The sequence below is a fragment of the Snodgrassella sp. genome (assembly GCF_024103505.1).
Lineage (GTDB): Bacteria > Pseudomonadota > Gammaproteobacteria > Burkholderiales > Neisseriaceae > Snodgrassella > Snodgrassella communis.
Window position 1 is genome coordinate 1 of the sequence record NZ_JAGGIJ010000004.1, and the last position, 57,671, is coordinate 57,671.

At 44.2% G+C, this 57,671-nt stretch carries 40 protein-coding genes and 1 pseudogene (1 of these 41 running past the window's edge); 26 read left to right on the forward strand and 15 right to left on the reverse strand.

Annotated features, from left to right (window positions below; translation table 11 throughout):
- Positions 1 to 283 precede the first annotated feature (283 nt).
- The 5 genes and pseudogenes from J6578_RS05220 to J6578_RS05235 all read right to left on the reverse strand — a co-directional run bounded on the left by J6578_RS05220 (position 284) and on the right by J6578_RS05235 (position 3,415).
- Positions 284 to 691 (reverse strand): annotated as a pseudogene (locus tag J6578_RS05220) (integrase core domain-containing protein).
- Between the two features lie 3 nt (positions 692 to 694).
- Positions 695 to 1,021, reverse strand: coding sequence for an IS3 family transposase (locus J6578_RS05225; protein WP_287954049.1), 327 nt, complete (start codon positions 1,019 to 1,021; stop codon positions 695 to 697).
- Between the two features lie 10 nt (positions 1,022 to 1,031).
- Positions 1,032 to 1,259, reverse strand: a complete 228-nt coding sequence (locus tag J6578_RS10315) for a transposase (RefSeq protein WP_353846662.1) — start codon at positions 1,257 to 1,259, stop codon at positions 1,032 to 1,034.
- A 153-nt stretch (positions 1,260 to 1,412) separates the two neighbouring features.
- Positions 1,413 to 2,555, reverse strand: coding sequence for an AAA family ATPase (locus J6578_RS05230; RefSeq protein ID WP_287954050.1), 1,143 nt, complete (start codon positions 2,553 to 2,555; stop codon positions 1,413 to 1,415).
- Positions 2,555 to 3,415 carry an RNA ligase family protein gene (locus J6578_RS05235; RefSeq protein ID WP_239423445.1) on the reverse strand — a complete coding sequence of 287 codons (861 nt, stop codon included), beginning with the start codon at positions 3,413 to 3,415 and terminating at the stop codon, positions 2,555 to 2,557. The genes J6578_RS05230 and J6578_RS05235 overlap by 1 nt, the downstream gene beginning before the upstream one ends.
- A gap of 1,857 nt (positions 3,416 to 5,272) precedes the next feature.
- On the opposite strand from J6578_RS05235, the gene J6578_RS05240 reads away from it, so the two are divergent.
- Together J6578_RS05240 and J6578_RS05245 are read left to right on the forward strand one after the other, a co-directional pair.
- On the forward strand, positions 5,273 to 6,460 hold the full coding sequence (locus tag J6578_RS05240) for a M20 aminoacylase family protein (protein ID WP_287954051.1): 1,188 nt from the start codon (positions 5,273 to 5,275) through the stop codon (positions 6,458 to 6,460).
- A 41-nt stretch (positions 6,461 to 6,501) separates the two neighbouring features.
- The gene (locus J6578_RS05245; RefSeq protein WP_287954052.1) at positions 6,502 to 7,782 is read left to right on the forward strand and encodes an MFS transporter; all 1,281 of its coding nucleotides are present in this window, start codon (positions 6,502 to 6,504) and stop codon (positions 7,780 to 7,782) included.
- Between the two features lie 60 nt (positions 7,783 to 7,842).
- Here the strand turns inward: J6578_RS05245 and tkt are convergent, their stop codons facing one another.
- Positions 7,843 to 9,828: a transketolase gene (gene tkt / locus J6578_RS05250; protein ID WP_287954053.1), complete on the reverse strand. Its 1,986-nt coding sequence runs from the start codon at positions 9,826 to 9,828 to the stop codon at positions 7,843 to 7,845.
- Between the two features lie 290 nt (positions 9,829 to 10,118).
- Between tkt and J6578_RS05255 the strand changes: the two genes are divergently transcribed.
- A complete protein-coding gene (locus J6578_RS05255; RefSeq protein WP_093093319.1) occupies positions 10,119 to 10,436 on the forward strand; it encodes a ComEA family DNA-binding protein in 318 nt (105 codons plus the stop codon).
- A gap of 988 nt (positions 10,437 to 11,424) precedes the next feature.
- On the opposite strand, the gene J6578_RS05260 is transcribed toward J6578_RS05255, so the two are convergent.
- Positions 11,425 to 11,808 (reverse strand): MAPEG family protein, encoded by a 384-nt coding sequence (locus J6578_RS05260; RefSeq protein ID WP_093093301.1) that lies wholly within the window; start codon positions 11,806 to 11,808, stop codon positions 11,425 to 11,427.
- A 253-nt stretch (positions 11,809 to 12,061) separates the two neighbouring features.
- Here J6578_RS05260 and J6578_RS05265 point away from each other — a divergent pair, with 253 nt between their 5' ends.
- Together J6578_RS05265 and J6578_RS05270 are read left to right on the forward strand one after the other, a co-directional pair.
- The gene (locus J6578_RS05265; protein ID WP_287954054.1) at positions 12,062 to 13,237 is read left to right on the forward strand and encodes a phosphoglycerate kinase; all 1,176 of its coding nucleotides are present in this window, start codon (positions 12,062 to 12,064) and stop codon (positions 13,235 to 13,237) included.
- Positions 13,238 to 13,744: 507 nt separating this feature from the next.
- A complete protein-coding gene (locus J6578_RS05270; protein ID WP_287954055.1) occupies positions 13,745 to 14,248 on the forward strand; it encodes a Spy/CpxP family protein refolding chaperone in 504 nt (167 codons plus the stop codon).
- A gap of 447 nt (positions 14,249 to 14,695) precedes the next feature.
- On the opposite strand, the gene J6578_RS05275 is transcribed toward J6578_RS05270, so the two are convergent.
- The 5 genes from J6578_RS05275 to recC form a co-directional block, all read right to left on the reverse strand.
- Entirely contained in the window at positions 14,696 to 16,021 is a 1,326-nt protein-coding gene (locus tag J6578_RS05275) for a DUF445 domain-containing protein (RefSeq protein WP_287954056.1), read from the reverse strand.
- Between the two features lie 288 nt (positions 16,022 to 16,309).
- Positions 16,310 to 17,314 (reverse strand): hypothetical protein, encoded by a 1,005-nt coding sequence (locus J6578_RS05280; protein ID WP_239365888.1) that lies wholly within the window; start codon positions 17,312 to 17,314, stop codon positions 16,310 to 16,312.
- 113 nt (positions 17,315 to 17,427) lie between these two features.
- Positions 17,428 to 17,829, reverse strand: coding sequence for a hypothetical protein (locus J6578_RS05285; RefSeq protein WP_037404685.1), 402 nt, complete (start codon positions 17,827 to 17,829; stop codon positions 17,428 to 17,430).
- Between the two features lie 53 nt (positions 17,830 to 17,882).
- Positions 17,883 to 21,509, reverse strand: a complete 3,627-nt coding sequence (gene recB / locus J6578_RS05290) for an exodeoxyribonuclease V subunit beta (RefSeq protein WP_239365885.1) — start codon at positions 21,507 to 21,509, stop codon at positions 17,883 to 17,885.
- Positions 21,506 to 24,733 carry an exodeoxyribonuclease V subunit gamma gene (gene recC, locus J6578_RS05295; protein WP_287954057.1) on the reverse strand — a complete coding sequence of 1,076 codons (3,228 nt, stop codon included), beginning with the start codon at positions 24,731 to 24,733 and terminating at the stop codon, positions 21,506 to 21,508. Before recC ends, recB begins: the two co-directional genes overlap by 4 nt.
- A gap of 239 nt (positions 24,734 to 24,972) precedes the next feature.
- Here recC and J6578_RS05300 point away from each other — a divergent pair, with 239 nt between their 5' ends.
- Complete coding sequence (locus tag J6578_RS05300; protein WP_239365870.1) at positions 24,973 to 25,344, forward strand: hypothetical protein; 372 nt, start codon at positions 24,973 to 24,975, stop codon at positions 25,342 to 25,344.
- A 74-nt stretch (positions 25,345 to 25,418) separates the two neighbouring features.
- Here J6578_RS05300 and dsbD read toward each other — a convergent pair whose 3' ends face one another.
- Positions 25,419 to 27,278 (reverse strand): protein-disulfide reductase DsbD, encoded by a 1,860-nt coding sequence (dsbD, locus tag J6578_RS05305; protein ID WP_287954058.1) that lies wholly within the window; start codon positions 27,276 to 27,278, stop codon positions 25,419 to 25,421.
- A 155-nt stretch (positions 27,279 to 27,433) separates the two neighbouring features.
- The gene (gene folE2 / locus J6578_RS05310) at positions 27,434 to 28,207 is read right to left on the reverse strand and encodes a GTP cyclohydrolase FolE2 (protein WP_287951131.1); all 774 of its coding nucleotides are present in this window, start codon (positions 28,205 to 28,207) and stop codon (positions 27,434 to 27,436) included.
- A 255-nt stretch (positions 28,208 to 28,462) separates the two neighbouring features.
- Here folE2 and J6578_RS05315 point away from each other — a divergent pair, with 255 nt between their 5' ends.
- The 12 genes from J6578_RS05315 to J6578_RS05370 all read left to right on the forward strand — a co-directional run bounded on the left by J6578_RS05315 (position 28,463) and on the right by J6578_RS05370 (position 42,397).
- On the forward strand, positions 28,463 to 29,620 hold the full coding sequence (locus J6578_RS05315; protein WP_093093285.1) for a trans-sulfuration enzyme family protein: 1,158 nt from the start codon (positions 28,463 to 28,465) through the stop codon (positions 29,618 to 29,620).
- A 20-nt stretch (positions 29,621 to 29,640) separates the two neighbouring features.
- A complete protein-coding gene (locus J6578_RS05320) occupies positions 29,641 to 30,423 on the forward strand; it encodes a J domain-containing protein (RefSeq protein WP_287954059.1) in 783 nt (260 codons plus the stop codon).
- Positions 30,424 to 30,470: 47 nt separating this feature from the next.
- Positions 30,471 to 31,247, forward strand: a complete 777-nt coding sequence (locus tag J6578_RS05325) for a ferredoxin--NADP reductase (RefSeq protein ID WP_239349053.1) — start codon at positions 30,471 to 30,473, stop codon at positions 31,245 to 31,247.
- 216 nt (positions 31,248 to 31,463) lie between these two features.
- Complete coding sequence (locus J6578_RS05330) at positions 31,464 to 31,880, forward strand: DciA family protein (RefSeq protein ID WP_100121464.1); 417 nt, start codon at positions 31,464 to 31,466, stop codon at positions 31,878 to 31,880.
- A 1,007-nt stretch (positions 31,881 to 32,887) separates the two neighbouring features.
- The gene (locus tag J6578_RS05335; protein WP_239428044.1) at positions 32,888 to 33,382 is read left to right on the forward strand and encodes a hypothetical protein; all 495 of its coding nucleotides are present in this window, start codon (positions 32,888 to 32,890) and stop codon (positions 33,380 to 33,382) included.
- 379 nt (positions 33,383 to 33,761) lie between these two features.
- Positions 33,762 to 36,428 (forward strand): preprotein translocase subunit SecA, encoded by a 2,667-nt coding sequence (gene secA / locus J6578_RS05340; protein ID WP_239365848.1) that lies wholly within the window; start codon positions 33,762 to 33,764, stop codon positions 36,426 to 36,428.
- A 264-nt stretch (positions 36,429 to 36,692) separates the two neighbouring features.
- Positions 36,693 to 37,469, forward strand: a complete 777-nt coding sequence (locus J6578_RS05345; protein ID WP_100150378.1) for a ferredoxin--NADP reductase — start codon at positions 36,693 to 36,695, stop codon at positions 37,467 to 37,469.
- 106 nt (positions 37,470 to 37,575) lie between these two features.
- Complete coding sequence (locus J6578_RS05350; RefSeq protein ID WP_287951129.1) at positions 37,576 to 38,493, forward strand: LysO family transporter; 918 nt, start codon at positions 37,576 to 37,578, stop codon at positions 38,491 to 38,493.
- A 1,134-nt stretch (positions 38,494 to 39,627) separates the two neighbouring features.
- Positions 39,628 to 40,896 (forward strand): MFS transporter, encoded by a 1,269-nt coding sequence (locus J6578_RS05355; protein ID WP_287954060.1) that lies wholly within the window; start codon positions 39,628 to 39,630, stop codon positions 40,894 to 40,896.
- A gap of 351 nt (positions 40,897 to 41,247) precedes the next feature.
- Positions 41,248 to 41,415, forward strand: a complete 168-nt coding sequence (locus tag J6578_RS05360) for a hypothetical protein (protein WP_287954061.1) — start codon at positions 41,248 to 41,250, stop codon at positions 41,413 to 41,415.
- 28 nt (positions 41,416 to 41,443) lie between these two features.
- The gene (locus tag J6578_RS05365; RefSeq protein WP_176715097.1) at positions 41,444 to 41,683 is read left to right on the forward strand and encodes an amidohydrolase family protein; all 240 of its coding nucleotides are present in this window, start codon (positions 41,444 to 41,446) and stop codon (positions 41,681 to 41,683) included.
- 507 nt (positions 41,684 to 42,190) lie between these two features.
- Entirely contained in the window at positions 42,191 to 42,397 is a 207-nt protein-coding gene (locus J6578_RS05370; protein ID WP_239428039.1) for a hypothetical protein, read from the forward strand.
- Between the two features lie 90 nt (positions 42,398 to 42,487).
- On the opposite strand, the gene J6578_RS05375 is transcribed toward J6578_RS05370, so the two are convergent.
- The gene (locus J6578_RS05375) at positions 42,488 to 43,894 is read right to left on the reverse strand and encodes a KAP family P-loop NTPase fold protein (protein ID WP_287954062.1); all 1,407 of its coding nucleotides are present in this window, start codon (positions 43,892 to 43,894) and stop codon (positions 42,488 to 42,490) included.
- Positions 43,895 to 44,405: 511 nt separating this feature from the next.
- Between J6578_RS05375 and uvrB the strand changes: the two genes are divergently transcribed.
- From uvrB to J6578_RS05415, 8 genes are all read left to right on the forward strand, one after another.
- On the forward strand, positions 44,406 to 46,433 hold the full coding sequence (gene uvrB, locus J6578_RS05380) for an excinuclease ABC subunit UvrB (RefSeq protein WP_093093261.1): 2,028 nt from the start codon (positions 44,406 to 44,408) through the stop codon (positions 46,431 to 46,433).
- Between the two features lie 204 nt (positions 46,434 to 46,637).
- Complete coding sequence (locus J6578_RS05385) at positions 46,638 to 47,084, forward strand: hypothetical protein (protein WP_287954063.1); 447 nt, start codon at positions 46,638 to 46,640, stop codon at positions 47,082 to 47,084.
- Positions 47,085 to 47,444: 360 nt separating this feature from the next.
- Positions 47,445 to 48,956, forward strand: coding sequence for a malate dehydrogenase (quinone) (mqo, locus tag J6578_RS05390; protein WP_287952099.1), 1,512 nt, complete (start codon positions 47,445 to 47,447; stop codon positions 48,954 to 48,956).
- A 1,441-nt stretch (positions 48,957 to 50,397) separates the two neighbouring features.
- A complete protein-coding gene (locus J6578_RS05395; protein ID WP_239365829.1) occupies positions 50,398 to 52,089 on the forward strand; it encodes a glutamine--tRNA ligase/YqeY domain fusion protein in 1,692 nt (563 codons plus the stop codon).
- A gap of 134 nt (positions 52,090 to 52,223) precedes the next feature.
- The gene (gene yccS / locus J6578_RS05400; protein ID WP_287954117.1) at positions 52,224 to 54,356 is read left to right on the forward strand and encodes a YccS family putative transporter; all 2,133 of its coding nucleotides are present in this window, start codon (positions 52,224 to 52,226) and stop codon (positions 54,354 to 54,356) included.
- A 198-nt stretch (positions 54,357 to 54,554) separates the two neighbouring features.
- A complete protein-coding gene (proP, locus tag J6578_RS05405; protein WP_287954064.1) occupies positions 54,555 to 56,120 on the forward strand; it encodes a glycine betaine/L-proline transporter ProP in 1,566 nt (521 codons plus the stop codon).
- A gap of 108 nt (positions 56,121 to 56,228) precedes the next feature.
- Positions 56,229 to 57,143: a hypothetical protein gene (locus tag J6578_RS05410; protein WP_287954065.1), complete on the forward strand. Its 915-nt coding sequence runs from the start codon at positions 56,229 to 56,231 to the stop codon at positions 57,141 to 57,143.
- A gap of 469 nt (positions 57,144 to 57,612) precedes the next feature.
- On the forward strand, positions 57,613 to 57,671 hold the 5' end (the start) of the coding sequence (locus tag J6578_RS05415) for a GIY-YIG nuclease family protein (protein WP_093092978.1). 268 nt of this gene lie beyond the right edge of the window; the window shows 59 of its 327 coding nt (coding positions 1–59); the start codon lies at positions 57,613 to 57,615; the stop codon falls past the right edge of the window.

The following is a 57,671-nucleotide window of genomic DNA, read 5'->3' on the forward strand; positions in this document are numbered from 1 at the left end:
AGAAGGACCCGGTTGAGAGATCAGCCGGGTTTCTTGCATTGTAAAAAGCTAGAAGACAATGATTATAGACGTTTGTTTGCACTGGAATGGCAACACCTCTTCAAACAACAAAATCAAGGAGTAGCTGTTTGTTAAATTCTACCTCGGGCAAATAGCCTAACGATGAATGTAACCGTTTATGATTGTACTGTAAATACCCCATAGTTAGTACAAAGCAGGCGTAGAAAATCATGCTACTTGTTTTAGTGTTTTATACTCAATCGGCGTCATATTATTTGGTGCTTCAAGGTCTTTTAGTGTTATAAATGGTTAGCCATTCTTCGGTTACCTTCCTTACCTGTTCCAAATTATTAAATAGATATCAATCCAATACCTCTGTGCGATAGGTACGATTAAATCGTTCAATATACCCGTTTTGATATGGGTTCCCAGGTTTGATGTAAACTATAGTTATACCATGTGATTTTATCCAGTTAGTAAAGGTGTTTCCGGTAAATTTCGGTCCATTATCTACTCGTATTTTTAGTGGATAACCATGATATTCAGCCAGTTTATCCAGATAACGGGTAATCCTGCCAGCAGGCAAACTGACTGCAATATCAATGCCTAGCGCCTTACGATTCAAGTCATCTATCATATTGAAGGTTCTAAAACGCCGTTGATTGCGACTGCTGTCACTTATAAAATCCATTGACTAGCATTCACCTTGTTTATTAAGTACTGATAATTTTTCTGGGATTCGCGGGGCAATACGCTGTTTACGCTTTACCCTCAGATTAAGCTTTAATTCACAATATACCCGATAAACCCGTTTATGATTCCATTTATAGCTGAGCTTTTTGATACGATTAAAACACTTGGGAAAGCCCCAGCGTAAATGCCTGTCAGTGATAACACTAAGTACCGACATAATCACTGAATCATCCTGTAACTTGGGTTGATAATAGTAAGCACAGCGACTTAGGTCAACAATAGCGCAGCTCATGGTAATAGTAACAGGATGACTTTCTTGTAACTCCAAAGCGTAGGCACTATAGCTTTTTTATGATTTCCTCCTGAAGCTGAGATTTTAAACTGAGCTCAGCAAACATCTGCTTAAGCTTGCGGTTTTCAGCCTCCAGCTCCTTTAAACGTTTGATATCGGAGGTTTCCATACCACCGTATTTTTCCCGCCATTTATAGAAAGTCGAATTGCCGATGCCATATTTACGGCAAAGTTCTTTGACAGGAATACCGGCTTCAGCTTTTTTAAAATATATACGATCTGATGTTCAATCATCTTTTTCATGTTTAAACCCTCTGTGGGTTAATGAAGAGAATTTTCTACTTCGATGCTGTACTATTTTAGGGGATAGGGCTAATATATAAGTTACATATTAGTCTCAATGAATATGGTTAAATATGTATAATGGTTATGAACTAATCAAATAACTCACCTTATTTGCTTCCGTTGGCATTGGAACTTCCCATTTATTTAATAATCGCTGAATGGTTTTGTTTGGCAATGTTGTATCTCGCGCCGAGTTACGGCGATACAACTCTTTTTCTGTTTGTTCCAAATAGACGATTTCCACATTTGCATGATAAGCATAAAGCAAGTCAAGCGCTTTTTGACGCATCTCCTGCGATAAGTGGGTCGCATTCCAAATAAAAGGTTGTTTTTCTCTTAACCATTGTTTGACCTTTGCTAGCACAAATTGCATAACAAGTCTCTCGTTTTTGCCATGCTTTAATTTTAGTTCAGATCTGGCGTCATCATAAGAAGCAACAGCCCACGTTGGGTAATGGCTTTTGATCCAACTATTTTTACCCGAGGCTGGTAAACCAGATAGCATAATTACGTTAGAACCTTCTTGCGGAAATAATGAATAATCAGGTAATACATTACTGCCTCGAAAATATTGTACTCGAGTATAATCATCAACAAATTGGCGAGGATGATGTAAACATCCCTCTTCAAGTGCTAGTTGCTTAAATAATTCGACTTCATCAAGTGCTCTTTTTTTATCAGCACAAATGCGCCCCTTCATATCTGCTTTTGCTTGCAGGCATAACATCCAAATAGGCAATTGCCATGATAAGCGATGAATTAAATATTCAGGCGATCTATTTCTATACGTATCATTTAATGCGAAAAAAGGGACTTGATGTACACTAATGATTCGGCAGATTTGCTCGCGTAAATCAAATGGTACACCCATTCGCCATAATAAAATACGACTACGAATCTCTCCTTTTTTGGAGTGCCCTGGTTGGGTAATTTTACCTGTATTTTCATCAATAACCGTGGTTTCAGGCTTAGCGATATCATGTAACAACGCCGTCATAAATAATACAAACTGCTCATCTTGTGTTGCATTAGTAAATTCTTCTTCCGCTAATAATGCACGCACTACCATTTGCGTATGAACCCAAACGTTACCCTCGCCATGGTGTGAAGGATCTTGTGGAGTGATGATTAAGTCATTCAACTCAGGAATACACGTTAACCATGGGCTAAAATCATCGGTTGCCAAAGTACTAGCTATTTGTTTTTTTAATGATTGGTAATTCATTATTTACCTCCATTTAGGCATCGATTATTCCAATTCACCGTTAATTGTGGACTATATAGCTCAGCATTTTGAGCCAATTGGTTTGGAATAAAGGGCTGTTTACTATGGTGTTGACCTGCATCTAAAATCGCCTGAACAAAATCTTGCCTAACCCATTTTAAGCGATCAATCGTTTGCTCTTCTGATTCGATTTTAAGATATAACCCTTCCATCAAATCAGAATCATCACATTGTTGCCAAGCTTTAACTAGATCAAGTTTTTCACGCGCTACCATCTTTTCAAAACAAGCACGCCAATTGGCGGTTTTAGCTAAAGAGGGGGTAATTAGTGCTAATAAATCGCTTAATTTAGTAGGAGCAACCCCAGCAAACAACACAGGTACCGATAAAATAGGACCGCTAGCTAATAACTGATGTCGCTTTAACGTCGATAAAAAACAGTTTTGTTGTCTATCCCAAATATCAAATTCACAAAAATAATGAGGCAATGCATCATAAAAAATAGCATGTTTTTTATGTAACCATTCGCCATAAAGGATATAACGATCTTCTAGCCGCTCAAGCAACCAATTTTCGTGTACGCAAGCCCAATGTTTTAATAGGTTAAATTGTTGCTCCCTAGCGCCACCCATCAAATAATGCCCTCGGGATTGAAGCAATAACTCACCGCTTGCTGAAAAACTGATTGCACAGTTTGCACCATCAAGTTTTTCTTCAACAACAATATATTGACCAGTTAATTGTTTATAAGGACGTTGTCCATGTTCACTATCACCAAATTGTAGTCGTGATCCTTCTAAATGAGGTGTTCGTGGATATTTAATTAATTCTAAATTTTGAATGTAATGTTCCATTGTCATAATATTTTCTCTAAAAATAAGGGAAAACCGACAAGGAAAATCTATAGATTGATTTGCAATGAAGAAGCTTAGAAAAAGCTTAGAAAAAGCTAAGAAAAAGACAATATGATAGAAATACCATGTCGGCATTAAGATAAAATGTGAACTACAGGCATTTTGCCACCTCGTTATAATGAAGTTATTTGATTAAAAAAACGGCACTATTATCAAGAGTTGATGATTTATTGTCAAGTTTTATGATAATAAATGGTGAGTTATGTTAAAAATTAATGATAAATTATTTTTTAACAAGGTTGACAAATTCAATAAAATTAATGTGTTGGATGACGGATTTTTGGGTGGTGGTTAACACATCAAACAAGTTTTTTGGACTAGGCTACGTTTTATCAGGTGGAAATTATAGCTAATGTGTAAAGACTGAACCGCTGTAGATAAAACTTTCAAAGAATTATACCATTGCCGTATGAATTCTTCGCGTTATTTACTGTAATTTGAGAAGTTAATGCCTTATCGCTGACAAGAGATTTGGCGCTTATATCATAAAGAAAAAATAACTGTCACTGCTTTGGCTAAACGCTTTATAGGCTATTATCAAATTATTTATAATGGGCTGAAGAAAATCCGATTGAAATTTTTTGTCTCTTTAATCAGTAAAAATGAACTTTATAAAACTCTCTGTTATGGTATTAAACGTCTGGTTAATGTTGAAGTCCATTGAAGATAAATTAAGACAGCAAGCTAAACACTATAACAAAACCTATCTAGGTGAAATGTTGTATGTCGACTCCAAGCGTTTGCCTTTACTTAAAAATGAAAAAAATACTAGAGAATATTTATGTGTCGGCATTGATGATTTATTACGTGAGCTCTATGCGGACATTTACTCGACAAATCCCAATTTAGCTTAGCGCAGTTTTTATAAAATGATGTGTTAGTCCAATGCTATTATACTATTGAATGTATTTATTCCAATAATGGATGTGAATATTGGATAGGCTACACTAATTCATACAACTCTTTTTAGGAGGTAAGGTAAACTTAACTCTAAATAGGTATCAGTGTTTTTCGTCGGTACATTGACCGAGTAATGGAGTCGCTATCATTGATATTAAAGTATACGATTAAACGTTATCGAGGACGCCAGACGGCAAGCAATAGTGCAGCCACAGCTAAGCGTTTATAACGCCAGTTTGATGCAGGTGCCAAACAGCAGATTATAGTGGCAGACTTAATCTATATTCGTGTTAACTTTTGCTGAAATTATTTGTGTGTACTGCTTAATTTATTTAACTGACAGATTGCCGGCTATGGTGTCGAATAATATAAAACAGCAGATTGATTGATGTCTGTATTAAGCCAGATTAAACAACCACTGTTATTATTCCATTTATTTCATTCATATGGGGGCGCGAAGTTTGATAAACAGTTACGAGGTAAGTATTTTAATTCATTTAATATTCAGTATTCGCTGATTAAAAATGGATGCTGTTATGATAATGAAGTATATGAAGCAACGTTCAAAAGCACTAAAACCCAAATTGTTACAGGGGAAATTTTAATGACATTGAAATATTGACAACAAGCCTTTGTGGCTTTTGCTTATTGGTACAATTAAAAATGGTTATATTTATCCATCGTTAGGCTATTTGCCTGAGGTAGAATTTTACAAACAGTTACTCTTTAATTTTGTTGTTTGAATAGGTGTTGCTATTCCAGTATTGCTATTCTTATTAGGTGGATACTGAAAATTAATATTAATAATTTCAGGGTTTGTATTAATTTATTTTGTTTATCAATGACGCTGTTGTTTGGTAAGCTATAGTTTTTTCTTTTAATAGAATTTATCAGGATATGTTTATGAAAGAAGTCAGAGAATTGGTTGAGGCTGAGCTAGGTACTTTTGTTCAGTTGCGGCATGATATTCATCAACACCCTGAGTTGGCTTTTGCTGAAAATCGCACCAGTGATTTGGTTGCTGGTTTGCTGGAGCAATGGGGTTATACGGTTGAGCGGGGCATTGGTGGTACTGGCTTGGTGGCTCAGCTTCGGGCGGGAAATGGTTCGAGGTGTGTTGGTATCCGTGCGGATATGGATGCGCTGCCGATTACAGAAGAAAGTGGTGTTGCTCATACGAGTAAACATACAGGTAAGATGCATGCTTGTGGACATGATGGGCATACTACGATGTTATTGGCTGCAGCTAAGGTATTGGCGGCTAGAAAGTCGTTTAATGGTACGCTGAATCTAATTTTTCAGCCAGCAGAGGAATATGGCAAATCAGGTAGTGGTGCAATGCGGATGATTGCAGATGGCCTATTTGAGAAATATCCGTGTGATGCGGTATATGGTATGCATAATATGCCGGGTTATCCACAGGGGCAGTTACATTTTTATGATGGATGGATGATGGCTTCTTCTGATGTGGTTACGATTACAGTGAAAGGGGTAGGTGGTCATGGCGCGAAACCGCATAATACACATGATCCGATTGTGGCTGCTTCTTCTATTGTGATGGCATTGCAGACGGTTGTGTCACGTAATGTGAATCCATTGGATTCTGCTGTGGTGACTGTTGGTATGTTCCATGCTGGTGTGGCCAATAATGTGATTCCTGAACAGGCAGAGTTGAAGTTGACTGTTCGTTGCTTTAAACCGGAAGTACGCAAGCTACTTGAGGAGCGTATTGTGGCGATAGTTCAGGCTCAGGCACAAAGTTTTGATGTGGAGGCTGAGGTGGATTATCAGCATGGCTATGCACCTGTATTTAATACTACTAAGGAAACGCAGTTTGCGCGCCAGATTGCGCGCGAAGTGGTGGCTGAGGAGAATATTGTCGACCAGACTGAACCGATGGCCGGTAGTGAAGATTTTGCATTTATGCTGGAAAAATGCCCGGGAAGCTATTTGTTTATTGGTAATGGTTTAAAGGAGGTGGACGCTGCTTCTGGGTTTGATTTGCATAATCCTTATTATGATTTCAATGATAAGAATATCGCTATTGGTGCGACTTACTGGGTAGCGCTGGCAGAACGTTTTCTGCAATAAATCCGATTTTGAATTTTTATAGAATAAAGGGGGGTACTGATATGAGTACGGGACAAGTGGCGGTTGAACACAACAAACCGCCGGCGAAGGCGATTGCGGCGGCGGTGGCTGGGAATGCACTGGAATTTTATGATTTTATTATTTATTCATTTTTTGCAGTGTATATTGCGCAATCATTTTTTCCCATCGGTGATAGATATACCAGTTTGCTGGCCTCGGTTGCTGTATTTGGGGTAGGTTTCTTTACGCGGCCGTTGGGTGGTTTGCTTATTGGTGCTTATGCTGACAGGAAAGGGCGTCGGGCAGCGATGGTGCTGACGGTGACATTGATAACCTTAGGTACGCTGGGGCTGGCTGCTACGCCTAGTTATGAAAAAATTGGGATTGCTGCACCGATTATTGTGGTTATTGCACGCATGATTCAGGGACTGGCTTTGGGCGGAGAGGTTGGACCGGCTTCTGCGATGCTGATTGAATCTGCACCACCTAATAAACGTGCTTTTTATGCTAGTTGGCAAATGGCCAGTCAAGGTATTGCCGTTGTGGTTGGTGGTCTGGTTGGTTATGTTGTTTCCAGTATTTTAACGCCGGAGCAGTTGGGTGCATGGGGCTGGAGGATCCCTTTTCTGGTGAGTCTGGCTCTGATACCGATTGCTCTGTATATTCGCCGCGCTTTGCCGGAAACTTTGGAGGAACCAACACACCATAGTGGTTCTCAGATGATAGAGATAATATTTTCTCGCTACAACAAAGAGGTAGTGTTGGGAGTTATGGTGCTGATGGCAACTGCTATTACCGCTCAGGTAGGCAATTATATGACTACTTTTGCTATCAATACGTTGAATTTTGATCCAAAGATTGCACAAATTTGTACTATTCTGGGCGGTTTGATGATGTTTTTGTTTTCACTGTTGGCCGGTTGTCTGGCCGATAAATATGGCCGTAAAAGCATCATGCTATGGCCGCGAGTGGCTTTGATGCTGTTGATTGTGCCGATGTTTTATTTGCTGGTGAAAACGGAAAGTGTGGCCATGCTGTTACTGGTGACGATGATGATAACATTGTTAACCGGTATGAGTGGTGCCAGTAGTCTGGTGGCGATTCCGGAAATGATGCCGATTGCGCTGCGTGCTACGGGGGTGTCACTGATTTATGCTATCGGTGTAACTTTATTTGGTGGTACTGCGCAATTTGTAATGACTTGGCTGATTAAACATTTCGGAGCGGTATCACCGGCTTATTATGTGGTTGGCACTAGCATCTTGTCTATCATGGCGATTTTGATGATGCCGGAAACGCGTCATGTTAATGTTAAAGATTAAATTAGCTGTAAGCTGATATAAAAAAGCCAGCAAATTTTGCTGGCTTTTTTGTGGCTGGGGTTAAATAACGCTTTTAACCACTTCGACAACTTGATCAACTGTGAAGCCAAACTCCTGAAATAGCTGCTCTGCTGGTGCGGATTCGCCAAAACGGTTGATGCCGATAATAGCACCATTGCTACCAACATATTTGTACCATGAATCACTTACGCCGGCTTCTATGGCAATACGCGGTAAACCGACAGGCAGTACGCTGTCTCGGTAGGTTTTGTCCTGCTGATCGAAGATATGGGTATTGGGCATGGATACGACGTGAGTGGCGATACCTTGTTCGGCCAGTTTGGTTTGGGCATTGATGGCCAGCTCAACTTCGGAGCCTGTGGCAATGAGTACTGCCTGTGCAGATTTTTCGGAAGCTGCTTTCAGGACATAGCCGCCACGGCGGATATTGGCCAGTTGTTGGCTATCACGCGGTATAAATGGCAATCCCTGACGGCTGAATATAAGACAGCTAGGGTGGTTTTCTGCGGCTACGGCATCAGCCCATGCCACTAGTGATTCGGCGCTGTCGCAAGGACGCCATACGCTCATATTGGGAATTAGGCGCAGGGTGGCAATTTGCTCAACTGGCTGGTGTGTTGGACCGTCTTCACCTAGGCCGATTGAGTCGTGCGTGAACACAAATATTGGGTTTATTTGCATTAGTGCAGCCATGCGCAGGGCATTGCGTGCATATTCGCTGAACATCAGGAAGGTGGCACCGAATGGTTTGATACCACCGTGCAGACTCAGACCGTTCATAATGGCGGCCATACCAAATTCGCGTACGCCATAATGGATGTAGTTGCCACCGCCAGTGGCTGTGACTGCGGTACTGCCTGACCAGTCGGTCAGGTTGGAGGGGGTAAGGTCGGCTGAACCACCGACAAACTCTGGCAGGATTTGTGCCAGTATTTCGATGCTGTTCTGACTGGCCTTGCGGGTAGCCAATTTTTCTGCTTTTCTGCAAACGTCGTTTAGTGCGTTTTGGACGTGTGCGGTAAAATTTTCTGGTAGTTTACCATCCATACGGCGGATAAATTCCGCAGCCTCGGCAGGGTATTGTTGCTGGTAACGGTTGAATAAATCCTGCCACCGTTGCTCCAGTTCTGCTCCGTTTGCTGTTGCATTCCATTCGTCATAGATTTCTTGTGGAATGGTGAATGGTTCATGTGCCCAGTTTAAGGCTTTGCGGGTAGCTGTGATTTCTTCGGTACCTAATGGGGCACCATGGGTTTTGTGGCTGCCTTCTTTGTTGGCGGCGCCTTTACCAATTTTGGTTTTGCAGCAGATAATTGACGGTTTATCGGTTTCAGCTTTGGCCGCGGTAATGGCTGCACGGATAGCAGTTTCGTTGTGGCCGTCTACGTTGGCAATGGTATGCCAGCCGTAAGCAGCAAAACGTTCGGGAATATTTTCGCTGAACCAGTTATCTACTTTGCCATCGATGGAGATGTTGTTGTCGTCATACAGGACAATCAGTTTGCCTAGTTTCAGGGTGCCGGCCAGTGAGCACACTTCGTGAGATATGCCTTCCATCAGGCATCCATCGCCAACGAAAACATAGGTATGGTGATCGACGATGTTAAAACCGGGTTTGTTAAATTGGGCGGCGAGGATTTTTTCTGCTAGCGCCAGACCAACGGCATTGCCGATTCCCTGTCCCAAGGGGCCGGTGGTGGTTTCTACGCCATCGGTATAGCCGTATTCTGGGTGTCCGGGCGTTTTGCTGTGCAACTGACGGAAGTTTTTTAAGTCTTCGATGCTGAGGTTGTAGCCGCTTAGGTGCAGTAAGCTATATAGCAGCATGGAGGCGTGACCGTTGGAAAGTATGAAGCGGTCGCGATTGTAGAATTTTGGGTTGGATGGGTTATGTTGCAGGAATTCGCGCCACAATACTGTAGCCATTTCAGCCATACCCATCGGTGCGCCGGGGTGGCCGGAGTTGGCTTGTTGAATTGCGTCCATTGCTAGGAAGCGAATTGCATTAGCAAGATGTGATGCCATGAAGTTGCCTTTTGATTAAGGGAAATAGCTGGTTGCAATAGCTATGTTAAGTAATGTGTTGAACCTTGCTGTTGAGACAGGGTTTATCCAGTGTGAATTATCCTGAATCTGTACAAACCTATCAAGGAAAGTGTGCTTTTGTTTGTATACTGGTTGTAGGTAGCAAGGCATTTTTTGATAATAAATGTAATAATTGAATAATTATTGTTTATGGTTTATGCTTTTGGGGAAATTTCTAGTGTAGCTATGTGAAGTTGGCTTTCTTGAATCAGGTAGGGTGAGAGATTGAAATGCAAAAAATTTTTATGATTCTGATATTGTTGTTTGGTATGGCTTCGGCTTGGGCTGCTGTGAATATCAATACGGCATCAATACAACAACTGCAATCGTTACCTTATATTGGTGCAATAAAGGCTCAGGCAATTGTTGATTATCGCAATACACATGGTTCTTTCCATTCTACAAAGGACATTATGCGCGTAAAGGGTATTGGTAAGGCTACTTATGAGAAGTTGCAAAATGATATTAGTGTGAGTGGTGAATCGGTTAATCCTGCTGTTTCTGCTTCTAAATACCGGCGTGCATTACCGGCTACTGCTGCCAGATAATGCGCTGTAATGATTAGATTTTTATTTGTTTAAGATGTTGGCTGTGATGTGGTGGTAGACATTTTCTGCCTATGTTGAGCGTTTGGGTTCTTGATGTTTAATTAGGTGGGTAGGTTGTTCAATATTTATGTCTTTGATATTTTAAACCATGAATTTTTGATGTTGAAACTGAAATAGTGTCAATCTGGGAGTAATCTGAATGCTGTTGTTGGCTGTCACTGGTTCTATGATGTCATGATGGTGAGTGGGCTGATTGCTAATATAAGATTAATTCTGAATAGCTCAATAATTTTATTTGTGTTATGACGGATGTTGGTGTTTTTGGTAAAGCTTATTATTTCATATTCAAGAAGATATTTTAATTCAATGTTTTCTTTGCTGGTCGGTGTATGGTTTATGCGGTATGTAAGATGAAATTTGTCTGAAAAAAGTTGAGAAAAATATTCAGTCTGGTCAGGGGATTTTGCAGTTAAGACCAGTCTTGCATGTTCTTGTAATAAGGTTTGCAGACACAAAACCCTTTGCGTGTGGGGTAATTCATTTTGATACAACTATGTCGGTGGTGGGGTACAGATGGATGCATCTGGCTAAGGGCATATTTTGGGGATTTTGCTTGAATAGGGCGGGCAAGTTACTGGTGGTTATTTTTGTTGGCTGTTATTTGCAGGATATCTGCTTCAATTAGGTTATCTTTTGATTGACAAAGGCATGGTGTTGATGCTTTTTATTGATATAAGTTTGAGGTTGAAGGCTAAATAGATTATTAACTGGTACTCATTCTATCTGGGGTAGAACCGGTGCTTGGGGGATAGTTATTCAGTTCCAGTGTATTTGATTTTATTGCAATGATATAAATCTGAACGGTTTAGACATGGATTAGCCTTTATTGTTAGAAAAATAGGCTGTGTACAATTGGCCAGTCATTTTTTGTATGACTGGCCGGGCGTTAAATAGTCTAATTTTTATGTTGCTAGGCCTTACTGTATATTCAGATTGCGGCGATATACAGGGCGATGATACACACAACGCCGAATCCCCAGATGCAGGAGCGGGCAAAGGATTTGTCGTTGATATAGCAGTAAAAATAACCTAAACGGCTGAGGATAAACAGGACGCTCCAGAAATTGATGGTGAACTGGGCAGCATTTTCGGTGGCATGAGCTATGATGACGGCGGCAGCAAAAGGGGCAAATATTTCGTAACTATTTTGCTGGGCAGCGTTAGCTCGTGCGGCTTTGCCTTCAGCTTTCGCCAGAAATTCACGTGGCTGATGATTGTCGTTGGAGCCAAAGCCACCGCTTTTTTTAGCATAAGAGGCGGCAATCCACGGTAGGAACATAGCAATTAAAATACACCAGTAAGCAAGAGTCATAATATTTTCCTTGTTTGTGTATGCAGTTGTGCTGCAATGAGATGAGTTATACAGGTGAGGGAACAGAAGCTGCAATGCTTTTATCCTGAATCTGACTTTACCCTATGGGTAAATTATAAGATAATTCAAGGTTTTTCAAGTATTTTGTAGCTTATAATTATTTTATTATTTTATGCGCTGATGATGTGGCTATCTGGATGGTATGGAGCTGTATGACGATTTTATCGGCGTGTTTTGTTTCGGGATTTTGATTATGTTGTTTAAAAAGTTGGCTGATCAGGATGTGTCTGGTAAGACTGTTGTGATTCGGGTGGACATGAATGTACCTATTAAAGATGGTGTCATTGTTGATGATACGCGCATTCGTGCTTCGTTGGCCTCTATTCGTTATTGTTTACAGCAGGGCGCAGCGGTGGTGGTGCTGACGCATCTGGGGCGGCCGAAAGCAGGCGCGCCCAAACCGGAAGACAGTGTGGCACCGGTAGCTCAGCGTCTGGGAGAATTGCTGGGGCAGAGTGTTCGGGTGGTGGAAGACTGGCGTGAGCATAAACCGCAGTTACAGGCGGCTGAAGTGGTGATGCTGCCTAATGTGCGCCTGAATGTCGGCGAAAAGGAAAATGACCATGCTCTGGCTGCTGCTTATGCAGCACTGGGTGATGTGTATGTTAATGATGCTTTTGGTACGGCACATCGTGCAGAAGCTTCTACCGCTGCTGTGGCTGCTGTGGCTCCGTTGGCCTGTGCTGGTATGCTGTTAACGGCTGAGCTGGAAGCGTTGAGCCATGCTGTACAGAGTCCGCAGGCACCTGTAGTAGCGATTGTAGGAGGAAGTAAGGTTTCTACTAAGCTGACTATTCTGGAGAGTCTGGCCGATAAGGTTGATTATTTGATTGTTGGTGGCGGAATTGCCAATACATTTTTGTTGGCGCAGGGGGTGTCGGTTGGGCAGTCCCTGGCTGAGGCTGATCTAGTTGAAAATGCACGACAAATTATGGCTAAGATGGCAGCTAAGGGTGGTGATATTCCTTTGCCAACTGATGTTGTGGTGGCTAAACGTTTTGCTGCAGATGAGCCTGCTGAAATCAAGAATGTGGCGGATGTGGCTGCAGATGACATGATTTTGGATATTGGACCTCAATCGGCACAGAGACTGGCACAGATGATGAAAGCGGCAAAAACTATTGTCTGGAATGGACCTGTGGGGGTATTTGAATTTGCGTCATTTGCACAAGGTACTGAGGTATTGGCTGAGGCGATTGCTCAGAGTGAGGCTTATTCGATTGCCGGTGGCGGGGATACGCTGGCAGCCATTGCTCAGTTTGGTGTTACTGATGATCTTAGTTATATCAGTACGGGTGGCGGAGCATTTCTGGAATTCCTTGAAGGTAAGACTTTGCCGGCTGTAGCGGCATTAACTGCTCGTGCCTGATTGCTGATAAGAATCTGCTGGCATTGGTGGTGTCATTTGTTCTGGCGAAATCGTTGTTATGCGGCGATTTCGCTTTTTTGATGCCTGTTAGTTTGGTTTGTACGAGATGGCAGGTTGTAGCGTACGCTTTGTGGTGGAGGGGGTGTTTAATATTGGTGGTGAATGATGCTATGGGGAGGTAGCTTTGTATTTAGGTTATGTCTATCTGGCTTGGCTGCTCTTGCTGATTGTGGTGTGGTTCTCTTAAGGCAGATTGGCAGTTATGTATCTATAAATCGACAGGTGTATAACTGGAATTGTTTATGTGTTGTTGGATAATAAGTAGATCAGGCTAACTGGATGAAAATGGTGTTGTTAGTAGATGCTGTTTTACTTTTTAAATGACTGGAGTTAATGATGTTGTTTACTAATTTATTGCATTTACATTCCTGTTTTTACATTGGTTTATGGAATACTGATGGGTAAGGGTGTAATGTGTTAATGACTTAAATGATAAGGAGTCGTGCTATGAAAACTATTGTTCGTGTAGTATCGCTTGCTGCTTTGGTTTCCATGAGTATGGGGACTTTTGCTGCTGTAACGGCAACAGCACAACCGACAGCGGTGATGACTGAAACGGTAGTGGTACAGGAACACACGCCGGTTAATGGTTTGGTAAACACTCACTCAATTCTGCCACGGTTGAATCTGAGTACTCAGCAGAAAGCGTTGGTGCAGAAAATTGATCATCAGTATGCCAGTCAGCGTCCGCTTATGAGCAATGAAAATCGCCAGACTCTGGCTAATCTGCATCAGGAGCGTAAAAATCTGGTGGTGGGTAAGCAGTTTGATGATGCTAAGGCTAAGAATATGATTGCGCAGGAACAACATATCTGGGCGCAGCAGCAACAGGCACGTGCTGATTATGATTTTTTACAGTTGAAACGTGAGCACGATATTTATCAGATTTTAACGCCCAAACAACAACAGCAGTATTGGCGTTTGCGTCAGCAGCAAAGGCTGATGCGTTAATTCTATTGCTGTAATTTTGATTTGAAATTTTTAACCCCGGCTTCCGGGGTTTTTGTTTGTAGGGAGACGGTGCTTGATCAGAATGTACCTGTTGCCTATGCTTACAGCTACGGTATGAATGGTTAGTTTATTATTCCTATGCGAAGTTGATTTGGTGGAATTAAGGGCAGTTTTGTTTAGGATTTGGCATAGGTTTTGTTGAGACATGGTTGGTATGGATTGACATCGGTGTGTTTTTTGATTTTCTAGTCTGCATTGAATGTCTATTTGCTAAAGCAGTTGCTCTGATTTTAGTCTATATCAGTGTATTGCTCTGATTTCTGGTATTGAGGTGCTGATAGGTAACTACGCGTTACTGATTGATGGGATGGTGTGGTTTGTTAGGTAAAAATTAGTTTAAATAACTGTTTAAATTAGGTTGTATATGAAAATGAATTTATGTATTTGCTATGCTGAGGTGGTTAGCCACTGAGAGATGATATAAATAATTAGGCCGATAGAACCGCCTACCAGTGTGCCGTTGATGCGGATAAACTGTAAATCGCGACCAACACTCAGTTCGAGTTTGTCGACCATTTGTTTGCTGTCCCAGCTTTTGATTTTTTCAGCGATAAACTGGCTGACGCGATTTTTATTTTGGCGGATGGTAAACCGTGCACACAGGGTAATGCGGGTATCCAATCGGCGCATAAATTGCGGATACTGGCTGGCCTGCTGCTGTATATGGGTGCACAGGCGCGTAAGTTGTTGCTGCCACCATGAGTTGCTCTGGCTGGTGTCATATTCGCTCCAGCCAACAAAACTATCCCATAAATCCATGATGCTTTGCTGCAATGCAGTTGATTGTAGCATTTGCTCCCGCCCGTCTGCGAGCCGCTGGTGCCAGTGTGGGTTGCGACGTAATTGGCGTTCGGTGACCAGAAGCTGTTTGCGACAGGAACGCCAGAATGTATGTTGTGGATTGGCCAGTACAGCATCTATGTATGAGTCTGCCCAGTTGAGTGCTTTGCTGGCTACCCAGTCGTCAATTTGGGCAGTAAGGGTAGTTTTTAGTGATGCTTTGAGCTTATCCCATGTGTTGGGGTCGTTTTTTTCGATTTTACCCACCCACGACAGCAGGCTTTTTTCAAGCTGGGCACGTGTCTGTTCGTTTTGCAGCCATTGGCGCACTTGCAGTAACAGGGTGCGTAACAGTAGTGTGTCGATACCCTGTTTCTGGGCTAATACTAGGATATTGGCCAGTGTTCTGCCCAGACGGGCGCCGCTGTACTGGTGGTTGAGGAGTTGGTTGCAGAATCTGGCGACATCGCTGGCGGTGGCTGTATGCAATAACAATGGAATCTGGCGGGTGATGACAGGTAGCCATTGTTGCTGATTGTGTGGTTCAATCAGCCATTGCAGTGCTTTACTGGCCGGATGTATACGGTAGATTCGGCTGGCAATGGCTTTATCCTGCAAAAAGTTATTTTCGATAAAGCGTCCGAATTCATCAGCGATTTTTTCCTGCTTCTGAGGCAGAATAGCGGTATGAGGAATAGGCAGACCGAGAGGATGACGAAACAAGGCAGTGACTGCGAACCAGTCGGCCAGTGCACCTACCATGGCTGCTTCGGTAAATGCTTTAAGATAAGCTATTGCCGGATATTGTTTTTGCAGCAGACAGCTTAAAACAAATAAAACACAGGCAATGATCAGCATGCTGGTAGCCAGTAGTCGCATACGCCGCAGACGCTGGCTTTGTATAAGGCTGGTGACGGTGGCTGTGTTCATCATATTATTTTGTTTCGGCTATATGGAAAAAATTTCTGTACATAAGCTTACTGGTTAATTGGTCTGATTGCTGTTATGGTTTGCTGAGTTTTACTCAAATAAAGGAATGTATCAATATTAATAAGGGGTGTAGCCGGTAGTTAAATATTAACTATCTCTAGTTGTATTTGATTTTATTATCATTTTTTACGCAGATACTTATGTAATGCAATGCGTAATTATATTTTTAGGCATAATTTTCGGTACGCAAGTCTAATTTTAGCAATATGATGGATGAGGATATTAATCTTTTCATTTATTGGTATATGATGCTGTAGCTTTTATGAATGCTTTTACCAGCAGTATGATGAGCACACCAATATAGTTTAAAATAATATATAGTGAATAGTTAACAATGAATATGAGTCCAAATTTTTCTCCGTCTGTTGGCTGGCAGAAACTGCCTATTAGTGGAAATAAAATAGTGATTGCCAGTAAATAATAAGCTGAACTGAAAGTTAAGTAATTAATTAAGCCGGACGATGTGATATTTTTTTGTGTAAATCTGTCTTTGATAGCGAGAGCAAACGCCAGTAATATATATCTCCAATAAAGTACAAAGCATAGTAACATGACTATGGACAGTAATATGTCAATTAGGTTATCTGTAAAATAAGGAATCATTAATCCTTTATTAATTAAGCTGTTACTGCAAGTCAGCACAAATAGATAAACTGCTGCTATGCTGAGCAATTTTTTAATGTTTAACTTACTAGTGCTGGTTTCTGTTATAGGTAATGGGGTACAGGAATTAAAATTAGGATTAAAGGTAGCTCTGTTGCGTTTAGGTATTAAAGCTTGGCAGATAAGTTTAAATATTAAAATTATAATAGCACCAATGCTATTAACACAGGCATAAGCAAGAACAGGTAAGCTGTTAAAGATAAAGAAAAAGGGATGTGCTGTTTTTCCTAAATGATAAGATAAAATAGAAATCAGCAAATAACTGATTGAATAACACGATAAGGTTATAGTTGATGGTGGCTTACATGGATTATGTGTGCCGCTTGTGTATGATAAAGCAATTTGTTTTATTATTTTCCCGAATGTCCATATTAATAAAAAGCAGCATGTGTATAAGCAGCCATCAATCAACAATGCTCCAATAAAGATTATTAAGCCATTCTCTAAAGTAGGATACCAGAAAGGTGGAGGTAGTATTTTCCAGAACAGGTGAAAAATAGTTAAACAAATTACTGAAGTTTTTAGAGAATTTTTTGTGTTAAAAAATTCAGTAATTTGCTTTCTAATACTCAATTTATTCGATCCTTACTGAGCAACTTCAATTTAATGGTACTCTGATCCGGCACTTTTCATTATTTGTCTTCTTATGAAGGCTGGCTAAAATATCTCAGGCACTCGGGAAGGTGTTAAACTGGTTGCTGTGGTTTGCGGCGTTTATGCTGCCACCATTTGAATCCGTAACCGGCAATTAGCGGAATCAGTGCGTAAATAATAAGGGCTGTCCAGCTGCCATACCAGTGTACAAGTGTGGAGGTGCTGTTATCATTGTTAAGGATGATTTCAGTGGAAGAATAGTAAATTGCACGCCACCAGCACATAACCAGAAGGCCAAGAAAAACCGGCCAAATATTGCTTGTGCGCCCGCGCTGCCATAACAGGAAAAATACCAGAGCCCATATTAGTGTCAGAGTAGTGACTAATAAACCCGTATCAGTGGGCAGTTGCAGATAGCGGCAGATGATAAAGGTGATAGCGACCCAGATGCCGGCAAGTACGGCCATGATAAATTCTTCGGGTTTGTTTAGCATGCTGTTGCTTCCTTAGCGAAAATACGGCAATGGCTGTCAATATACCGCAGCTATTATGTTTTGTCATGTTCTACCAGCCATGGCATTAGGCTGTCGGTTTTTATATCCCATTGCCAGATACCATGCTGGTTGTGTGGATTAAGGCCGCGCAGAAAAAGATAACGTACGCTGATATAGTCCGGCAGTTGCTGCCGGCTGTACAAAAAGCGTGCGCAGGCAATGCTGTAAATCAGTGCCTGAAGGTAGTAGTGATGTTTGGCAATGGCTATGTCCATGTTTTCTGGTGCATAGTCGGCCAGACGATTACCCAGATGGTTGGATTTGTAATCAATCACATATACTTGTCCGTGAATGTCTTCGCCCAGAAGGTCGATGGCACCGTTGATAAAGCCGTTAACGGTGGCAAAATCCAGCTCCTGTGCAGCCTGAATGCAGCACTCAGGCAATCCGGGTGCACAGGCAAACCATTGTTGTAAATCTGCGATATTGAAGTCGGCAATATGCAACATGAAGTTCATTTCTGCTACTCGTTGCTTTACGGGCAGGCTGGCGATGGTGGTGCGTGCGGACAGCGAACATTGACGCACGGCATCGGTAAGTGTCTGCATGGTGGTGCTGTGCTGGCAGTCAAAGCCGTAACGCGTCAGACAATCTTGTATATATTCCTGTTCGGCTGCGCTGGCTGGCTGGCTGAATTCGGTCTGCTCCAGTATGGCATGCAGACACAGGCCGGCGTTGATACCGCGTTCAAAGGCCAGTAGGGCTGTTTCGGCTTCAGTGCTGGTATCCAATGGTTGTACTTGTACTTCGGCCTGATCCAGTGCCGGTGCCAGTTTTTCTTCTTCGAGGCTGTGTTCGTGATGGCGGTAATCATGCCTGCTCAGGCTGGTAAAGCTGGTATACCGTATGGTATGAAATGGGCGTGTAGTGAGGGTTAAGGCATGATAGGGCTGGTTGGGGGTGCTCTGGGGATGGACGCTGGAGGGCGCCACGCTGCCTTCGCACCAGTGAAATAGTGCCGGGCTGCTATTAGCCAGACAGGTTTGCCATGCTGCGCGCAGGGTACTGGGCAGGTGTTTTTTATGGGTTTGCTGCCAGTATATCTGTGATTCTTCCAGTGTATTGTCTGGCTGGCCGTCCAACAGCCATGCCATCGGATTGGTGGCGGTGCTGTTACAGGCGGCCGTATATAAAATCAGTTGTTCGCGCGCACGAGTAAAGGCTACATAATATAGACGCAGACTCTCGGCCATGCTTTCGCGTGCCAGTTCTTCGCGGTCGCTATCGCTCAGCAGGTCATTGGCAATCAGTTCGACATTATCTTTTTGATGCAGCAGTTGCCAGTGTTCCTGATTTCTGACAGCTTGTCTGCCATCCCATGCGAATGGACAGAATACGACTGGATATTCCAGTCCTTTGGACGCGTGCATGGTTACAATTTTTACCAGTGCTTCGTCACTTTCCAGTCGCAGCAGGTAGTTTTCATTGGCCGGACGTTCATTGCTGATGGCACTGGCCAGCCAGCCCAGCAGGGCGTTTGCAGTAGGCAGGGTCTGCTCTGCGTCGGCCAGTAGTTCGGCCAGTTGCCACAGGTTGGTCAGGCTGCGTTCATTGCGCTGGCTGAGCAGTCTGGTTTCCATGCCGGTCTGGCTGGCAAACCATTGCATGGCTGTATAAATGCCATACTGGTACCATTGTTCACGTGTTTGCAGTGCCAGCTGAATCCATTTGCTCAGGGTATTTTCATTCTGATTCAGTTCGGCCAGTTGTGCCGCAGTCCAGCCAAACAGTACGCCACCGAGGATAAAGCGCAGGGTCTCGGTGCGCTGTGGTTGCAGCCAGAAGCGTAATAGTGCCATCACAGCCTGTGCTTCGGTACTGGCAAAAACTGACTGGTTGCCAAGGGAGACGCTGATGATGCCACAACGTTTCAGGGCACTGGCAATCATGCTGCCTTCATTGTGTGAGTGCACCAGTACGGCAATATCACCGGCCTGTAATGACCGATTACCCAGTTGCAGCTCGCCGCGTTTGCCCTGATTAATCATGTCCGCAATTTCATAAGCGCAACATTCGGCCGCGCGTATCCGTAGGCTATCCTTGTTGGGGATAATTTCTTCGCCTTTGTCATTAACCTCAATCTGTTCAGGCAGCCAGCGCACTACCACCGCAGGCACGACTATGTTGTTCTGGCTGGTATGCAGATGGTTGTCTGTTTCTTGTGCCTGTACTGGTGGATAATCGATGCCTTCGAGAATGAATGGCAGCTGTTTGCCACTGAATAAATGACCAATTGCCTGTACCAGCGCCTGATGGCTGCGGTAATTGGTGGTGAGGGTATAACGTTGCTCAGCTGGCGTATCGGCGGCGGCACGCAGATAGGCGTGAATATCGGCACCGCGAAAGCGATAAATAGCTTGTTTCGGGTCGCCTACCATGATGAGTGGCCGGTTCTGTGTGGCAAAAGCGGTTTTGAAAATCCGGTATTGCAGCGGGTCGGTGTCCTGACATTCATCCACCAGCGCGATCTGCCAGGTTTGTGCCAGCGCAGCGGCCAGCGTTTCAGCCATCGGGTTATCCGCAGACAGTGCCATGCCTACATCAGCGAGTAAATCGTCATAACTGCGTTGGTGACTGTTACGCCGGTGTTCTTGCAGACACTGGCGTACATAGTTAAAGCAGTCTAGCTGTAATTGCAATACGATGCTGTTATCCGCTGCCTGCATGGCACTAACCGCGGTGGCCAGTTCCGCCAGTGTGGCAACTTTAGCTACCAGCTCATCATTGAGAATTTGATTTTTTTTGGTTTTTTCGTATAGCTGGGCTGCGGCCAGTTTGGCACATCTTTCCAATGTGGTTGCTGAAAAGACCTGATAGCTGGCCGAGTTGTCCATTGCCTGTTGCAGCTCGCAGAAAAGCTGCTGATAGCTTTTTTGGACGTAAGATTTACCATTGAGCTGCGGATATAACTGCCAGAATGCATCCTGAATGCTGCTGAAATGGGTGCAGACTGTTTGCCATGCTTGCTGCCAGCTGGCATTAATGGTTGCCATGTCTACGGCAGGAGGCTGGCGTAATTGTAAATCAGCCACGCCGCAATGTCGCCCCATTTCCTGCATGAGTCGGGCGGGAGTAAGTTTATTAGCTACAGCCAGTGTAGCCATGCGGCTGTTATTGCTTACCTGCCGACGCCAGAAATCTTCAGCAAAGCGGCACAACAGTTCTGGATCGGTATCTATGGTTTCAGTATCAAACGGTGTCTGGCACAAAAAGGCATAATCAGTGAGTACGCGTTGGCAGAATCCATGAATGGTGTAGACAGCAGCACGGTCAAACTGGGTAATCGCGGCCTGTAGGCGCAGGATTAGGTTGGTATCGTCATCCTGAGTGCGTGCAGTGTCAATCAGTTGTTGCAGCACTGGATCGTTCTGTTCCGGTGGTAGATTATTTTGCAACAAGGCTAGTGCTTGATTTAGGCGGGTACGCAGGCGGGTTTTTAGCTCTGCTGTAGCCGCCTTGGTAAAGGTTACGACCAGAATGGCATCAACTGGCAGGCGTTCCAGCAATACCAGTCGCGCAAACAGGGCGGCGATGTTGAAGGTTTTGCCAGTGCCGGCAGATGCTTCAATCAGGCTCGTGCCGTGTAAAGGCATGGTAATCGGATTTAAGGCTTGGTTCATTGTTCTTTATCAGCAGTTTCCAGTGTCACCATCAGTGGCAGCAGTAATTCTTCAATCAGTTGCCAGAACAGAGGCGTGTCAATTGGCAGCTCTTCGTCGCGGCCAAATACCTGAGCCACTTCAGGATAATCGGCCTGCGGTTTACTGTTGTGGCTGTCTATGTAGACTTTAAAGGCTGCGCTGCGTTCTTCAGCACCATGTTCGGGCGCGCTGTTTTTCTTTTGTCGGCGTTTATACCAAGAGCGTGCTGCGCTGAGGCTGGTTTTCGGAAAAAATGGTAGTGGCCGGCTTTGCCCCAGTTGGTAATATTCTAACCATAAAGCCAGCTGAGCCTGTGCGTCCATCTGGTTCAGTGCAGCCAGTTTACGTGGTTTGGCCGGATAAAGCTCATATGTATCCTGTACACATTCAGCTTCGGCTGCACAAAAGAGTAAATGGCGCAGGTATAACTCAATATTATCCGGTGCTGTGGGTGCTCGACTGCGTTCAAGCAGCTGACCGCACTGGTGTAAATGGTTGATGTTACCACTTAGCTGTAATTGCTGATGATTAAAGGCAAAAGTAATATCAGCCACAGCTGGACTAAACAATATATCGCTATCCAGCGCCAGTGTTTGCGTGCGTAAAGTCTGACTGACAATCACGCCCAGCTCACCTTCCGGTATTAGCCCGCTGACGGCCAGTGCGGCATCAACATCGGTAAAATCCAGATGCTGCTGGCGTGCACGGGTGTAGGCAGTATAGATTAGGGCACTGTTTTCAATGGCAAATGGTTCTGCCGCGCTAACCGCTGGCTCCTGATACGGTGCCTGCCATTGTAATCGTTGCTGGAGCCAGTGGCGTACCGGATTGCGCCAGAAACGGATGAAAGATTCAATGTCAACTTCGTGAGTATTTTCTTCTGGTTCAATAGTTATAGCGTGGAAAGATGTAGGCTGGACGATATCCTGATTCAGGGCGTCGGCATAATCGCAGCGACAGCTGGATAAATCCCCATTGAAATAGCGATACGAAAACGGCTGTAAGGGATGCTGGATGATGTGCTGTTGATTAAACTCCAGTGGATTGCAGCCGGTCATGGCTGCCAGTACATCGGTAAGTTCATATAGCAGAGCGGAGGGTGCCAGCTCTTCATTTTTGCGGATATCTTTCCCAATATAAGACAGATACAGTTTTTCACGTGCGCTCAGAATGGATTCCAGAAACAGATAGTGGTCGTCATTGCGGCGGGCACGGTCGCCACGGCGCGGATGCTGGGCAATTAAATCGAAAGCGGCCGCTTTGGTGGTGCGCGGAAATTCGCCATCATTCAGCCCAAGCAGGCAGATGCAGCGAAAGGGTAGGCTGCGCATTGGTACCATGCTGCAAAAAGTAATGCCACCACGGAGAAATCCAGCCTGCCGAGTGCTGGATAGATGATTCTGTAAATGCTCAATGGCAATAACCGGTTCAATAGGCAGCTCAAACTGTGCCAGTGCTGCCTGTGCCTGCCAGTCGGCCAAACTGGTCTCCAGTTGCTGCATCGCATTGCCTGCCAGAGAGTTTTCATCAGCCAAATCTCGCAGTAACTGTCGGGTACGCATAATCCATTCTGTAATGGTGGCTGCGCTCTGCCAGCGCGTATGATGTTCAATCAGGCAATCAATTAATTGTTGCGCACGTGCCAGAATTTCAGTCTGACCAATATCGCCGAACCACGGAAGCTGTTGCTGCCACAGTGCAGTGTGTTTATTGTCTGGCAGTAGCCAGCCCAATACTGTGCGTTCACGCGCCTGTTGCCAGGTAAAATGTTTGTCCTGACCGCCATATTCATGGCGCATGTCTGCATCCACGCCCCAGCGCACCCCTTGTTCACGCCAGACACGGTTAATCAGTTCCACGTCGCTGTCGTTTAAATTGAAGCGTGCACGCAGGACGGATTCATCTAGCAGAGGTTGTACCGTTTCGATATCAAAGCGGCTCTGCATCAGTTGCAGCAGTTTTTCCAGCAATTGCAATAAAGGTTCTTGCAAGCTGATTTTAACGTCGGCTATGTTGTAAGGCAGGGCAGGTGTGTTGCCCTGATTTTGCCCAAATACGGCATGAATAAATGGCAGATATGGCTCAATATGCGGTGTGAGTACCGCAATATCCTGCGGTTGCCAGTGCGGATGTGCCGCCAGATCCTGAAGCAGTTGTTCTTTCAGAATTTGCAGCTCACGCAGACGCGAATGTGCAGCAACGATCTGAATGGAGCTGTCATAGGCCTGCTGCTGGTAGGGTGGTTCAGTCTGTTTCGGATGTTGCAGACACTGAATATCGTTTTGTAGCCGATGCAGTAAACTGTCGGCTATTTCACCGCATTCATTGTAAACAGGTGGCATATATACAACTTCACCCAAATCATTGAGTGCATCAAAAAAATCCCGTCCCTGTTTACCTAGACTGGCCAATAAGGGATGGCCGATTACACTCTGATCGGTTTCCTGATTATGTAGCAGTATATCGGCAGAAAGCACATTGCCCCAGTATTCAGCACATGGATTAACTGCAAACACATGTACATCAGTATGCTGTGCCATTACCTGAAATGCTTGTAGATAAACTGGTGCCAATGTAGCAATTCCGAATACAAAAATGCGTTCCGGCAGGTGTTCTGCATCAAGCTGCGCCAGAAATTCATGCATCAGGCCGGCACGATGAGCTGAATCTGTTTCATTACTCAGCCAGTGCCATAATTCTGCTTGCCAGCCTTCATCTTCACCTAAGTGTGCAGATTTACCCGCCTGCCAATTATTTATCCAATCATTGCGATAGATTAAATATTGGTCAAACATATCAGCAATTTTTCCGGCTAAATGGTAAGGTGCTTGTATACTGCTATCAAGATAGGATTGCAGTGCTTTGGCAGTCTGGCATAATTGAGGGTGCTGTAATGTCGCACTGCGAAATAGAGATAGTAGGCGCCAGCGTAGTACTTCCGACTGAAACGGATTAAGCTTTGGCGTCTCTGGCATTACTTGGTGGGTTAATTGCCAAATGTAACCAGCGGGCAGGCTAAAATGCAGATTGGCAGCAATGCCATGCTTCTGTGCCAGATAATGGTTCAGATAGCGTCGCATGCCCTGACTCTGTACCACGATTTCAGTGGCAGTCCATGCAGATTGCGGTGAAGTATGCAGATATACGCTGGCAAACAAAGCAGCTAAATCATCTAATTGATTGGATTGATAAATATACAGCATAACAGCCCCACCACTGATTAAGGCTGTTATTATAGCCGGACTGAGGCAGTTTGCGCTGGACACCGAACGGTACCCGTTCTTATTGTGCCGACATAATAAAGGTGCATGTTTAGACACTGATCAGGAAGCATTTTTTTAATAAAAAAAGTTAATGCTGGTCAAAAGCTGGAAAAAATTGGAAAATAGGTAACCAAATACCCTGCTATAAATAAGTATGGCAATAGAAGAAGGATATTACAGTGAGATTTGATGGCGTCATTGATGAGCTGGCAGCAACTAAAGGTGTCATGGCGTGTGCTGTCGTGAATTATGAAAGCGGAATGTTGATGGATGGTGTTAGTCCATCAGGTATGGATCTGGACGTTTTGTCTGCTGGCAATACCGAAATCGTGCGTTCGGAGGTTAAGGCAATTGCCCGCCTATATGGTGAGGAGAGTAACGAAGATGTCATAGATGATATTCTCATCAGCTTGCATAAACAGTATTATTTATTGCGGCCGATGAAAAATGTGAAAGGCGTATTCATGTTTATGGTGCTTGACCGCACAGTCGCCAATTTGGGACTCGCACGGCGTGCTTTGAAAGTGGCCGACCGCCATTATCGTGACTAAGCTCAATTAGCTCAAACTGCCCGTTCAGTTTGCTCCCCATGTAACAGCCTCCTTGTAAAAAGGAGGCTGTTAATTTATTGTGCTTTCTGAATCTGTCTGTCATACCAGATTAACAGCTCTGTTGCAGGGACATAGCCAATTAGTGGCTGGCTACGATAGCCGTTACTGTGAATCACGAATAAACCGGGCGGTCCGTACAAACCATATTGCTGCATCATCCGTCGCTGTGCCGGCGTATTGTTGGTAACATCAATCTGTAAAAATCGCTCCTCCTCAATCACCCGTCTGACGGAAGCTTTGTTCAAAGTAAATGCCGTCATTTCCTTGCAGGAAATACACCAGTCTGCATAGAAATCCACCAGTACCGGTTTGTTTGGATCTTCGTCAAACAACTGTTGCATTGCCTGACGCAGTTGTTCTGGCTTTTTGAAATAACGGCCGAAATGCTGGTTGTTAGGAGGCGTTAAAGTTAGAAAGCGGTGCAGAGGCGTGGCATAGTTCACAGCACTTGCTGCCACAAAATAAATACCGCCAATCAGAAACAGTGCACCAGCCACTGCATTAAACCAGCGCTGATATCCTTGCGAGTGATAGCAATGCCAGCCCAGATACAGTGCCGGCACCAGCATGATTAGAGCATAAATAGTCACCACCAGATAGTAATTCAGAAACGGAGTGGCAATATAAGTCGCTGCGCCCAGCAGCATCAGCCCGAACAGATATTTCACACCAACCATCCAGCCTCCGGCACGTGGCATAATGTGCACACCGAATACTGAAATTAGAATCAGCGGAATGCCGGTACCCAGTGCCATCACATACAACGCCATACCGCCCAGCATAGCATCACCACTCTGACCAATATAACCAAGTGCAAAAGCCAGTGGTGGCGCAACACATGGGCCAACAATCAGTGCCGACAGTGCGCCCATCACCAGCACAGACAGCAAATGTCCCCCGCGAAAACGACCACTGGCCTGCTGAAAAAAAACCTGCCAGCGTGTGGGCAATTGAATACTGTACAAATCAAACATCGATAAAGCCAGCAGTACCAATATGGCCGCAGCGGCCAGCACCACTGCCGGCTGTTGCAACCAGCCAGTAAGAAATGCCCCGGTACGTGCCGTGACAATACCCACAATAGTGTAAGTAAAAGCCAGTCCCTGCACATATATAAATGACAGTACAAATGCCCGCCATTTAGTTGTTTTCTGGCGAGAACCCATCACGATGGCCGAAACAATTGGCAGCAAAGGATACATGCATGCGGTTAGGCTCAGACCCATCCCAGCAATAAAAAAGGTCATTAAATTAGTAATTAGCATTGCCCAAGAGAGCTGAAATAGACTATAGCCGCCAGAACTGGCAGACCATTCAGCTGGCGGTGTTTTTTCGGGGGAGCTGGTGAAAGCACTTACATCCGGCTTGTTATGCAGTGCTGGTGACACAATAGGATATTTGCCGGTACGGCTGATGGTTAACGTATTTTCTACCGGAGGATAACAGATGCCAGCCTCCGCACAACCTTGATATGAGAGGGTTAATTCATAAGGCGCAGTTTGTGCACTTGTGGCATAACGCCAGATCACATCAGCATGATCATAGTAAACCTGCTGCGTACCAAAAAACTCATCCTGTTTCTGTGTGCCTGATTGGATAAATTGCGCTGCGGCAAACAGACCAGCCGGTTTTGTAGAAACCTGAATTTTATTTCGGTACAGATAATAGCCTTTGGCAATAACAAAATGTACCTCAATATGCTGATCATGAACGACTAATTGCGGTACAAAAGCCTGCTCTGGTGCCAATAGCGTGTCATTATTATCGGAGGCCAGTACAGGGCTGCTGAGTCCCAGCAGCACAACCAGTAGCAGGAATAACAGTTTTAACAGGGAAACCGTGCAGACACGCAAGCGAGAAGAAATATGATACATAAATGTCACATAAACAGTGTAATTTCAACCTGAACTACAAACAAAGAGAATGGTTGCCGGCAAAACCGTGCAGAGTAACCATTCACTTCCCCCTGTGCTTCTTGACTTTACCCATATAGAAGATACAGATAAGGCTTAAGTCTGAATATGTCAGTTTACGGATATTGTATCAGTGCATAGGCAGAATGATTATGAATTGATTCAAAATTTTCACTTTCCACTGTGAAAGACTGAATGCGAGCATCGGCTTTCAGTGCCGTGGCTACATCGCGCACCATGTCTTCAACAAATTTCGGATTGTCATAAGCATATTCAGTGACATACTTTTCATCTGGCCGCTTCAGCAGACCGTAAAGCTGGCATGAACCCTGCTGCTCCACCAGATCAATGATTTCTTCAATTGCCACCGCCTCAGTAGATATCAGCGTAACTGTAACATGTGAACGCTGGTTATGCGCCCCATATGCTGAAATTTCCTTACTGCACGGACACAGACTGGTTACCGGAATCACTACCTGCAAGCTATGCTGATAAACACCAGCCAGAATTTCACCACTGAGCATAACCTCATAATCCAGCAGGCTAGAAATAGCGGTTACCGGTGCCAGTTTGCGCCGGAAAAAAGGAAAACGTATACTGATTCTACCCGCTGTTGCCTGAAGTTTCAGCAACATATCACCGGTTAGCCGCTGGAGTGCTGCAAAATCCATACTGCCCTGTTGTGCCAGCATTAACTCAATAAAACGCGACATATGCGTGCCTTTCTGTTCGGCTGGCAGCGCCACAGTCATAGTTAAATCAGCTACAGTATGCTGTTCGCCGGCAGCGCTGATAATACTCAGTGGCAGCCGTAAGCCTTTCACACCAACCTGATTGATTGGCATATTGCGTTTATCAACACTGCTCTGCACATCAGCAATAGTATCCATTCTGATGGTTTTCCTCGTGAAACAAATCTGAATCCAGCCAGACCGGCGCAATAAACCACATGAACCGGTGGCGTATAAAGCATAAAATTATACTTTATGGCTTAATTCCGAGCAAACCACTCGGAATTAGAGATGAACAAACAGCCTACTGCCTGATAAGCGGCGTGCGTGCTAAACTAGATACCCGCAACACAAACGCCCGTGACGGCATAACAGCTACCAGAACAGCATAAACAGTAACATATCGGAGAAAATATGAAATTTGCCACACAAACCATTCATTCCAGTTACCAGCCGGAAGAGCATAACCGTGCACTGATGCCACCAATTTACCAGAACAGCATGTTTGCCCTGCATGAAATTGGAGAAAATATCCCGTTCCGTTATGCACGTGTCTCCAATCCAACACGGCAGGTACTGGAAGATACGGTAGCCGAGCTGGAAAATGGTTGTGCCGGCTTTGCCTATGGTAGCGGCATGGCCGGAATAGATGCTGTCTGGCGGACTTTTCTGCGTCCGGGCGATACTATTGTTGCGGTTGCCGATATTTATGGCGGTGCTTACGATCTGCTGACTGAAGTGTATGCACAATGGGGTGTTAACGTCATTTTTGCCGATCTTACCCAGCCGGCCAACCTAGACCGCATACTGGCACAAACCACAGTGAAAATGGTGTGGCTCGAAACCCCGAGCAACCCGTTGCTACGTCTGGTTGATATTGCTGAATTGACTACCAAAGCCAAAGCGGCCGGTGCCATCGTTGGTATCGACAACACCTTTGCCACACCCTACGTGCAACAACCACTGAATCTGGGTGTAGATATCGTATTTCATTCTGCTACCAAATACCTGTGTGGGCATTCCGATGTATTAATGGGTATTGTCGTGGTTAAGGACACGACACACGCCAGATTACTGCGTGCCACCAGTATCAACACCGGTGGCGTGGCCGGTCCGATGGATTGTGCACTGGTATTACGCGGCATCAAAACACTGGTTGTGCGCATGGAGCGGCATCTAGCCAATGCTGCTGAACTGGCCAAACGCTTGCAGCAGCATCCGGCAGTAGAGAAAGTCTTTTACCCCGGCTTGCCTGAACATGAGCATCATGAACTAGCCTGCAAACAGATGCAGCATGGTTTTGGTGGCGTGGTATCAATCTATCTGCGCCACAACAGCCGCGAAGCGGCCAACAGCGTGATTAGAAACCTGCGACTGATTCGCATGGCTGCCAGCCTTGGTGGCGTGGAAAGCCTGATTAACCACAGTGCCAGCCAGTCGCACAGTGGCATGAGTACAGAAGTCAAAGAATCTCTGGGCATTCGTGAAGGCTTGCTGCGCATTTCTACCGGTATCGAAGACATCGAAGATATCTGGAATGATATCAACCATGCACTCAATACCTTGATTTAACCTGTGTAAGTGAAAAATCCGTGCACAATTATTACGACGTATTAAATGTTGCTCAGGGGGCATCCGACGAAGTGATTCGCGCAGCCTATCGGGCTTTGTCACAAAAATACCATCCTGACCGCAATCCTCATAATCCACAGGCACATCAGCGTATGGCCGAGATTAATCAGGCCTATGCCGTGCTATCCGATCCGGAAAAGCGTCACCATCATGATGTGTGGATCGCACGACAAAGCCTACAGGCTCGCCTGTCACCGGCATTGCTATCACGCAGACAGACCCCGTTTGCGCCGCCGGCCTTATTGCCCAACCATCAGGACAAAATAGTTGTTCTGCATGAACACGGCCATGTTTGGTTGTGGATAGTGGGTATTGCCATTCTGATTGCCATGAGTGGCGTTTGGTGGCGACTGGCGCATCCGCCAGTAGAGACGCCACCGGCACAAAGTAGCACAACAGTACAGACTGCACCCAATGGCCAGCTTTTCCCGCTCAAAGCTGCCTATGTGTCCGGCTACCCAGTTCTGCGCCAGCGCGGTAATAACACCATAGTGGTACATGCCACATCCTTGCAATCGCCCGTATTTGCCCAATTATACGAATTGCACGCCGGTAAATTTACCGCTATACGTACCTTTTACATTCCGGCGGGCGAAACCTTTACCCTGCATAAAATCGGCGATGGCAATTTCAGCCTGCAATATCAGCGTATCAACGATGGTAAATGGGCAGTGAGTGATGGTATTGAAATCAACAATACCGAGGCCAGCCGCAAATATCAGGATATCGATATCAGACTGTAAATCAATACCGCCACCGGCTTGCCGGTGGCGCACACAGGAATAACCGCATGCAGGCTGCCACAGAAGCCAAATTTACCCAAGAAACCGTATTGTGGATTAAGCAGCATACCCCGAAACTGCTTACATTCGCCATTACCCGTCCAGAAGCCTATCGTTTCAGTGCCGGTCAGTTTTCGCGTCTGGGCTTTCGTGACGGAGCCGGATTTATCTGGCGGGCTTATTCTATCGTCTCGGCCGAATATGCAGAAACACTGGAATTTTTTGTAGTATTGATTGAGGGCGGAGCAATGAGTGCCAGACTGGCACAGCTACAGGCCGGCGACCATATCCTGCTGGATAAAACCGCCTTTGGCTTTTTACTGCCCGGCAGATTTACCGATGGTGATCAACTGGTGATGCTCAGTACCGGCAGCGGCATAGCGCCATTTTTGTCCATGCTGCAACAGCCGGCTGTCTGGGAGCGTTTCCAGCATATCGGGCTGGTACATTCCGTTTCTCACGCCAGCGAGCTCATTTTCAGCCAGCGCATAAACGACCTAATCAACCATCCCCTGATTGGCGAATATACTGATAAACTGTCTTATCAGCCAGTAGTTACCCGCGAAAACGTAGCAGGAGCACTAAACCAGCGCTTGCCACAGTTATTACAAAATGGCACATTAGCAACGGGATTAGGCCAGACTTTTACCCCTGCGCAAACCCGCTTTATGTTGTGTGGCAATCCAGCTATGGTGGCCGATACCTTTAAGACCTTACTTGATATGGGCTACAGCATGCACCGCAATAGAACACCCGGACAGATTATCATGGAAAACGGCTTTTAAACGATCATATCATCATCTTCATGCGAAGTTTGTTTCCAAGCTGCCAATTATTTTCCAGCATCGTGCTAGCTGATATCGTACCAGTGACTACCTAAACACACTGCAATTAATCTTGCATCTGGATTGATATTCACAATAAGTGGAAACCATAACATTAACATCAGACATCAAAAGTAAATGCCCGATGTCACCAACAAATTACGTTAGTATACAGATATGAATCTGAATCGTTTTGGCAAGAAAAATGCCCAGCTTAATCAGTTGCTGACACAGTCAGCACACTGGCAACGTTTGAGCACCTGCCTTAAACAGGAGCTACCGGCAAGTATGCGAGCCCATTTTAATGTTGCCTGTGTACGAGACGGCTGTTTAGTCGTGATTGCCCATAACAGCATGGCTGCCTCACGCTTACGCATGGTATTGCCAGCATTATTGCCACAATTACAGCAGATTGAGGCCACAATCAACAGCGTAAAAGTTAAAGTACAGCCGCCAGAGTCGAAACCGGAGGCCGTAAAGCGTGCCAGTTTAAGCCCTGTAGCACGTGGCGCTTTAGCGCGCTCGGCACAGGCATTGCCACATCATCCGGAATTGGCAGCAGCATTACGCCGCCTAAGTGAAAAAAGCAGTTAGGCTGATATTTGGTGTGCTGGTGATAACACTTTACCAATTAAAAATCTGGACGCAACAAACCATAAAGTCCTTGAATAATAACGAATTGGTATTCAGCGAAACATGCCATAAATGAAAAGTCCCAATCAGACCAAATATATTAATTTATTTAGCCAAATTTCAATTATTTATTGTTTCTATACCTAAAACCTCTTTTCCCTCTAATGAGTTACCGATAGTAAAATTGAGACAGCTCTAAAATAAATGCGCGAATACAGATTAGTTTTTGGTATTCCACAATACAATGGTTTTGCTAATCTTTAATTTATTAATTTTTATTTGAAAGGCTGCTACTAATGTTATATATTTACAAACGCTTATAAATGAATTGTGAAAATAGGAGGAATTAAATGGCAATATATCTTATTTCGTATGATTTAATCAAAACTAAGGACTATAAAAAATTATATGACGCGATAATGTCATATCAACGTTGTGCTCGTATTACTGATTCTCTCTGGGCTATAGTTTCGAGAAAAAAGCAGTAGAAATCAGAGATTTTTTAAAAAAGCATATAGATAATCATGATAAGTTATTCGTTTGTAAAATAAACGGTGAAGCTGCTTGGTTTAATTTAAATAAAGATGTTAGTGGCTGGTTAAAAAAATCTATAGTTAAATTTTGACGTGAGCTGTAAAGCTCACTTAAACTTGAAAATTCTGGATTGAATTTAAAGTCATTATTTAATGTAATAGCGACTTTTCCATATAACAATCTTAAAATAGAAAGAATATCTGATACAACAAGCGAAGTTATGATTTAGCTTGAACCACTACATATGGTGCATCAGGCACTGACAGCGATTTAACAATATCAAATGATATTTGAATAAAATATATTTACTATTTAAGCAAGCCTAACTCAGTATAATAGACTGCCTTTCTGATTAAATACCACATAATTTAATTATTATCATTCAAAGCAGAAATATGAGAATACCGCACAAACTCTTATGCAGCTTATTACTTATGTTTAATTTATCTGCATGGGCAGCAGCCACAAAAACGAATACCACAGCAGGAACGCAATTTGAAGCAGCACTATTGTGCCAAGCCGCACCAATTGATGCACGTGATTCAGGTATAACTACACAGCTTAATAAACAAAAAATTGCAGTAAAAAATCTCGAAAAAGACGGCCTTATTAATCTGGAATATCGCTTTACTAAACCGCTACAGATTGCAAATACTTCCGTTTCTGTTGTTCGATATCTGGGCGATAGCGGTTCATACTTTTTTGCCATAGCCAAAGGAGATATGGCTAGGTTTGCTAAATCTATTAATGCTAAACCCGTACCGGCTCAGTTAAAAGAAACTCTTTCTTGGGGCGATATAAATCAGTATTATCAATATACAACTGACGTAACTGCTGATAATCCCTATCCAGATACTATTCTTATCGGCAGCGACAAAACTTCGAAACAGGGTGAATTTTATTTTGGCTGCTTACGATTTGATTATTAAGCATATTAAAAATAAAACCGTACTATAATATAGTCTTTGTAGCTAAAATTAACCATACTTAATATATTTTAACCACATCATTGTCTGCATCTTTATTTAATAGTTGTTTGTGCTGAAAATAATACCTTTTTATATTCACATTGTTGTATTAAGCACAGCAGCGGCTGCATCTTTTACCATAGACAGTGCTTGGAAATAAACATTTCACCATAATATTAACCACCATAAACAGCAATTTGTCACTTCAAAAAACAGTTACTGATTGCCTATAATTAATATAAGCATGCAAACAGCCATACAGCAGCATAGATGATTGTGTTAAAATTTCCCATTTCATGCTTACTTTTTATTGCGCCTGCTGGTGCCGGACTATTGATTTATGTTGAAAAACTTAGCAAAAAAAATTCTCGGAAGCCGCAACGACCGGCTTTTGAAACAATATCGTAAAGAAGTATCCAAAATCAATGCGCTCGAACCCAAAATTCAGGCGCTGAGTGATACCGAACTACAGGCTAAAACTGCTGAATTCAAACAACGTCTGGCTGATGGCGAAAAACTCGACAACCTGCTGGTAGAAGCATTTGCCGTATGCCGCGAAGCTAGCCAGCGTATCCTTAACATGCGCCACTTTGATGTTCAGCTTATCGGTGGCATGGTACTGCATCACGGAAAAATTGCTGAAATGCGTACCGGTGAAGGAAAAACACTAGTAGCCACCACTGCCGTTTATCTCAATGCCCTGACCGGCCGAGGTGTGCATGTAGTTACCGTAAATGATTATCTGGCTGCCCGTGATGCCAGCATTATGCGTCCGTTGTATGAATTTCTGGGCATGACAGTTGGCGTTATCGTCAGCAACATGGATCAAGAAAATAAAAAAGCAGCTTATCAGGCCGACATCACCTATGGCACAAACAACGAATATGGCTTTGATTACCTGCGCGACAACATGGTGCTCGACCCGAGTGAAAAAGTACAGCGTGAACTGTCATTTGCCGTAGTTGATGAAGTTGACTCCATCCTGATAGACGAAGCACGTACCCCACTGATTATTTCCGGCCAGGCCGATGATAACGTTACCCTGTATCAGGTAATGAACCAGATTCCGCCACAACTGATTGCGCAAAAAAGCGAAGAAGGAGAGGGTGATTACTGGGTAGACGAAAAAGCACGGCAGGTTATCCTCAGCGAGCAGGGACATGAACACGCTGAAGAGATTCTCAGCAACATGGGGCTGTTACAAGACGGCGATTCCCTGTATTCCACCACCAACATCATGCTGATGCATCACCTGATGGCTGCATTACGTGCTTATACCCTGTATCAGCGTGACCAGCATTACGTCGTACAGCATGGTGAAGTAGTCATTGTTGACGAATTTACCGGTCGCCTAATGGCCGGCCGGCGCTGGTCTGATGGACTGCATCAAGCAGTAGAGGCCAAAGAGGGCGTGGAAATCAACAAAGAAAATCAGACACTGGCTTCCATCACCTTCCAGAATTTCTTCCGCCTGTACGACAAACTGGCAGGCATGACCGGTACGGCTGATACCGAAGCATTTGAATTTCAGAGTATTTATGGTTTAGAAACCGTTATCATCCCGCCAAACCGCCCGATGGTACGCAAAGACTTAAACGACCAGATTTACCGTTCCAGCGAAGAAAAATACGAAGCCGTTGTTGCCGATATCAAAGAGCGCCATGCCAAAGGGCAGCCGATACTGGTCGGTACTACCAGCATCGAGAACTCCGAGCTGGTATCCGCGTTACTGGATAAAGAACATCTGCAACACAACGTCCTCAATGCCAAAGAACATGCGCGTGAAGCCGATATTATTGCTCAGGCTGGCCGGCCAGGCATGATTACCGTAGCCACCAATATGGCAGGCCGCGGTACTGATATCGTTCTTGGTGGCAACATCAAGCCACAGATAGAGGCTATCACTGCCGATGACAGCCTTACCGAAGCAGATAAGGCAAGCAGAATCGATGCATTACAACAGCAATGGCAACGCGACCATGATGCCGTAATTGCCGCCGGCGGCTTACACATCATCGGTACCGAACGGCATGAAAGCCGCCGTATCGACAACCAGTTACGTGGCCGTGCCGGCCGGCAGGGTGATGCCGGCTCCAGTCGCTTTTATCTATCGTTTGAAGACCCGTTACTGCGCCTGTTTGCCCTTGACAGAGCCACCGCCATTCTTAATCGTCTGGCTCCCGAACGCGGCGTAGCCATAGAGGCTGGTATGCTCAATCGCCAGATTGAAGGTGCGCAGCGCAAAGTGGAAAACCGCAATTTCGACATGCGCAAACAAGTACTAGAATACGATGACGTAGCCAACGATCAGCGTAAAGTTATCTATCATCAGCGTGCCGATATTCTGGCCAGCAACGACATCGACAGCCTGATGCAGGAAATTCGCCATGATGCCATCGTTGATACCGTAGACAGCTTTATCCCGCCAGACAGCATGGAAGAGCAGTGGGATATTTCCGGCCTCGAACAAAAACTGGCTGCTGATTATCACATCAATGTTTCCATCAGCGACTGGCTCAAAGAAGACAACAGCCTCGACAACGAAACCATCTGCGAACGATTATTGGACATTGTCGAAAAAGATTACGCCCATAAAGTTGAACTGGTTGGTATCGATGCCATGCGCCGATTCGAACGCGACATCATGCTGCAAATCATTGATAACCGCTGGCGCGAACATCTGGCTGATATGGATTACCTGCGTCAGGGGATTCATCTGCGCGGCTATGCCCAGAAAAATCCGAAACAGGAATACAAACGTGAAGCATTTGAAATGTTTCAGGCCATGTGGCGCAATATCCGCAGTACCGTTGCTTCCCTGCTGATTTCCGTACAGTTCGAACAAGAGCAGGCAGAAGAACAGCCAGAAATATTGACTGCTGCCAGTAACGAAAATCAAGATTTCAGCCCCAAAGCCATGGAAGCGCTCGGTATCATCGTGCGCCGTAACGATCCCTGCCCATGTGGCAGTGGCCAGAAATACAAACAGTGTCACGGCCGCCTGTGATTACAGCTAAACTTCATTAACATTAACAGGCTGTCAATCTGATGACAGCCTGTTAGCGTATTTGCACCAGTCACAGATAAAATAAATCAATATACATTTATTAAAGTGAATACTCTAAACACCATTGAACAGCACAGCAAATTGTCTTAAAATTCACACCTTACGCCAGAGGCCAGAGCATAAAATGTGCCTGAACGGCAACAGATAGCTGGCGTGTTTTCGGTTTACGCTAATAATACCGCTTTCCTTAACCATGGATAATTAATGGCAGCCTACAACACACAAACAGTCCTGTCCGTACACCACTGGACAGATGCATACTTCACATTTACCTGCACCCGTGACGAATCATTGCGCTTTCAGAATGGCCAGTTTGTCATGATTGGCCTGATGGTAGACGGCAAGCCGCTAATGCGTGCTTACAGTATCGCCAGTGCCAACTGGGAAGAAGAGCTGGCTTTTTTCAGCATCAAAGTACAGAATGGCCCATTAACCAGCCGTTTGCAGCATCTGAAAGTAGGTGATGAAGTTCTCGTGAGCAAAAAGCCCACCGGCACCCTGATTGCTGGTGATCTCAATCCCGGGAAAAACCTATATCTACTGTCTACCGGTACCGGTTTGGCACCTTTTCTCAGCGTTACCAAAGACCCCGATATCTACGAACAGTTTGAAAAAATCATCCTGATTCACGGCGTACGCTACAAAAAAGATTTGGCTTATTACGACCACTTCACCACCGAATTACCCAATCATGAATATCTGGGTGAAATGGTGCGCGAAAAACTGATTTACTATCCCGTCGTTTCCAGAGAAGACTTCATCCATCACGGGCGCCTGACTGATTTAATGAAATCCGGTAAACTCTTTACCGACATTGGTTTGCCACCAATTAATCCGGCAGACGACCGCGCCATGATTTGTGGTAGCCCGGAAATGCTCAAGGATAGCTGTGAAACACTCAACAGCTTTGGTCTAACCATCTCTCCGAAAATGGGGCAGCGTGGTGACTACGTTATCGAACGCGCATTTGTTGACCAATAAAACCAGCATCTTACAGGCAGCCATCATGATCCGATGTGCTGCCTGTTTTACCTGCCGGCAAGCCACAGCTGACCATACTCCTTAAATTCCGCCCACAGAACCATCCATGCAAAACTTAACCGCCCTGCTAATCATCCTGATTCCCCTGCTTGCAGGATTTTGCATACCCGTCCCAGCGCGCGTCATAAACTGGCTCAACTACGGCTTGGCATGGCTGGTATATCTGATATTATTCCTCATTGGCCTGTCACTGGCCAAAATCCCCAGCCTTGGCGCACAGCTGGCCAACATCAGCCTTACCGTAGGCGTACTGTTTCTCTGCCTGATAGCCGCCAATTTATTGGTATTTATCTGGTTTGACCGCCGCTACCCGTGGCATCTGAATCGACAGCAACCAACCGGCCAGAGTGGTGACATCAGCATTGTAGGCAGCCTCAAACAAGTTGGCAGCCTGCTTATCGGACTGATAGCAGGTAACTACCTGTCTTTCAACTGGTTAGGTGATCCGCAGGCTGCCGTCAACAAAGCCTTACTGATACTACTGTTACTAGTAGGTATGCAGTTGCGCAGTAGTGGCATTACCCTGCAACAGGTATTTCTCAACCGTCGCGGCGTTATCAGTGCCGGACTATTTACCTTCGCGAGCCTGCTTGGCGGCCTGATATTCGCCCTGATTATGCCTGATGTATCCATCAGCAAAGGACTGGCGCTTAGCAGTGGCTATGGCTGGTATTCACTTTCCAGCATTATCATGAGTAAAGCCTACGGCGCAGTCTGGGGCAGCATCGCCTTATTTAATGATCTGGCACGTGAATTTTTTGCCCTTATCTTTATTCCCATACTGATGCGCCGCTATCCCACTACTGCCGTCAGCATTGGCGGTGCCACCAGCCTTGATTTCACCTTGCCTGCTATTCAGGCTTCCGGTGGCATTACCGCTGTTCCTCTGGCCATCAGCTTCGGCTTCATTGTGAATATTACCGCGCCAATACTGATGGTAGTTTTCTCATCACTTGGATTTTAGCCAAGATACTGCTTTACTACTTAGCTAGATATTATTGTTTAAGCCTTTTACATAGTCCGCACCAGAAACGCAACTATCTTCGCCCGTAATAAAACTAGTTAGCACAGAAATAATAACTATTTTCCTATCCAATAAGATTTATACCTCATCGCACCAGCCATAAATAACATCACACAGATTAATATCAACTTGCAGAAATTGCTCAGCACAACCAAGCTGTTATCAAAAATTTCAGCAGAAAAAGATAAATTATTAAAATTTAAATATTATTTAAAAATTCGATAATAATACTCATTCTCTTTAAAATATAATATTTGCATAGATTGATAAGCGTAAATTCACCGTATCAACATAGAGATTAAAATTTATCAATACAGATTAATTGAATCATCCAAATAAATAGCTACAATGGAAAAATAGCATGATTAAACTGCGTACATGGTTTAATATATATAAATAATATAATAATTTAATTAAAATCAAAAATACACAAAATATACTTAGAATTAAGTAGCAACAAACAACATCCAGCTACAACTTGCGTGCAGATAATAGACCTAGCCCATACTCTGCTGTACAACAGATAGTTTAATTATACTTCGAATACATTAATCTCATATTGATAATCAATATGGCAAAATAACAGCTTTGCACAAACCATATTTCAGTAATAACTAATGTAAAATGCGATAACCCAGCTTACTTTATTCTTAAATCATAATAGTTGTAACCACTTTTTATCAAAATCTAAAATACAATTATCAATTCTATACTATTTAAAATATTTTATTTATTAATAAATTTAATTAATAACAAAATAAAGATTAAAATAACTATTTACCGGATACCGTTATTATTAACCAATAATTAACTAACAACATCATCATATATAGTAAAATCTGTTTGAAATAGTAAACACATGTATAAAATTTGGTAATTAATAAATTACTGATTTTAAAAATTAAAATATTAATAGCTTGGCTACTTCATTTTAAATTAGCTAAATAAAGCTTTTCTAATAGCAGTAAATGCCTGTTGAGAGTAAATTAAAGCCCTAAAGTACTAAAACTTTATTCAGCAGCAACTAAATTAAAAATATACAAGCTCAAAAATAGATAAAGAAAGAGAACTTTTATGTTTACGTGGTATCAAGAGGCATCAAGAAATGAGAAAAAAACCTTTTTGGCCTGCTTTAATGGCTGGGCACTGGATGCGCTGGAAAATCAAATATTTGGTTTAGCTATTCCATTACTGCTTGTCTATTTTGCCATCAGCGAAGAGCAGGCCGGACTACTCAATAGTACCACGCTGGTCACGTCGGCCTTGGGCGGCTGGTTCGCCGGCGCCCTTTCCGACCAGTACGGACGCGTAAAAACATTGCAAATCATGATTATATGGTTTGCAATTTTTACATTTATGGCTGCATTTGTAACGGATTACTACTGGTTATTAGTGTTGAAAGCTTTACAGGGTTTTGGTATCGGAGGCGAATGGGCGGCAGGTGCCGTACTCATGGCAGAAACCACTTCCAGCCAGTATCGCGGTAAAGTCATGGCAATAGTGCAGGGTGCTTGGGCAGTAGGATGGGGATTATCAATCTTACTGTTTTCCGTAGTCTTAAGTCTGGTACCAGAAAATATCGCTTGGCGTATTATGTTTGCTGTAGGCTTACTGCCGTCATTATTAATCTTTTATATATGCAGGCATGTACAGGAACCAGAAAAACAAATAGTAGCAGTACAGAAAACCCAAGATAAACAATCCATAGCCCAAGCAATGTTTGGTATTTTTTCACCCTCACTGATTCGCAACACCTTACTCGGAGGTTTAATAGGTTTTGGCGCACATGGCGGCTATTATAGCATCATGTCATGGTTGCCTACCTACCTGACAAAAGAATGCAACCTTTCCATGTTTAATTCCAGCCTCTATCTGGCAGTGATTATATTTGCTTTCTGGTGTGGCTGTATGGCCAGCTCTGTCCTGCTTGATAAAATTGGCAGACGTTTTAATATTGTCTTGTTTGCTATCTGCTGCGTTATCACCGTACGCATTTACCTGCTTGTTCCCCTAACCAATACCCAAATATTGTTTCTTGGCTTTCCACTGGGATTTTTTGCTGCCGGTATCCCCGCCAGCCTTGGTGCATTGTTTAATGAACTCTATCCACAGCAATGTCGTGGTTCCGGTGTCGGTTTTTGTTACAACTTCGGTCGTATTCTATCCTTAATATTTCCATTTCTGGTGGCAAACATGAGTGCATCCATGTCTCTGGGTTCATCTATTGGCATCTATACCAGCTGGGCTTACTCAATTGTAGTGATTAGCGTCTTAATGCTACCGGAAACCAAAGGACGTGATTTAAACCAAATTAATCCAGATGGTCAGATTTCTGATAAATAAAAACAAGAAAGAAAAAACAAGTGACAAGCGGTACAGCTGGCCGCTATACGCATGTATTTAATTTGGTTTTCACCAAAGTAGCCGGCCGACGCATACACCAGCACAAAATACATCAGTAGCAGACTATCTGGTTCATCGGCACGATATCGGCTGTACCCATTGTACAGGTCATGCCCCCGTCTTAATGGCGTAGCCTGTATCTATCCCACAACTCCCCAGCCTGAGCGGCAAGCAAAGAGTAGGGCAGGCATCGTGGGCATACGCCTGAACGTTATAAACGGCACACTACCCGAGCGCCAATCGGCTCCATAGCAAAACCTGCTCGCCAAAATCAAAACCCTTAACAGGCACGTGCAACTGCATTGGCGCAGTAACAAACCAGACACCATGATTACCACCTTGCTCAAACACCAAATCCGCGTAGTAGTCGACCACTTCGGCCGGTCAGCGGATAGCGTACCCGCTCGTGATAACAGTTTGCAGCAGCTATTGCAATGGGGATATAGCGGAATGGTGTAGTGCAAACTTTCCGCGCTATACCGCATCAGTGCTGCCGCCGCCGACGCATAAATTTTTTGCCGCCGCCATCCCTTTATTACTTGAAAATTTCGGCAGCCACCGCCTGATGTGGAGCAGTGACTGGCCGCACACCCAGTACGAACAACAAATTAACCCCGAGTATCTGATTACCCAATTAAATATACAGTTACAAGATAAACAACTGGCACCAGCCTTATTGTGGGATACACCAGCAAAACTGTTCAGATTTATCCAAAATTTTGCTTAGTAGCAGTGTCGGCGACATTACCCAACATGGATTACACAACGTATCGCCCACGTGAATCTGCATACTAACGGTAAACTGAATAGCAAAAAGCGGCAGCCAACTTACCAGCATTGACGGTTATACCTGAAAATTATCATGCATAAGCAGATACCGGTACCCGTGTAGATAATCAGACTACTAATAACTGGAGATTAATAGCCAAAAATTTAGCGTTCAGAATCCGCACGCCATAACGCACAGAATATCGCGACTGTGATAAAGCAAGTTAGCAGCAATATAGCCAAGCAAAGCAAAAAGAGTGATATCAACAAACCAGCCTATAAATTTGCAGCTTCAAATACTGCAAATCTGCCTGTGCAAAACATCACATAAAAGCCTTGCCATCCACCGCCAATAATCAGCTCCGCTTTCTTAAACGGCACAGCTAAAGTACATCTGAATAATGCCTACCGGCAACAATATCAGCCGCTTAAAAAAAATGCACACACAGGATATCGGCATTAACCCATGAGCCAGCAGTTTAGATTCAATAACGAAACAGCCATTAACAACCGCCTCAAAAGCAGCAAAACCGGCTGCCCAGCAGTGCCGATGATGACAAACTGCCTGATTATTCCAAGCGTACACCAAAACAAACCCACAAACCGCCTTGCCGGCGGTTTATCGCTTAGATCCAACAACGCAGCCAGTTGTAAGTCGCAACTAGATTCCTGATTCTGGGGCATAAGTACTACAGCCAAAAATGTACAGGCTGTATGGCGATGCAGTATCAGCCAAGGTTATCAGCAGATTTTTCTGCCGGATTCACGTAGCAGCATTGTCCAGCTTGAATGAAGTAGAAATTTCAATAGCTTGTTTTATAAGTAATAATGTATATATATTGGCTTGATATCGTCCAAGCATTGGCAGACTTTTTATTAATTTTTGTTTTTTAGTATCATCGAACTCATATTCTCTTACATACTTATCAATTATTTCCTCATTAGAAAAGCTTGGATCGGGTTCGACAACAGTTAAAAGTATGAGTTCTAAAAATTCAAAATAATAACCATTAATATCAATATCAATATAAGTAGGATATTGAGAATTAATGTTTTTCAGTGCTTTATCAACAAAATTATTTTTATTATTTTTATTCAGACTGTTATATAAATCTGGAAATTTTAGTTTGAGCACAATTAAAAAGCATAACAGGTAATAATCATCTTTTTTAAATTGATTATTTGTTCTTGCTACAATATTGAGAATATTACAAAGAGCTTCTTGTTCCCTCAATGTTAGTTTGTATAAACCAATCATATACTTTAATACCAGTACAGTAAGGCAAGAAGTATTCGACTCTAAATGTTTATCAAGTGAAAATTTTTGCAGTAACTTATCAATAAAATTAGATTCATTCAATATTGGTAACAAATAATCAAAATCAATAAACCGGCGCAGATATCCATTAACATCCAGCCCCTGCCCATACACAGCCCTGATAGAATGGCCTAGCTGAGTTTTATCCGTAGCCAGCACAAAAATAATATTATCCACATTAAACAGATGTTTGGCCTTTTCCAGTACCTCAATAGCAAAATTAGGACGGCAGCGATCCAGTTCATCAATAAAAATCACCAGCGGCTTGTGAGCGTCGCCATCCGCATAGCAGCGAGCCAGCTCGCTTAAAGCCTCTTTGAAGCTGCCCAGTGTCTTGCGTGATTCTTCGTATTTGGTAATCTGTTCTTTTACCAGTGATTCACTTAGATTACCAAATGCTGTAGATATTTCATCGGCACTGATTAAGCCGCCACTAGCCGCTTTAATGCCCAGATTGGCCATAGCGGGGGCAGCAGCTTTAGTAAAATTGACCGCAAGTTTATAGAGATGTCCCAATATTTTTTCTGCGATTGTTTTATCTTCACCCACTAGTTCCTGTATGGATAAACCAATCTCCCCAATCAACGCAATCAGCGCATCATCCGTATAATCACTTTCCCATGCATTAAAATAAATAGTCGGGATATTCTGATTTTTCAGATATTGCTGCCACATCTTAATAAAAGTGGTTTTACCCTGTCCCCAGCCGGCATCAATACACAGCACAATCGATTGTTCATAGCTGGTAATAAATTGGGTCAGAATTTCAATATTGGTTTTTCTATCCAGCACATCGTTTTTAAACGGATCAGTGGCATCAATTTCCACTTGCTGGCATTTCTTCATGCTCATAATCTGCTTATTCCCTGTATACTAATGGCCGGCTATTAGTCACCGGCCATTTTGCTTCATCTAATTATTGCGCCATTATAATGGTTTATGGCATTAAAAATGGCAATGATATCTGGTGAATCACAGAAAATTGGCGCAAAACATACTAGTCAGCTGGTTTTGTGGCACAAATACAAATACCCAAGTATTAACTGGCCATTAAATATTATCCATACGCCATTAAACTCCCAACAGTCGGGCAACAGTATTAACCCAGAAAAGAAAGAACCATCCAGCCCCTGCCGAATATTCCCTTTCTAAATAACAAGCTGATTTGTAAGTAAAGGTATGGCAAAAGTAAAGTCTGGTTGCAGCCGCGCATTTAGCCCCTGATTGCGCTATAAAGCCAGCAGACAAACTTGCTTTTTGTCCATACTGACCTTATGTGTAACATAAACCGCCCAGCGCGGTTTTAACTGTTTTAACCACAGTTATTTTTCTTGGGTTGAATTTATTTTCAGGTTACAAACTTATGGATGTTATTCAGTATCCCGGTAGTGTGTTTAAACTGCATCAGCCGTTTCCGCCGGCTGGTGACCAGCCTACAGCAATTCAAGGATTGCTGGAAGGACTGGAAGACGGACTGGCCAGCCAGACCCTGCTCGGCGTTACCGGTTCGGGTAAAACTTTTACCATGGCCAACGTCATTGCCCAGAGCGGCCGGCCGGCCATCATCATGGCACATAACAAAACACTGGCCGCACAGCTATATGCAGAGATGCGTGAATTTTTTCCAGAAAACGCCGTCGAGTATTTTGTTTCCTACTATGATTACTATCAGCCGGAAGCCTACGTACCCAGCCGTGACCTGTTTATCGAAAAAGACTCAGCTATAAACGAACATATCGAACAGATGCGACTGAGCGCCACCAAAAGCCTGATGCAGCGGCAGGACGTAATCATAGTGGCCACCGTATCGGCAATCTACGGTATTGGCGACCCCAACGAATACCATCAAATGATTCTGCACCTGAAAGAAGGGCAGAAAATCGACCAGCGCGACATCATCGCCAGACTGGTAGCCATGCAGTATGAACGTGGTGACATCGACTTTGCCCGTGGCTCCTTTCGCGTGCGCGGTGACGTGATTGATATCTTTCCCGCTGAAAGCTCCGAGCTGGCCTTGCGTGTTAGCCTGTTTGACGACGAAGTCGACCGCATGCAATTATTCGACCCCATATCCGGCAGCCTGCAACAGCGCGTTGGCCGCTATACCGTATTCCCGTCCAGCCACTACGTTACCCCGCGCGACACCGTTTTGCGCGCCTGTGAGCACATCAAGCAGGAGCTGGGCGACCGCATCAAATGGTTTACCCATGAAGGGCGGCTGGTAGAAGCCCAGCGCATCGAACAGCGCACCCGCTTTGATCTGGAAATGCTTTACGAAATGGGCTTTTGCAAAGGCATTGAAAACTACTCACGCCACTTTTCCGGTAAGCCGGAGGGCGAACCGCCACCTACCTTAATGGATTACCTGCCCAAAAACGCCCTCATGTTTATCGACGAAAGCCACGTTACCGTCAGCCAGATTGGCGGCATGTACAAGGGCGATGCCTCACGCAAGCAGAATCTGGTAGATTACGGCTTTCGCCTGCCATCTGCCCGCGATAACCGCCCGTTAAAATTCCATGAATTTGAGCGCGTTATGCCACAAACCATCTTCGTATCTGCCACACCGGCCAAATACGAAGAAGAACATGCGGGACAAGTAGTGGAGCAGGTAGTGCGCCCCACCGGCCTGATTGATCCGGAAATCATCATCCGCCCTGTGGCCACACAGGTAGATGACTTACTGTCTGAAATCAATATCCGTCGCCAGCAGGGCGAGCGCGTACTCGTTACCACCCTCACCAAACGCATGGCCGAACAGCTCACCGATTACTACGCCGAGCTTGGCGTAAAAGTGCGCTACCTGCACAGCGATATCGACACCGTAGAGCGCGTAGAAATCATCCGTGACCTGCGCCTTGGTCTGTTTGATGTACTTGTCGGCATCAACCTGCTGCGGGAAGGGCTGGATATTCCCGAAGTCTCACTGGTGGCCATACTTGATGCCGACAAAGAAGGCTTTCTGCGCAGCCATCGCAGCCTGATACAAACCATCGGCCGCGCTGCACGCAACGTAAACGGCAAAGCCATACTGTATGCCGACAAAATCACCGATTCCATGAAAGCCGCAATTGATGAAACCGAGCGGCGCCGCGCCCGCCAGATAGCCTTCAATACCGAACACGGCATCGTACCGCAGCAAATCAAAAAACAGGTACGCGACCTTATCGATGGCGTTTATCACGACGAAAACGGCAGCAAAGGACGTGGTCGCAGCAAGCTCAAAGTAGGCGAAATCCACAACGAAGACGATGCCGTAAAAGAAATCGCCAAACTTGAAAAAGCCATGCAGGCTGCCGCGCGTGATTTACAGTTTGAAGAAGCCGCCCAGATTCGCGACAAAATCCGCGCCATCAAAGAAAACCTGCTGTTTGGTGCCAGCGAAACTTAAGCAGCCAGAATTGACTACCGGCAAAACAGCTCATCGCCCATCTTGCCGGTAGTCAAAACACAACAGTGTCACCAAATCGGCATACAAGCTGCACAGCGTAAATTACCCCCTCCATACCGCTATTTCAAGTATACTCAAAACAACAACCGCATGTCCGCATGCAACCTAACAACTGCGCACAGCCAGCCAACAGGGGACAGCACCATGCAACACCCGCACACACATCAGCCATCGGCATTAGCACGACTACCAAAACTTATCCTGCAAACCATAGCCAGCATCGTCACTACTTGCGTATTCTACATCCTAATATTCTGCTGGTTCGCTAACAGCGGTGTGCCATTTAGCCAACTTAGCCTGCCCACTCAAGACGATTTCGGATTCATATTATTTATACTGATAGTGACTTGGTTTTATAACACCATCCCCTCACTGCTGGCCGGCATATTCAGTTGTTATATTATTCACAAACAGCCACGTTATCTTATCAGCATTGGCGCCGCCATCGTTGCCTTACTATGCGCACTGTTACAAGGCTTATTTTTATCGACATGGCCGGCGGACTGGCTAGTGATACTGCCTAACGTACTGGCCGTTGCCCTCGTAACCCTGTATTTTGCCCGGCCAAAGTCACAGGCACCAGAGCATTAACCACCCGTACATTCCATTGTCTTTAATTTGCTTATTCGATAAATAATTGTATTAACATGGCAAACTAAAACCACAACAATACAGCTACAATCATCCACAGCTACCCTAAAATAGCCTTGTCATATATAAAATCAATCGAATAATCAATTAGCTGTTATTTAATCAACCATTTCAGCTTGGCATAAATCCTATTTAGCTATTGCTGCCGGCAAACAAAAGTGCTTAAATTAAGCCCATATTATTGTCAATGATTTAAGTCAAAAACACATAAATCACACCAATACTGCATGTTCCTTGTGCGTACAACCAGATAAACACTTAATCAGCACAGCCTGAAAAGAAGAGAGAAGAGTTTGCGTTATGAAAAACACCAATAGCGATAGCTCCGCAGACGTAGTATTAATCGGCGCCGGTATCATGAGCGCAACATTGGGAACATTTCTGAGAGGGTTACAGCCAAACTGGCAGATCCACATCTACGAACGTCTCGCCGATGTGGCCACCGAAAGTTCTGATGCATGGAACAACGCCGGCACCGGCCATTCAGCCCTGTGCGAACTCAACTACACACCACAGTTGAAAGATGGCGCCATCGAAGTATCCAAAGCCATCAAAATTATCGAACAGTTTGAATTGTCCAAACAGTTTTGGGCATCACTTGTTGATGCTGGCATGATTGCCGACCCCCGCGAATTCATCCGCAGCGTGCCCCACATGAGTTTGGTACGCGGAGAGGAAGACGTTGCCTTTCTACGCAAACGTTATACAGCCTTGCAGCAATACCGCCTGTTTCAGGACATGCTTTATACAGAAGACAGAGACCAGATTAGCCAATGGGTACCCCTGATGATGCAGGGACGTAACACCAGCGAACCCATAGCCGTTACTTGGTCAGACCTTGGTACCGACGTCAACTATGGCGCCCTAAGCCGCATCCTCATCAACAACCTTACCAACCACGGCTGCCAGCTACATCTGCAACATGAAATTATCGACCTCAAACAACATAATGGCCGCTGGCATCTTACCATCAAAAACCTGATAGACGGCACACATCAACAAGTATCAGCCCGTTTCGTCTTTATCGGCGCCGGCGGAGGCTCCCTGCATCTGTTACAAAAAAGCGGTATCCAAGCCGGCAAAGGCTATGGCGGTTTCCCCGTATCCGGTCAGTGGCTGGTGTGTAAAAATCCCGATATCGTCAAACAGCATAATGCCAAAGTCTATGGTAAAGCCTCAGTTGGTGCCCCGCCCATGAGCGTGCCTCATCTGGATAAACGAGTCATCAACGGCGAAGACGCCTTACTGTTCGGCCCCTTTGCCGGCTTCACCACCAAATTTCTCAAACATGGTTCCTTTCAGGATTTATTCAGAACCCTCAACCTTGCCAATATCCGCCCCATGCTCACCGCAGGCGTACACAACTTCGCCCTTGAGCACTACCTGATTCAGCAGGTCAGATTAAGCTTTACCGACCGCATGCAAGAATTACGCACCTTCTATCCCGAAGCACGGGATGAAGACTGGCATCTGGCTGTTGCAGGCAATCGCGTGCAGGTAATAAAACAAGATTCTCAAAAAGGTGGCGTACTCCAATTTGGTACCGAACTGGTCAAATCCGCAGACGGCTCACTGGCTGCTTTATTAGGTGCCTCCCCCGGAGCCTCCACCTCCGTATCCATCATGCTTGAGCTGCTCGAACAGTGTTTCCCCGGCAAAGTCAGCAACGAATGGGCGTCCACACTGCGCCGATGGATACCCAGCTACGGCCAGAAGCTCGAACATAACCCCGCACTCGTACAGCATGTGCGTGACTGGACAATAAAATCGCTCTGTTTACAAACACCCAGCAAACAAACAGACAAGCAGTAAGTCCACACATAAAAGTCATTACCCTGCCATAACCTGCCTTACCAAATTCTCATCGAATTTGGTTTTTTTTATCTTGGCCAGAATAGCCACCCACCCATACAACAAAAAAGCATTAATTTTCATCGATTAACACCCTTGTACCTGATGCATAACCAACAGATGTAGTAGCTATCCAACACAATTGCTTAGCATTCACCACCAAAGCCTAAAATAGAAAAAATATACTTGCCATAAACATTAATCATGTTTAATATACTTTGAAAATAAACAACATAGACACACAAAACTATATCTATAATTAATATAATCAACGCCACTGCATTCTGTAATGCAGTGGCGTTTTCTTGCAGATTAGCCCGTGAAATCAGATATCAGCCCTGTCTGTTAATTGTTACGATATTTATGTTCATGCAATAGCACGGAAATAGAACCACACCATTGCTATGACAAAACACCGCTATGCCTGTATCAGTAGTCTGGCCGCAAAATATTGAATTAATAAAAAGCCTTGCCAATCCAGCAAGATTGGCAGTAACCTGCTATTAGCGTTTCATTAACGCCGACTTCAACTCAACGCCATTGCATCTATACTGGTGCAGTGGCGTTTTATCATCGCTTTATTAATATTTTAATATGGAGAATGCCGCAAACGTATTTCTGTTTTTTTCTACAGACCAGCCATCATATTCCGAGACAGCATCTGCTATTGCAAGCATATGTATATAAATTTAATGATAATAATCAATTAAATAGCTTGTATGTGCTAAAGGGCGTATTAAATCATATTTTGCTAGCAATACTTTGGCTAAACGATAAATGATAGATTTTCTAACCTGCAATCAGCTTACAAATTATCGATATACAATTTTAACTCAGCTATAGTGCTACTATCTGTAGTTATAAGTAATCTTTAACCCATTTACTATCATAAGAATTGAACATCTCTCTTCTAGCTTTTGCCATTTATGGTTTTCATAAAAATAAGGTATAACGAAATTGATACCATATTGATGCATTGTGTCACTTTTATACCGTTTACTTCATGAAGGAAAAATTTAATAACTGAGCAGGAATGTTTCTGAGTGGTGGCCATTCTTCTACGAATTACTATTGGCTGTACAGGAGGGCGTGCTTAGCAAGTGATTGTTGTCTCTTATGGTTTTGTGATCATCAGCCATTTAATTTGGCGCTCTTCTGTGGAGCGAATCAGGTGGCGGTTAGTACTGGATGTTTACTAAATTTAAGAAATTCGTAAAATATTTTTTGTGTTTGGCTTGATTTAGTTTAGTATTTGCTTAACTATTACTGCACTATTTAATACATTTTTTGTTTAGTATAATTGTATATTGCTTATATAAAATAGGTATATAATTATAACTTTTTGGTTGGTGTTTCAGAAATTGCCATTCTGAAAACGCCTTTGCACATATTCAGAATAACTATGCTTAATAAAGATCAGTTTGCCGATAATCATTTTATACGCTCTATTATTGAGGATGACCTGCAAAGCGGAAAATGCCAGCGGGTGATAACGCGCTTTCCTCCTGAACCAAATGGTTATCTGCATATCGGCCACGCTAAATCTATCTGCCTGAATTTTGGTTTGGCTTATATTTATGATGGTTTGTGTAATCTGCGCTTTGACGATACGAATCCGGAAAAAGAATCGGACGAGTATGTGCGCTCGATTAAGGAAGATGTGCAGTGGCTGGGCTTTCAGTGGAATGAGGAGTGTTTTGCTTCGGATTATTTCGAGCGCCTGTATGAATATGCGCTGGAGCTGATTAAAGCCGGCAAGGCATATGTGGATGATCTGGATGCGGAGGAAATGCGCCAGTATCGTGGCACGCTGACGGAACCAGGTAAAAATAGCCCGTATCGTGAGCGTACGATTGAGGAAAATCTGGATTTGTTTGCACGTATGCGTGATGGTGAGTTTCCGGATGGCAGTAAAACGCTGCGGCTGAAAATTGATATGGCTGCGGGCAATATTAATCTACGCGATCCGGTGATTTACCGTATTCGTCGTGTACATCATCATCGTACCGGCGATAAATGGGTTATTTATCCGATGTATGATTATACTCATGCAATTTCAGATGCGATTGAAAATATTACGCATTCACTGTGTACGCTGGAATTTGAATCACACCGGCCTTTATACGACTGGGTAGTGGAAAATATTGAAATTGCGCATCAGCCACATCAGTATGAATTTTCCCGGCTGGAATTGTTGTATTCGATTACGTCGAAACGCAAGCTCAATCAGTTGGTGGTGCAGGATCATGTGTCTGGCTGGGACGACCCGCGTATGCCTACGATTTCTGGTATGCGTCGTCGGGGCTATACGCCGGAGGGGCTGCGCCTGTTTGCTAAACGGGTAGGTATTTCCAAAAGTGAAAATGTGGTGGACATGAGTGTGCTGGAAGGCGCAATTCGTGAAGATCTGGAAAGTGTTGCGCCACGGATGATTGCGGTGCTCAATCCGATTAAGGTGGAGCTGATTAATTTTGATGAGGCGTTAACGCAAAGCCGAGAAGCACCGTTTCATCCACATCACCCGGAAATGGGCGAACGCCTGATGCCGCTGACTAAAACGATTTATATTGAAGCCGACGATTTTGCACTGGATCCGCCTAAAGGCTGGCAGCGCCTGACTCTGGGTGGGGAAGTGCGTCTGCGTTACAGTTATGTGATTAAGTGTGAGGAAGTGGTACAGGATGCATCTGGTCGGGTGGTGTCGCTGAAATGTTCGATAGACCACGACACGCTTGCTTCTAAGCCACAAGGGCGCAAGGTGAAAGGGGTGATTCACTGGTTGTCTACTGAACATGCTGTATCGGCTACAGTACGTTTGTATGACCGCCTGTTTACGGTTGATCGCCCGGATGCGGTGCGCGGTGACGATGGACAGTATCGTGATTTTATTGAATTTCTGAATCCGGCATCGGTAACGGAAATTGATGCATTGGTGGAGCCGGTGGCGAATACGCTGGCACCGGAAACGCGTTATCAGTTTGAACGTCTGGGCTATTTTGTAACTGATCGCTATGATCACAGTGCAGAAAATCCGGTATTTAACCGTACGGTAACTTTGCGGGATACGTGGCAGGCACAGGCTGAGAACAAGTAAGGGTACTTGTGTTTGTGCAGCAAGCCGGCCTGTTGTGGCCGGCTTTTTTGGTATGCTAAATCATCTGGCTGTCTGAACTGCCAGCTTGTTAAAATGAATTAAATGGTATTTTTTTAGTAAATAGAGGCGGTGTGATGCGAGTAATTCCGGTGCGTACGGGTTATCTGACTAATCTACCGATGCTGCTGAGCATGGTGCTGGCAGCATGGTGGGTGTGGTATACGGGTAACACGGCGGAAAGTACGGCACTGTTTCTGGGCATTATTGCTGGCGGACTGGTGGATCTGGATGATGGCTTTACCGGCCGGTTGCGCAATCTGTTTATTACGCTGGTGCATTTTTCGCTTGCCGCTACGGCAGTACAGTGGACATTCGGGCATCCGCTGATGTTTTCGTTGCTGCTGATATGGGCGTCATTCAGTATGACGATGATGGGTGCAATTGATGTGCGCTACCGGACAATTGCTTTTGGTACGCTGCTGGTAATGTTGTATACGGTGCTGACTTATTCGCCGCATTTGCCGTGGTATACCAATCCGCTGATGCTGGTTTGTGGCACTTGTCTGTTCAGTGTCTGTACGCTGATGCTGCATCTGTTGTTTCCAAATCGGCCGGTACAGGACAATCTGGCTGGTGCTTTTGCCAGACTGGCGGATTATATGCTGGTGAAAGCACAGTTTTTTGACCCCGATGAGGCGGATTTGCTTGCTGAGAAAGAGCTGGCACTGGCGATGAAGAATACGGCAGTGATTGATGATTTTAACCGGTGTCGCACGGCACTGTTTTACCGCTTGCGTCGGCAGCACCGCCAGCGCGGTATTGGTACGCTGCTGCAATATTATCTCACTGCCCAGAATATTCATGAGCGGATTAGTTCACGCCATGTGGATTATGCTGCATTGGCACACAGGCTGGCGCATTCAGATTTGATTTACCGGATTCAGCGCTTGATTGTGTTACAGGCGCAGGCTTGCCGGCAGATGAGTGAGTGTCTGCATGAGAATAAGCCCTATGTGTTTAATATGATGCTCCAGCGTGCCGGAACAGGAGTGCAGCAGGCGGTGGAGCGTTATTGTGCTGAATATGGTATGGATGAGGATATGCCGGGTTTGCAGCAGCTGATTGCCAATATTCTGACGATTAATGAGCAACTGCTGTGGCTGGAGCAGGTAAAGGTTGCAGGTACCAGTCAGGAGGCTGGCGATATGCAGATTGCAGGGCAGGATGTTGACCGAATACGTGATATTCTGCCTGCATTAAAAACACATTTTACTTTGCAGTCGAATGTGATGCGCCATGCAATCAGACTGGCGATTCTGACGGCCGTGACTTGTGCGGTAGTTGAAGGTGCCCAGTTAAAAATGGGCTACTGGATTTTACTCACTGGTGTGATTGTGTGCCAGCCGAATTATTCGGCAACCACTACCCGCTTGAAGCAGCGCATACTAGGTACGCTGCTTGGGGTAGTAGTGGGCTCGGTGTTACCGTATTTTGTGCCTACACTGGCTGGCCGGCTGATGATTGTGGTGGTGAGTACGGTGTTGTTTTTTGCGTTCAGAGTGCGCCGCTACAGTTTTTCCACGTTTTTTATTACGGTACAGGTACTGGTGGGTTTTGCGATTATTGGTATGGATACGCAATCTGCCATGTTGTCGCGGTTTGTGGATACGATTCTGGGTTCGGCGCTGGCATGGTGTGCAGTAGCTTATCTATGGCCAGACTGGCGTTATCTGACGTTAGGGCGGATTGCCATCCGTGCCTTGTGCTGTGACGCTGCTTATCTGCGGCAGGTAGCACAACAGTTACAGAATGGGCACTGTGATGATGTGGTTTATCGTATTGCACGACGCAATGCGCATGAACTGGCTGTTATGTTAAGTAATACTGTGGCAGATATGTCGATGGAGCCAAAGCGCTACGGGCAGCATCTGGGTAAAGGTAAAATTTTGCTGCAACTGAATTATGTGCTGCTTAGCTGTATTTCAGCACTGGGTGCGATTCGTATGCAGGTAGACCGTGTGCGCCCGCTGCTAACGCCAAAGCAGGTACAGCATTGGTGTACTATTGCCATCAGTCTGGCGGAACTGATGACACAAAATTCTGATGACTCTGTGTTTCGGGCGCAGTGGAAAGCTACTGGCGATTTGTTGAAGCTGAGTAAGCCAAAGCCGGCTGATGATATGGTGGAGAAAGTGCTATGGCGGCAGTTACAGCAAATTCATGTGCAGCTGCCATTGTATAGACAGGCGCTACAGGCTGATAGTTGAGTAAGCTGCATCATGGTATGGTGAATCGTTAGTGAAATGGTTAAAAAATTTGGTGGAAATAAAATAATAGTAGCGCAGTAAGCCTTTATTCGATTATGCTGTTAGTAGATTTCTTTAAAATTCAAGCATAAAGCACCTTTTTGGTTGCGTGTTATAATGCTGAGGAATCATTTTAATATTAATAATGAGAGGGTTACCATGACAGCAACTAATGAACAGAATGAGGCTTCTTCTCATGTACCACCATTGATTCCTACCCAGAATGGTACGCTGGAATTACACGACATCACAATTGTTGATCAGACTAAGCTCAGAAAGGCGATTTCTGCCGCAGCACTGGGCAATGCTATGGAGTGGTTTGATTTTGGCGTGTATGGTTTTGTGGCTTATGCGCTGGGGCAGGTGTTTTTTCCATCGGCGTCTCCCAGTGTGCAGATGATTGCTGCATTGGGTACGTTTTCTGTGCCGTTTCTGGTGCGCCCGCTGGGTGGTGTGTTTTTTGGAATTCTTGGTGACCGCTTTGGCCGGCAAAAAGTATTGTCGACTACAATTATTATTATGGCGCTCAGTACTTTTTGTATCGGGCTGATACCATCGTATAACAGTATTGGTATCTGGGCGCCGCTATTGCTGCTGCTGTGCAAGCTGGCACAGGGATTTTCGGTTGGTGGTGAATATACTGGGGCAGCGATTTTCGTAGCAGAATATTCGCCTGACCGCCAACGTGGCTTTCTCGGCAGTTTCTTGGATTTTGGATCCATATGTGGTTTTGTGCTGGGCGCCGGGATAGTAGTATTGCTGGAAAATATTATGGGTTCAGCGCATTTTCTCTCATGGGGTTGGCGCATTCCGTTTTTTCTGGCCGCACCTTTGGGTTTGTTAGGTTTATACCTGCGCCATGCTGCTGAGGAAACGCCAGCATTCCAGAAACATCTGGATATGATGGAAAAAGAAGAACAGGAAGAAGTGAGCAGTCGTCCGCGGGTTTCGTTTATGGAAATTATGCGGCGTTTCTGGCGTACGCTGCTGGTAAGTGTAGGGCTGGTATTAACCACCAATATTACCTATTACATGCTGCTGACCTATATGCCCAGCTATTTGTCGCACAATCTGCATTATGGTGAAGACCGCGGTGTGCTGATTATTATTGCGATTATGATTGGCATGATGTTTATGCAGCCGATTATCGGTTTTGTTAGTGACAAAATCGGGCGCAAGCCGTTTGTTATCGGTGGTTCTGTTGCGCTGCTGGTTTTGGCCATTCCCTGTTTTCAGCTGATTACCAGTGGCAAGGTAGGACTGATTTTTCTTGGCCTGTTTATTCTGGCACTGATTCTGAATTGCTTTACTGGGGTGATGGCATCAACTTTACCGGCGCTGTTTCCTACGCGTATCCGCTACAGTGCGCTGGCGAGTGCTTTTAATATTGCGATTATTGTTGCCGGTTTAACGCCGACTATCGCCGCGGCACTGGTGGATGCCACTGATAATCTGTTTATTCCGGCCTATTATCTGATGGTGGTGGGTGGTATCGGAATTGTTACCGGTATTTATCTGAAAGAAACAGCTAACCGTCCATTGCGTGGCGTCTCTCCTTCGGCTTCGAATAAAAAGGAAGCACGCGAGTTGCTGGCTGAAACGTATGAGCATATTGAGCAGAGTGTGGACGATATTGATGCTGTCATTGCCAATTTGCAGGAGCAGATACAGCAGCTGGAAAAACGCAAACAGCAGTATGTTGATTTGCATCCGAAAATGGAGTAATTAGTTCGGTATCCCTAGCTGAAATTTTGGCCATTAATATTAGCCTGTTTGGGTTAATATTAGTGGCTTTTTTACATTCTGGTTTGCAATTTTATAAGGGAAGAAAATATGGATAAGCTGGAATCTAATTTAAGAGTTATCAAAAATACTCTTGGGGTATTTGGGATTATAGGTAATGTCATTGGTACAATTATTGTAATATTCTATTGTTGTACAATAAGATTTTTTCCTGCTGGATTGTCTGTTGGTGATGTACTATTTTGTTTATGCATATTTGCCATATTTGGGATTTTATATATTGTTTTTATTGGTGTATTACATTTGGCTAGCAAGTTATTTTTAATTTTATTTGAAAAGCAAATATACAAAATTCTTATCAAGAAAAAAATTAATCCTGTTACTTTCTCTAAAGATCGACTTTTTATTCTTTGTTTAAGCGTAATTGCAAACATTCTGATTTTGTTTATCGCTTATAGAATATGGATTCAATCAAGTAGTTTACAACCAAGTCTGGTTTTTGGGTTCACAGTCTATATGGCAATTTTTTGTGTTGGTTGTATGAATGTTTTTATTTCTCAATGGGAAGAGCTAAAGCTAAAAAATGAATCTGAGCCCAGTGAAGAAAACGATAGAAGGCTATATTTCTATATACGGAATATAAAGATTTCTTCAAAGTTCCTTTTCAGAGTAGGTATATTTATCATGCCACTAATTGCTGTTTCTGGTATCTATGTTGGTCTAACTAATATTACCCTTTCTTTAATTGGCGTAAGACAATCTGATGTTACGATCTATCTGGATAAAAATTATCAAGATATATTTGATAATAATGAAAAAAAAGACCATTTTGATAAGATGAATTGTTCATCTGTATATCAATTAGACCATATAAATATTCTGATGACCAATATTGGTACGAAAACTAAATTCCAAATTCCTGCTAAATCAATTCATAATGCAACTGATAGTCCGATAGAATTTGAAGTGCCTAATGAGGCAATTAAAGGCGTTAGAAGCAAATAGAATTTTTATAATAATCGATTTTAAGTAGCAAATTATAAAATTCATAATCTAAATTAAGGTAGGAAATGAAGCAGGCAGAACTGATGAAACTGTGAAAAGAAGATGCCAGATGGGGGGATTAGCAGGTGCAGCATGGGGTATGCTTTCGGTATTCGGTGGTTATGGTTTGTTTACGGAGCAAGGCCAGCATATTGATTAGATATGCCGATACTATCTATCTGCTAGGGCTGTGATTTGGGTTTGTGCTATATTTCATGCAAAATATTTAATATTTTGGGAATAAATGAAAACGTTTTATCTGCTGTAATGCTACTTAAACATATGGGTTGTTTTCGGCTTGATAGCTGTTTCTGTATGATGGGTAAATCAGGCATTGCCGGTATGGTTACGATTTTTCCTTGCTGATGTGGATAGGCTGTCTGGTATGGGTATTTTTATCTGAATTTTTAAGAGTTGGTTGGTCTGGACGATGGTAGTGGTTTTATCGGCATCTATTCTGGCTGCATTGCCTCCTTTACCACAGGCGGA

What these genes read in the sequence shown, in the direction of transcription:
- J6578_RS05230 (WP_287954050.1), bottom strand. Translation starts at nt 2,555, where the DNA reads ATGAATTACCAATCATTAAAAAAACAAATAGCTAGTACTTTGGCAACC.
- J6578_RS05235 (WP_239423445.1), bottom strand. Translation starts at nt 3,415, where the DNA reads ATGACAATGGAACATTACATTCAAAATTTAGAATTAATTAAATATCCA.
- J6578_RS05240 (WP_287954051.1), top strand. Translation starts at nt 5,273, where the DNA reads ATGAAAGAAGTCAGAGAATTGGTTGAGGCTGAGCTAGGTACTTTTGTT.
- J6578_RS05245 (WP_287954052.1), top strand. Translation starts at nt 6,502, where the DNA reads ATGAGTACGGGACAAGTGGCGGTTGAACACAACAAACCGCCGGCGAAG.
- tkt (WP_287954053.1), bottom strand. Translation starts at nt 9,828, where the DNA reads ATGGCATCACATCTTGCTAATGCAATTCGCTTCCTAGCAATGGACGCA.
- J6578_RS05255 (WP_093093319.1), top strand. Translation starts at nt 10,119, where the DNA reads ATGCAAAAAATTTTTATGATTCTGATATTGTTGTTTGGTATGGCTTCG.
- J6578_RS05260 (WP_093093301.1), bottom strand. Translation starts at nt 11,808, where the DNA reads ATGACTCTTGCTTACTGGTGTATTTTAATTGCTATGTTCCTACCGTGG.
- J6578_RS05265 (WP_287954054.1), top strand. Translation starts at nt 12,062, where the DNA reads ATGTTGTTTAAAAAGTTGGCTGATCAGGATGTGTCTGGTAAGACTGTT.
- J6578_RS05270 (WP_287954055.1), top strand. Translation starts at nt 13,745, where the DNA reads ATGAAAACTATTGTTCGTGTAGTATCGCTTGCTGCTTTGGTTTCCATG.
- J6578_RS05275 (WP_287954056.1), bottom strand. Translation starts at nt 16,021, where the DNA reads ATGATGAACACAGCCACCGTCACCAGCCTTATACAAAGCCAGCGTCTG.
- J6578_RS05285 (WP_037404685.1), bottom strand. Translation starts at nt 17,829, where the DNA reads ATGCTAAACAAACCCGAAGAATTTATCATGGCCGTACTTGCCGGCATC.
- recB (WP_239365885.1), bottom strand. Translation starts at nt 21,509, where the DNA reads ATGAACCAAGCCTTAAATCCGATTACCATGCCTTTACACGGCACGAGC.
- recC (WP_287954057.1), bottom strand. Translation starts at nt 24,733, where the DNA reads ATGCTGTATATTTATCAATCCAATCAATTAGATGATTTAGCTGCTTTG.
- dsbD (WP_287954058.1), bottom strand. Translation starts at nt 27,278, where the DNA reads ATGTATCATATTTCTTCTCGCTTGCGTGTCTGCACGGTTTCCCTGTTA.
- folE2 (WP_287951131.1), bottom strand. Translation starts at nt 28,207, where the DNA reads ATGGATACTATTGCTGATGTGCAGAGCAGTGTTGATAAACGCAATATG.
- J6578_RS05315 (WP_093093285.1), top strand. Translation starts at nt 28,463, where the DNA reads ATGAAATTTGCCACACAAACCATTCATTCCAGTTACCAGCCGGAAGAG.
- J6578_RS05325 (WP_239349053.1), top strand. Translation starts at nt 30,471, where the DNA reads ATGCAGGCTGCCACAGAAGCCAAATTTACCCAAGAAACCGTATTGTGG.
- J6578_RS05330 (WP_100121464.1), top strand. Translation starts at nt 31,464, where the DNA reads ATGAATCTGAATCGTTTTGGCAAGAAAAATGCCCAGCTTAATCAGTTG.
- J6578_RS05335 (WP_239428044.1), top strand. Translation starts at nt 32,888, where the DNA reads ATGTTTAATTTATCTGCATGGGCAGCAGCCACAAAAACGAATACCACA.
- secA (WP_239365848.1), top strand. Translation starts at nt 33,762, where the DNA reads ATGTTGAAAAACTTAGCAAAAAAAATTCTCGGAAGCCGCAACGACCGG.
- J6578_RS05345 (WP_100150378.1), top strand. Translation starts at nt 36,693, where the DNA reads ATGGCAGCCTACAACACACAAACAGTCCTGTCCGTACACCACTGGACA.
- J6578_RS05350 (WP_287951129.1), top strand. Translation starts at nt 37,576, where the DNA reads ATGCAAAACTTAACCGCCCTGCTAATCATCCTGATTCCCCTGCTTGCA.
- J6578_RS05355 (WP_287954060.1), top strand. Translation starts at nt 39,628, where the DNA reads ATGTTTACGTGGTATCAAGAGGCATCAAGAAATGAGAAAAAAACCTTT.
- J6578_RS05370 (WP_239428039.1), top strand. Translation starts at nt 42,191, where the DNA reads ATGAGCCAGCAGTTTAGATTCAATAACGAAACAGCCATTAACAACCGC.
- J6578_RS05375 (WP_287954062.1), bottom strand. Translation starts at nt 43,894, where the DNA reads ATGAGCATGAAGAAATGCCAGCAAGTGGAAATTGATGCCACTGATCCG.
- uvrB (WP_093093261.1), top strand. Translation starts at nt 44,406, where the DNA reads ATGGATGTTATTCAGTATCCCGGTAGTGTGTTTAAACTGCATCAGCCG.
- J6578_RS05385 (WP_287954063.1), top strand. Translation starts at nt 46,638, where the DNA reads ATGCAACACCCGCACACACATCAGCCATCGGCATTAGCACGACTACCA.
- mqo (WP_287952099.1), top strand. Translation starts at nt 47,445, where the DNA reads ATGAAAAACACCAATAGCGATAGCTCCGCAGACGTAGTATTAATCGGC.
- J6578_RS05395 (WP_239365829.1), top strand. Translation starts at nt 50,398, where the DNA reads ATGCTTAATAAAGATCAGTTTGCCGATAATCATTTTATACGCTCTATT.
- yccS (WP_287954117.1), top strand. Translation starts at nt 52,224, where the DNA reads ATGCGAGTAATTCCGGTGCGTACGGGTTATCTGACTAATCTACCGATG.
- proP (WP_287954064.1), top strand. Translation starts at nt 54,555, where the DNA reads ATGACAGCAACTAATGAACAGAATGAGGCTTCTTCTCATGTACCACCA.
- J6578_RS05410 (WP_287954065.1), top strand. Translation starts at nt 56,229, where the DNA reads ATGGATAAGCTGGAATCTAATTTAAGAGTTATCAAAAATACTCTTGGG.